A 57,671-nucleotide genomic window follows, 5' to 3' on the forward strand; every position below is an offset into this window, starting at 1 on the left:
GTCGCCAATGCCGCAACCGGGTAAGGATTATGGCCATGATCGAGATCACGTTGCTCGGAACCGGGAGCCCTATCCCCGACCCCAACCGGGCGGGCCCGTCGACGCTGGTACGGGCGGGCGGACAGGTGTTCCTCGTGGATTGCGGGCGCGGCGTTTTGCAACGCGCGGCAGCAGTCGGAGTAGGGGCAGCCGGATTGTCGGCGCTACTGCTCACCCATCTGCACAGCGATCACATCGCCGAGCTCGGCGACCTGCTGATCACGAGTTGGGTCACCAACTTCGCGCCGGATCCGGCGCCGCTGCAGGTGATCGGCCCGCCGGGCACGGCCGAGACGGTGGAGGCGACGCTAAAGGCATTCGGACACGACATCGGCTATCGGATCGCCCATCACGCCGACTTGAACACGCCGCCACCAATCGAAGTCCACGAACACACCAAGGGCACAGTGTGGGACCGCGACGGAGTCACGATCCGGGTGGCCCCCACCGATCACCGGCCCGTCGCGCCGACGATCGGATTCCGGGTCGAAGCCGGCGGCGCCTCGGTGGTCCTGGCCGGTGACACCCTGCCCTGCGCCAGCCTGGATGCCCTGACTGCCGGTGCGGATGCCTTGGTACACACCGTGATCCGTAAGGACATCCTCGCCAATGTGCCACAACAGCGCATCCAGGACGTCTGCGATTATCACTCTTCGGTGCAGGAAGCGGCGGCAACCGCGGCCAGGGCCGGGGTGGCCACGCTGGTGCTGACGCACTATGTGCCGGCTCCCATGCCGGGCCAAGAGGAGCAGTGGCGGGCGCTGGCCGCCACCGAGTTCAGCGGTCAGATCGAACTCGGCGACGACCTACACCGCGTCGAGGTGCACGCGCGGCACTAGCGGTCCGGCCGCTACCAACCACACCAGCGCCGACACCCTGGCGATCGGCAGGACCGTTCTGCAAGCACCGCGGTCGCCGGCCCAGAGAGCCGCGGCACCACGCCGCCCAGTGTGACGCCGATACCCTGCGTGTTGCCGCGCTGCAACGAAATTGTTTTCGGAAACGCAAACATCGGCATCTGAGCCGCCATACGATCCGTTTGACAGCCGTCAAACTCTGAGGTGCTAGTTGTCGTATGTATTTGCCGGGCCGGAGGTCATCCTTGCGCACGCCGCGGACCTGGCCGGAATCGGGTCGGCAATCACGCAGGCCAACGCGTTCGCCGCGACGCAGACCGTCGGTGTGCAGGCGGCCGCCGCTGATCAGGTGTCCACCGCCGTCGCGGCGCTTTTTGGGTCGCACGCACAGAACTATCAGACCATCAGCACCCAGATGGCGGCGTTCCACGAGCAGATCGTGCAGACGCTGACCAACAGTGCTGGCGCTTATGCCAGCGCTGAGGCCAACATCCAGCAGAGCCTGCTCGGGGCGATCAATGCGCCCGCACAACAACTGCTGGGCCGACCGCTTATCGGCGACGGCGCCGACGGCGGAACCTTCGGTGGAGTCGGGCAAGCCGGCGAGGACGGCGGCATTCTGTGGGGCAACGGCGGTAGGGGCGGCGACAGCACCAACCCCGGAGTGGCCGGTGGCAACGGCGGGTCCGCCGGGCTGTTCGGCAACGGCGGCGCCGGCGGCAGGGGCGCGCCGAACCCGACGGGCCATGGCGGCAACGGCGGCGCTGGCGGCCAGGGCGGCTGGTTGTTCGGGAGCGGCGGTGCCGGCGGAACCGGCGGGGCTGGTGGGACCGACTTCAGCGCTGCTGGCGGCACCGGCGGCGCCGGCGGCACTGCCCCCCTCATCGGCATCGGTGGGGCCGGTGGAGATGGCGGACTCGCCGGCTCCGGTCAGCGCGGCGGAGCCGGCGGGAACGGCGGCAGTGTTGGGCTGCTCGGCCCCGGTGGAGCAGGTGGTCACGGCGCAGCCAGCGCCGCGGCCGGGGGAGTCGGTGGGACAGGTGGCAATGGCGGCAACGGCGGATTCTTGAACGGCAACGGCGGCGCCGGAGGCGACGGCGGTACCGGGTACTTCTCGGCCGGAAGCGGCGGTGCGGGCGGGAAATCGGGGACGCTGTCCGGATTAGGTGGTGCCGGCGGCGACGGCGCTACTTCCGTGGCCAAGGGCCTCGACTTCGGCCACGGTGGGTTCGGCGGCTCCGGCGGCCCGGGAGGCATATTCGGCGCCGGCGGGAACGGCGGCAACGGCGGCAGCGGCGTCAATGGGCCCAACGTGGGCGGCGGCGGCGGCTACGGTGGCCCCGCCGGGTTCTTTGGCTGGGGTGGCGCCGGTGGGACCGGCGGGGCGGGCAGCGGCTCCGGCGGTAACGGGGGCTTGGGCGGGCTCCTGATCGGCGACGGCGGCGCCGGAGGAGCAGGCGGCGCCGGCGCTTTCGGCAGCCTTCAGGGCGGCGCAGGCGGCAACGGCGGCGCCACCTACCTGATCGGCAGCGGCGGCCATGGCGGCGCCGGAGGCGCAGGCATTCTCGCCGGCAGCGGCGGTGACGGCGCGGTCGGCGGGCACGGCGGCGCACTGCTCGGCAATGGCGGCGGCGGCGGACACGGCGGCTCTGCGGCCACCGCGGGCAAGGGCGGGTCCGGCGGAAGCGGCGGGAACGCCCAGTTCATCGGCGACGGCGGCGATGGCGGCAACGGTGTCGACGGCGGCGCTGGCGCTCCCGGCGGGACCTCCGGATGGCTGTTCGGCCGGCGGGGCAAGAACGGCAGCCCGTAGGATCGGCACCACGACCGGCCGTGGTCCCGACGCACTACGTGCTGGCTCTCGTGCCGGGCAAGAGGAGAAGTGGCGGGCATTGGCCGCCACCGCGTTCGGCGGCCAGATCGAACTCGGCGACGAGCTACACCGAGTCGAGGTGCGCGCGCGGCAACAGCACGCCCGTCAGTACCAGCCAGGCCAGCGCCGACACCCGGGCGACTGGGAGGATCACGCCCAGTTCCGGCCAGGCCAACACGACCGTTGTCAGTTCGGCCAGCACCGCGATCGTCAGCCCGATCCGAGCCAACCGTCTCGAAAGCAGCCCCCGCATGAGACTTCCCCAGGCGATACCGGCAACCTGCAGACCCAGGGCCACGAGGTGTCCCGGGCCACCGACCAGAAACACCAAGACGTAAATCGCCCGCACCAGCACGACGTCCGTACTGACCTCCGGTCGCGACAACGTCCACCCGAGCAACCCGGTCAGACCCAACGCGCCCGCCGCCAGCGTGCCACCGACCAGCGCAAGCGTGGCAACCGGCGGCGTCACGCCGAGCTGCCGCAACCGAGCGGCAACCACCGCCGCGTAAATCGCGAACGGTATCGATGAGGCGAACACGCAGCCGGCGATCACCTGCACCGCGACCGGTTCGGCGCGCACGTAAGCCGCAACCGCGGTCGCCGGCCCATAGGGCAGCGGCATCACCCCGCCCAGGGCGACGCCGACGGCAAGCCCACCGAACAGCAGCCCAAGGCAGATCACCAACGGCAGCACCAGGACGCGCGTGCCTGCATCGCTCATAGCCTGCATGTTGCCGGGCTGCGAGGAAATTGTTTGCCGGAAACGCGGACCCCGCCGTCGGGGTCGCCATACGATCAGTTAGTTGGTCGTCAATCTGGGAGCGCCACGTGTCGTACGTCTTCGTGGGGCCAGACGCAATTCTGGCCCAGGTGGCCAACTTAGCGCGAATCAATTCGGCGATCACCGAGGCTAATGCCATCGCGGCCGCTCAGACGACCGGCATGCAGGCGGTCGCCGCCGACCAGGTATCCACCATGGTCGCGGCGCTTTTGGGCTCCTACGCGCAGAACTACCAGAACATCGGCGCCCAAATGGCCGCCGTTCACGACCAGATCGTGCAGAACCTGGCCAGCGGCGCTGCGGCGTACGCCAGCGCCGAGGCCACCGCGCAGCAGAGCCTCGCCGCTATCAATGCGCCGGCACAAGCACTGCTGGGCCGACCGCTCATCGGCGACGGGGCCAACGGCGAAACCGTCGGCGGAGTCGGCCAGCCCGGTGGAGACGGCGGCATCCTGTGGGGCAACGGCGGTAAGGGCGGCGACAGCACCAACCCCGGAGTGGCCGGCGGCAACGGCGGGTCCGCCGGGCTGTTCGGCAACGGCGGCGCCGGCGGTAAGGGAGCCAACAGCGCCTCAGGCAACGGCGGCACTGGCGGCGCCGGTGGCCAGGGCGGCTGGTTGTTCGGGGGCGGCGGCGCCGGCGGTGTCGGCGGCAACGGCGGCACCGGGTCTTTCGCGGGCGGCGCGGGCGGAGTCGGCGGCAACAGCTGGCTGATCGGAGCGGGTGGACCCGGTGGGCAGGGCGGGCTCGGCGGCAGCGCCGGCGGCTTGGGGGGTCCCGGTGGCGCCGGCGGCAATGTCGGCCTGCTCGGCAACGGTGGGCCCGGAGGCCTCGGCGGAGACAACACAAACGCCGGTGGTACCAGCGGCCGTGGCGGCGTCGGCGGCAACGGCGGCCTCCTGAACGGCAACGGCGGCGCCGGCGGTGACGGCGGCACCGCGTATTCTTCAGCCGGGCCCGGCGGTGACGGCGGGAAGGCCGGGCTTATCTCCGGATTTGGCGGTTCAGGCGGCGACGGCGGTAATGCCCTACCCCTTGTCAATGACCCCGGCCGCGGTGGTGGCGGCGGCTACGGTGGCCCAGGCGGGATAGTGGGCGGCGGCGGCAACGGCGGCAACGGTGGCAGTGGTCTCAACACCCCCGACTCCGGGGGTCCCGGCAATAGCGGCGGCCCCGCCGGGTTCTTCGGCAATGGTGGCGCCGGCGGGATCGGCGGGGTCGGCAGCGGCCCTGGCGGTTACGGCGGCCTGGGCGGGCTCCTGGTTGGCAACGGCGGCGCCGGCGGCGCTGGCGGTGTGGGCACGGTCTTGAGCGATCACGGTGGCCCGGGCGGCTACGGCGGCAACACGTACACCATCGGCAGTGGCGGCCATGGCGGCGCCGGCGGCGACGGCCTCGGCACCGGTGCGGGAGGTACCGGTGGAGCGGGCGGACACTCCGGATCGTGGCTCGGTAACGGCGGCGGCGGCGGACGCGGTGGCAACACAAGCATGGCTGGCGCCGGCGGCGCGGGCGGCGACGGGGGCAACAGCCAGCTGGTCGGCGACGGCGGCGACGGCGGCGACGGCGGCACCGGCGCTACCTCCGGCACCGGTGGCGCCGGCGGGTCCGGCGGAACGCTGTTCGGCCGCCCGGGCAATCACGGTGGCCCCTAACCAGTTCGCCGCGGTTGTCCGTGCGGGGTTCGGCGGCAGTCCGAACGGTCCCGGCGGACTCGGCGGAGCCCGGGGGTTGCTCTTCCACCAAGCGAGCCTTTCCGACTGGCGATCGCTACGCGAGCCGGGTGATCTCCACGTCCACGTCCAGATCGGTCACCCCAAGCCCGGAGTAGATGCCTTTCAGTGGGGACACGTCGGTGTAGTCGCGGCCAACGCCCACGCTGATGTATTGCTCGGTGATCTCGGTTTCATTGGTGGGGTCGTAGTTCCACCAGCCTCCGGTCCACGCCTGAATCCACGCGTGGCTGCGCCCCTCCACGGTTTTGCCGATCGCAGCGTCGCTCTTGGGGTGCAGATACCCTGACACGTAGCGCCCGGGAATTCCCATGCTGCGCAACACAATCAGTGACAGATGTGCGAAATCCTGGCAGACGCCCTTGCCTTGGTCCAGCGCATCCAGCCCAGACGAGTGCACGCCGGTGGTGCCCGGAAGGTAATCCATTTCGCTGCGCGCCCACCGGGCTGCGGCCACGACGGCGTCGGCGGGTTCGTGGTATTTCATGATCCGCTTGCCCACGGCGGCAACGCGTTTGCTCGCCGGGGTATGCGGGGTTGGGCGCAGCACCTCATCGAACCGGTCGATCACGGCCGGCGATTCCAGGTCAGCCCAGGTAGCCTTCGCTGCCGGCGGCTCGGGTCGCTCGGTCTCGACGACCGACGAGGACGTCACCGTCAGTTCGGTGTGCGGCGCGTGCAGGTCAAACGCCGTCACCGCGGTACCCCAATAGTCGATGTAACGGTAGGAGCGGGTGGCAGGGATGGTTTCGACACGATTGAGGATGACGTTTTGCCGAGTGTTGGAACGCGGGGTCAGCCGGGCCTCGTTGTACGAAGCGGTGACCGGCGACTGGTAGGCATATCCAGTGGTGTGCACCACCCGCATCCGCCACATCAGGGTTCTCCCTGCCCGCTGACCAGTTGGCCGGGTTGGCCGGCGTCCGACCACGCCACCCACGGCGCCGCGTGAAAATACTGCAGCGCCAACGCATCTCCGACATCTCTACAAGTTCTCTGCAAGCCCGCCAATCGGTTTTCCAACGACTCCAGCAACACGCCGGGTTGCACGAATTCCAGTTCGCTGCGAGCTTGTCCCAGCAAGCGCTGCGCCTCGGTGGTGGCCCCGATGCGGCTGTGCGGATTGTGCATCAGTTCGTCGAGGTTGTGCTCGGCCAGCCGCAGTGAGTAGTACACCGAGCGCGGGAAAAGCCGGTCCAGCATCATGAATTCGACCACCCGGGCCGCATCGAGGACGCCGCGGTAGGTCCGCAGATAGGTGTCGTGCGCACCGGCCGAGCGCAGCAGCGTCACCCACGCCGGAGACGACGCGCTGTCCCCCACTCGGGACAACAACAGCCGTACCGTCATGTCGACCCGCTCGATCGCACGGCCCAGCACCATGAACCGGTATCCGTCGTCACGGGAGAGCGTCGAGTCGGCCAGGCCGGCGAACATCGCCGCACGGCCCTCGACGAACGACAGAAATTCATGCGGCCCAAGGCGTTTGGCGGCCCGCTCGCGCTCGGGAAGGGCGTGATAGGTGGTGTTGATGCACTCCCAGGTCTCACTGGACGTGACTTCGCGCGCCGACCTTGCGTTCTCCCGCGCCGCCGAGATCGCGTCGACGATCGAACAACCACCCTCGGTATTGGGGTTGAACGCCACCAGGTCGGTCAAGGACCAAACGTCGAGCCGGTGATCCGGGGGCGCGATTCCGAGCACCCGGAGCAACAGCCGGGAGGCCTGGTCGGGATCGACGCTGGAATCCTCAAGCAACTGGTGCACAGCGACGTCGAGAATGCGCGCGGTGTCGTCAGCGCGCTCGACGTAACGTCCGATCCAATAGAGTGCTTCGGCATTGCGGGCCAGCATTAGTGAAACGCCTTTTGCTGTTGTTGTTGCTGAGGTTGTTCGCCGTGTGGTGGATGAATCTGTTGTGGCTGCTGCTGCGCCGGCCGCGAACTGTCCAGCGTCTGCTCGGACATGTTCCGCGGCAGCGAACGAACCACCTCGGCGGCCCCCAGCTCGTGGGCACCCATCGACGCACGCGGCGCCAGCACCCAGGTGTCCTTGGATCCGCCGCCCTGGCTGGAGTTGACCACCCGGGATCCCTCCACCAGAGCGACCCGGGTCAAGCCGCCGGGCAGCACCCACACGTCATTGCCGTCGTTGACCGCGAACGGCCTCAGGTCGACGTAGCGGGGCGACAGTGTGCCTTCGATCCGGGTCGGCACGGTTGAGAGTTCCATCATCGGCTGCGCGATCCAGCTTCGGGGATCGTCGCGGATCTTCCTGCTGACGGCGGCCAGCTCTTTCTCGGAGGCTTCCGGGCCGAACACGATGCCATATCCTCCGGACCCCTCGACCGGCTTAAGGACCAGTTCGCGGATCCGGTCCAGCACTTCGGCACGCTCGTCGTCCAGCCAGCACCGCAACGTCTCCACGTTGGCCAGTAGCGGCTTTTCGCGCAGGTAGTACTCGATCATGGTCGGCACGTAGGTGTAGACAAGCTTGTCGTCGCCGACACCGTTACCGATCGAACTCGAGATGACGACGTTGCCGGCGCGGGCGGCGTTGACCAGACCGGCCACTCCAAGCACCGAGTCGGCCCGGAATTGCAGCGGGTCGAGGAAGGCGTCGTCAATGCGCCGGTAGATGACGTCGACCTGACGCTCCCCCTCGGTGGTGCGCATGTACACCTGGTTGTCCCGGCAAAACAGGTCGCGGCCTTCGACCAGCTCGACACCCATCTGTCTGGCCAGCAGCGAATGCTCGAAATAGGCCGAGTTGTAGACACCCGGGGTCAGCACCACCACTGTGGGATCGGCCTCATTGGTGGCCGCCGAGTTGCGCAGTGCCCGCAGCAGATGTGACGCGTAATCGTCGACCGCGCGCACCCGATGAGTGGCGAACAGGTTCGGGAAGACCCGTGCCATGGTGCGCCGGTTCTCCATGACGTACGACACCCCCGAGGGCGAACGCAGGTTGTCCTCGAGAACCCGGAAATCGCCGCGGTCATCGCGGATCACGTCGATGCCGGCCACATGGATGCGCACACCATTGGGCGGGACGATGCCCACCGCCTGGCGGTGAAAATGCTCGCAGGAGGTCACCAACCGGTGCGGGATGGCTCCGTCGCGCAGAATCTCCTGGTCACCGTAGATGTCGTCGAGATACATCTCGAGGGCCTTGACACGCTGAATGATGCCGCGCTCCAGCCTGGTCCACTCGGCGGCCGAGATCACCCGCGGCACCAGGTCCAGCGGGAACGGCCGTTCCTTACCAGAGAGCGAAAACGTGATCCCCTGGTCGATGAACGCACGGCCCAGCGCGTCGGCCCGAGCCTTGAGTTCCGAGGCGTCCGAGGGCGCCAGCTCGGCGTAGATGCCCTTGTACGGGCCGCGGACATTACCCTGCGCATCGAACATCTCGTCGAAGGCCATCGAGTAGCCGTCCGACTTGTTGTAGCCGTCGAAGATGCGTTCCGAACGGGCAGGTGACCGCCGCCTGGTCGCTTCGAGCGGGTTTGAGAGGCTCACCTGTGACATGCTGCCTCAAATCGACATTACGCCAGGCCAGAGGCTCCGCTTTTGGGCGAAAACGTAACCGACTGATAACCTGGGCAGTCGCTGTCAGCCGAAATCAACTTCAACAAACAAGGGAAGCACTCGCGTGGCCAACATCAAGTCGCAGCAGAAGCGCAACCGCACCAACGAGCGCGCCCGACTGCGCAACAAGTCGGTGAAGTCCTCACTGCGCACCGCCGTCCGCGCGTTCCGTGAGGCTGCCCACACCGGCGATAAGGAAAAGGCCGCGGAACTGTTGGCATCGACAAGCCGCAAGCTGGACAAGGCGGCCAGCAAGGGCGTGATCCACAAGAATCAGGCGGCCAACAAGAAGTCGGCCCTGGCGCGGGCCCTCAACAAGCTCGGCTGACGCCTCAGTTCCGGTTGGCCACCAGCTCGGCCACCTTCCTGACCGCCGATTCCAGCGCATAGTCCGCGTCCGCGACGGCACCCTTTACGTTGGCGTTGAGCTCAGCCACCAGTTTCATCGCGATCGCCACCGTGTCGCGCGACCAACGCCGGGCCTGTTTTTGAGCCTTCTGCACTCGCCAGGGCGGCATCCCTAGCTGGGCGGCCAGCCGATACGGGTCGCCCGATAGCGGCCCCACCCGTCCTATGGTGTGCACGGCTTCGGCCAGCGCATCGGCTAACACCACAAGCGGCTCGCCGCGCAGCATCGCCCACCGCAACGCCTCGGCGGCTCCTGCCACATCGCCGGCCACTGCCTTGTCGGCGATGTCGAAGCCCTTCACCTCGGCCTTGCCGCTGTGGTAGCGCCGGACCGCGGCGGCATCGACAGCCCCGCCGGTGTCGGCCACCAGCTGGGAACAGGCCGCGGCCAGTTCGCGAATGTCGGAGCCAACGGCGTCGAGCACGGCGGTCACGGTCTCCTCATCGACCTTGATGCGCGACGAGCGAAACTCGCCGCGGACGAAATCGGCGCGTTCGCTGGCTTTGGTGATCCGCGCACACGCATGCACCTGCGCACCCAGCGACCGCAACTCGCCGGCCAGAGCCTTGGCCCGCCCGCCGCCCGAGTGCACCACCACCAGCACCGTGCTGGCCGGGATATCGGCGGCGGCCGAAGCGATCAACGCCGCAGCCTCCTTGCCCGCGTCGCCGGCGGCTTCCAGCACGACGATCCGCTCCTCGGCGAACAGTGACGGGCTCAGCAGCTCGGCGAGCTCATAGGTACTGACGTCACCCGCCCGCATCCGGCTCACCGGTATGTCGTTAGTGCCTGCCCGCTGCCGGGCCGACCGCAGCACCTCCCCCACGGCCCGCTCGACCAGCAGTTCTTCCTCCCCCAGCACCAGGTGCAAAGGCGAATCGTCGCTCACCCCACCGATGGTGTCATGACGGTCCGACGGCGCCCGAGACGGACCAGGCCAGCAGGCAACCGACGGCAACGAACACCGCGGAGGCGAACGCCGTTCGAAACCATCGCCAACGCCACATCGCAACGACGACCACCGTGACGCCGCCGACCACTAGGAACCCGGGCACACCCGCGGGGACCGGCACGGTTGCCCCGGGCACACCGGCGGCCCACTCCGCAATACGTAACACCCACCAGACTTCGGGGCTGGTGAAACGGATCAGCACCTGCGCTGCCGCCGGCCATGGGACGACCAGCACCGCGGCAGCGCTGCCCAACACGGTGATCGGCGGGATTGCGGCCGCCACCGCGAGATTGGCCACCACAGCCACCAGGCTGAACCGACCGGAGATGGCGGCGATCAGCGGAGCGGTCACCAGCTGCGCCGCTCCCGCGACAGCGAACGCATCCGCCAGCGGCTTCGGGCAGCCGCGCCCGACCAGGCGGCGCGACCACACCGGAGCGATGACGACCAGCGCGGCCGTCGCCACCACGGACAACGCGAATCCCATATCAACGGCAAACTGCGGCGCGGTGGCCATCACTACCAACACCGTTGCCGCCAGCGCCGGAATCGCTTGCCGCCGACGCGAAGTCAGCAATGCGGCCAGCGCGATAGCGCCCATCAACGCGGCCCGCAACACACTTGGCGTCGGCTGCACCACGACGACGAAAGCCACCAGCGCGACAGCCGCGAGGCTCACGGCCGCGCGCGGCCCAATCAAGCGTGCCGAGAACAGCACCGCCGCGCACACGATCGTGACGTTTGCCCCGGAAACCGCCGTCAGGTGCGTCATCCCCGCGGCCCGGAACTCTGCGCTGGTCTGGCCCGTAACCGTGGCGGTATCACCGAGAACCAGGGCCGGCAGCATCGCGGCCTGATCGGAGGGCAACACCTGACGAACGGCCGTGGCGAACCGGCTGCGCACGGCGTGAGCGGCCCGCTGCACCGGCCCGGCTTGACCCTGGGTCGGCCGGCCTATCGCGTTGAGCACCGCGACTGTCAGGTCATGGCGGGTCGGGCGGGTAATGCTCGCCGTGAACCGCACCGGCTGGCCAACCATCAGCTCGCCAAATTCCGAAGCTCGCGCGAAAACCACTACGCGACCTGATATCTCGTCGTCGTACAGACGTTGCATGGTCGCGCGGAACATCAACCGGCCGCGACCCAACGACAGCGCGCTTTCGCTGGGGGTAACCGTCACCGGGGCCGTGGTTCCGAACGCGGCGGCAACGGGGTGGCGACCGACCGCGTCGGCGCGCAATGCGATCGCAAGCCCGTACCCCGCGCCCACCACACTTATCGCCACCAGGCCGCCGCTGATCGCGGACATCAATCCAGCTCGCCGCGGCCAGCGCGCCGCACACCACCACAGCACGCCGGAAGCGGTGCCCAGGCCGGCGCAGCACACGGCCAACGCGCCGCCGATCGGCCACACGGTTCCGGCGGCGGTGACAAGCCAACTGGTCAGCGCCGCCGGGACCAGGCGCACATCCAGCTGCGCTCCTTGGCTGCCAACAGCGTGGCGCACCTGTGTCAGACACGGACCAGGGCACGAAGCTTGTCGAGCCGCGCCGGACCAATGCCGTCGACGTCGGCGAGCTGGTCGACGCTGGTGAACTTGCCGTTGGCTTGTCGCCACGCCACGATCGCGGCGGCGGTAACCGGTCCGACGCCGGGCAAGGCGTCCAGTTGCTCCACGGTGGCGGTGTTGAGGTCGAGCGCGTCGGCCGGTTTCGCGGGCGTCTTCGCGCGGCCTGACGTGGTCGCTGGCCCCGAGACGCTGCCGGTGGTGACCGAGCTGCCGAGTGCCGTCGGCTGCCCCGACATCGGGGCGAGCCCGACCACGATCTGCTCGCCGTCACCGAGCGGGCGGGCCATGTTCAGTCCGATGGTGTCCGCGCCGTCGACGGCGCCACCGGCGGCCTGTAACGCATCGGCGATCCGCGCGCCGGGTGGCAAGGTGACCAGGCCGGGCTTGTGAACCAATCCGACCACGCTGACGACCACGGGCCGATCCGCGCCGGCACCGGCACTCGTCGACGGCTTCGGCCCCGTCGACGAAACCCGTTCTACCGGAGGAAGTTTAGCCGACATGACCGGCGCCGGCCGGTCACGCACCAAGGTGAACACGGTAACCAGCACCGCGAGGGCGGCGATCACCGCCAGCGCGATGGCACCGGCACGGCGGGGATCGGCGCGCACCTTGGCCAGCCAGCCCTGACCACCAGCGGTGTCCGGAAGCCAGCGTGGCAGCAGGGAGTTCGGATCGTCCTGTGGGTCGTCGTCGGCGGATTCGGCCGCATCGGGTTCGGCGTGCGCGTCCGCATCGAGCCGTCGGCGCAGTCGCTGCGCGGGAGGTTCTGTTCGCATTCCCCGACCGTAGGTGCGACGAGCGCCAACACATCCTCAACCAACACCGCCACAACTGCTGCCTGTGGACTAACCCGAGGCTGTGGACAAGCGCTCCGCGGGATGGGTCAAGATGGAACCGTCGCGAACGACCAGGGCCGGACGCCGAGCGTCTGCCGCAGGCCCCCACAATCGCACCGGACAGAGGAGGCTGCCGATGAAGCTGGCGCTCACACCCGACGAAGCCGCCTTCCGCGACGAGCTGCGCGCCTTTTACACCACGCAGATCCCCGCTGAGATCCGCGAGCAGGTGCGTCAGGGCGAATCGCTCTCCAAGGACCAGATCGTCACCAGCCATAAAATCCTGCACGAGCATGGGCTCGCAGTACCGAACTGGCCCGTCGAGTGGGGCGGCAAGGACTGGACGCCCATCCAGCACCAGATGTGGGCCGACGAGATGCAACTGGCGTGTGTCCCGGAGCCGCTGAACTTCAACGCCAAGATGGTCGGCCCGGTGATCGCCGAATTCGGGTCACAGGAGATCAAGCAGCGGTTCCTGCCGCCGACGGCCAGCATCGACATCTGGTGGTGTCAGGGGTTCTCTGAGCCCGAAGCCGGCTCCGATCTCGCTTCGCTGCGCACGACCGCGGTCCGCGACGGCGACAGCTACGTCGTCAACGGGCAGAAGACATGGACGACGCTGGGCCAGCACGCCGACTGGATCTTCTGCCTGGTCCGCACCGACCCACAGGCGCCCAAACGCCAGGCCGGCATCTCGTTCCTACTCATCGACATGGCGACGCCGGGCATCACGCTGCGGCCGATCAAGACCATCGACGGCGGGCGTGAAGTCAACGAGGTGTTCTTCTCCGACGTCCGAGTACCCGCCGATCAGCTTGTCGGACAGGAGAATCAGGGCTGGACGTACGCGAAGTTCCTGCTCGGCAACGAACGCACCGGCATCGCCGGGGTAGGCCGAACCAAGGTGCGGCTTGCCGAGGTGAAACAGCACGCCGCACAAACCGGACTGCTCAACGATCCGCTGTTCGCCGCGCGGCTGGCCGAGGCCGAAAACGAGCTCCTCGCACTGGAACTCACCCAAGCGCGGGTAACTTCGAGCTCCGCCGATGGGAAGCCCAACCCGGCGTCGTCGGTGCTCAAACTGCGCGGCAGCCAACTACAACAAGTCGCCACGGAGCTGCTGGTGGAGGTGGCCGGACCCGATGCGCTGCCGGTCGCCGCCGACCAAATCGCGTCACCACAATGGGCGCAAACCAGCGCGCCGCACTACCTCAACTACCGCAAGACCTCGATCTACGGCGGCAGCAACGAGGTGCAGCGCAACATCATTGCGTCGACCATTCTCGGATTGTGAGGCAGTCATGGACTTTCAGATGAGCGACGAACAGACACTGCTTCGCGACACCACCCGCGACGTGCTGTCCCGAACCTATGATGCGGAGAGCCGCAACAAGGTGATCGACACCGAACTCGGTTGGAGCCGCGAAGTGTGGAGTCAGCTGGCCGACATCGGGATTCTTGGACTCGGGTTCGACGCGGACGAAGCAGGCCAGATCGAGATCATGGTCGTGCTCACCGAGATCGGCCGTCGGTTGGCGCCCGAACCCGTCGTGCACGCCGCACTGGCACCAGGGAGCCTCATCGCCGAGTTGGGCACCGAAACGCAGCGGCGACTACTCGACGATGTGGCGGCTGGCCAACGACTGCTGGCCTTCGCCCACCTGGAACCGGGCAATCGCAAGCCGACCGGTGACACCACGACGCACGCTGTCCAGCAAGGTGATTCGTGGACCCTGAGCGGGAAGAAGAACCCGGTGCTGGCTGGTGACTGCGCCGACACGCTGGTGGTCAGCGCCGCATTGCCCGCCGGCGGCACCGGTTTGTTCCTGGCCGATGGCCAAGCGGTCACCCGTACCGCCTACCGCACCTTCGACGGCCAGCGCGGCGCCCAGATCGACCTGGACCAAACACCCGCCGAACCGCTCGGCGACGCGGTCGACGCGTCGACTGCCATTCGTAACGCCATCATCCGGATGCAGTCCGCGTTGTGTTCAGAGGCGGTCGGCGCCATGGAGGAAGCGCTTCGCCTGACCACCGATTATCTCAAGACGCGCAAGCAGTTCGGCGTCACGCTGAACAAGTTCCAGGCGCTCACCCAGCGTGCCGCCGACATGTACGTGTCGCTGGAGTTGGCGCGCAGCATGAACCTCTACGCCGCGATGTCGATCGCCGACGGCAATTTCGACCCGGTGATTGCCGCACGCGCCAAGCTGCAGATAGGCCGATCGGGCCGGCATATCGGGCAGGAGGCGATCCAGCTGCACGGCGGCATCGGCATGACCGCGGAGTATCCGGTCGGCCACTACGCGGCCCGGCTCACCGCGATCGAGCACACTCTGGGGTCCGCGCACGATCAGCTACAGGTTCTCATCGATCACATCGCTGACTACGATTTGGCCAGGCTGTAGCTAATGGCCGAACTGTCAGACAGAGTCATCGCGTTCCTTTCCGAAGGCACCCGCACCGGGATGTTCGGCTTCGTCGCCTCCGACGGCCGGCCACTCGTGGTCCCGGTGTGGTTCCTCGTCGACAACGGCGAACTGGTATTCACCACCCCCGGCAAATCACCGAAAGGCCGTGCGGTAAACCGTGATCCGCGAGTGGTGATCTGCGTGGACGACCCCCACCCGCCATACTCCTTCGTGCAAGTGCAGGGCGTTGCGACCGTGATCGAAGACCCTAACATCGTGCTCGACATCGCGACCCGAGCCGGCGGACGTTACATGGGCACTGACCGCGCCGACGAGTTCGGCCGCCGCAACGCGGTCCCTGGCGAAGTGGTGGTGCGGGTCCACCCCACCAAGGTCGTCTCCGGATTCGATATCAGCGACTGACCGACGCAACATCTAAACCGCCGCATCGAGCAAGTTCGGTCTCTTTAATCCCTTGTGTCACTTGAGTTTCAGTGGTCACACCGCGGCGATTCTTGTCGGTGGTCCTTCGTAAAATTTCAGGCATGGCTTCGAGCAGTCGCGAAGAGATCGTCGAGGTCTTCAACGCGCTCGACACCGAGCTAGACCGCTTGTGCGAGTTATCTTTTGACGTGTTCACCACCCCCGAACGCTTGCGGGCCCTCGAGCGCCTGGAACGCGTGGCACGCCGACTGCACGCACCACAGCACACGTTGATCAACCAGCTCGACGCGCAAGCCACCGAAGAGGAACTGGGCGCCACACTGGGCTCGGCGCTGGCCGACCGGCTGCGTATCACCAAGGCCGAGGCCAGCCGGCGCATCAACGAAGCCGCCGACCTCGGACAACGCCGCGCGCTGACCGGTGAACCGCTGGCACCCGTATTGACCGCGACCGCGGCCGCCCAACGCGACGGGCTCATCGGCGACGGGCACGTGCGCGAGATACGTAGCTTTTTCGCCCACCTGCCCGTCGAGGTGGACCTACCCACCCGCCAAGCCGCCGAAGCCGACCTGGCCCACAAGGCCGGCGAGTATCGCCCCGACGAATTAGCCAAATACGCCCAACGCATCATGGACTGGCTCAACCACGACGGCGAATACAGCGACGAACAACGCGCCCGCAAGCGCGGCATCACCATCGGCAAGCAGGAATGCGACGGCATGTCACGTATCAGCGGCTACCTCACCCCCGAAGCGCGCGCCACCTTCGAACCGGTCCTGGCCAAACTGGCCGCCCCCGGCGCGTGCAACCCCGAGGACGAGACGCCGGTGGTCGATGAGCAGCCGTCGCAAGAGGCGGTGCGCCGTGACACCCGCAGCCAACCCCAACTCAACCACGACGCCCTGCTGGCCGCACTGCGCGCCCTGCTGGCCTCGGGCAACCTAGGCCAGCACAACGGCCTACCGGTGTCGATCATCGCCACCGCCACACTGCAGGACCTGCAAGCCGCCGCGGGCAAGGGCTTCACCGGTGGCGGGTCCCAGCAGCCCATGTCGAATCTGATTCGCATGGCCAGCCACGCTCACCATTCCTGGCCCTGTTCCGTAACGGCAAGCCACTGGCGCTGTATCACACCAAGAGGCTGGCCTCCGCTGCGCAACGAATCATGCTCTACGACCGCGATCGTGGATGCAGCAAGCCCGGCTGTGATGCACCGGCCTACCACAGCCAAGTCCACCACGTCACGGGATGGCAGGCGACCCACCGCACTGACATCGACGACCTCACCCTGGCCTGCGGCATCGACAACAGACTCGCCGAAAACGGCTGGACCACCCGCAAGAACGCCAACGGCGACACCGAATGGATACCGCCGCCACACCTCGACCACGGACAACCAAGGACCAATCCCTATCATCACCCGGAACGATTCCTCTACGATCGCGACGACGACGAGCCCGTTTGACGTTGGGACAGGCCCCCGCGATGCGTGCCCGAGACCCCTTAGAACTCGAAGGCGGTCTCAGCTGGAACAGCGGTGACCAACGCCGCATCGAGGTGACGCACCAGCTGGGAATCCTTGGCGCGCAATCGGTTTGCCGCGGCAAATGTCGACGCCCGGTGCACGCCCAGATACAGACTGCCTAGCACATCCAGACCCGTCTCGATCTCGGCCGGCGCATCGGTCGGGGTGCAACGCGCGTAGCCGTCATGGATCTCCAGCGCGAATCGGCCGGCATCGGATACTTCCAGCACCACGGCTAGTTCCCCGGCATAGCTACGCGCCTCAAGCGCCGCCGGCACATCCATGATGCGCAACCAGAGGCCGTCCTGGCGCCAGGTCGTACGGGCCAGTCGCGTATCGGTAAGCAGAAACGGCAACGGGTCGTCCGGGCGGGTGGGGATGCTGACTCGCTCCATGGAATCGAGCCCAAGCAGCGCGCGCCACAGCGCACCGTGCGCGTCGGCTGTGACGGCCCTGAACTCGTCGACACGCGCCAGCTTGAGATCGGTGCTGTCCGCCCGATACAGCGCGTAGCCGTCGGGATGCACTAGCGCAAAGGACTCGCGCTCCGCAGGCTGCCGGTCGGTCAGCACTCCGTCCCACAGCACCTTCGGACGCAGCAGCCCGCCCGGCACCTGCTTGCGCCACCGCTCGTAGACCGCCTCCAACTCACCGCGATATTCGGCGGGCCGCACCAACCGGACCGGCCCCGCAGCCGGGGCATCGGCATGGAAGCCGGCGCGTCGCCGATCGATCGTCAGCTCCTGCAGGATCGTGGCGGGCCCATAGCCGAATCGGCCGTAGATGCCGCCCTCGCTGGCATGCAGCGCCGCCATCGGATAACCGGAATCGGCTATGCGACGGTGTAATTCGGTGCACATCGCGCGCAGCAACCCGCGCCGACGGTGGGTCGGTGCAACCGCGACGAAGCTGAGACCGGCAGTCCGCAGCACGGCCCCGCCGGGAACCGTCAGCCGCAGGTCCAGATACAGCGCCATGCCGACGACATCGCGGCCATCCCGGACCACCACGGCCCCGTCGTCGGGCACCAGCGCACGCAACGCGTTGGCGGCCTCGGGGCCGACAAAGTCGGTGAAGCTTGCGGCGCCCAGGAAGTGCATCCCCGGCCAGTCGTCCTCGGTCGGACTACTCACAATCACGGTCACGGAGTCCGACTTTGGCACACCCCGCGCCGCTGCGCATCCGAATATTGTCGCGATAATGGCCCGATGAGCACAACCGGCGCGGACCGCCCACTCAAGGTGATCCAGTGGACCACCGGAAACATCGGACGGCGATCGCTGCACGCCATCATCGACAGGCCCGACATGGAGTTGGTCGGCGTGTACGCCCACGGACCGGACAAGGTCGGTGTCGACGCTGCAAACCTGGCCGGCTGGCCGGAACCAACAGGGGTGCAGGCCACCAATGACATCGATGCCCTGCTCGCACTGGAAGCCGACGCATGTTGCTATAACCCGTTGTGGCCCAACATCGACGAGTTGGTGCGCCTGCTGGAATCAGGGGTCAACGTCTGCACCAGCGCAGCCTGGATCACCGGCGGCAAGCAAACGCCACAGGATCGCGAACGCATCGTCGCCGCCTGCGAGCGCGGCCGGTCGAGCATCTTCGGCAGCGGCGCGCATCCCGGGATGACGAACATGGTCGGCATGGTGTTAAGCGCTTCCTGCGAGCGCGTCGACGAGATCCGCATCACCGAGTCGGTCGACTGCTCAACATACGAATCGGCGGAAACCCAGACGGCGATGGGCTTCTCCCAAGATCCCGACACCCCCGGGCTGGCCGAGAGTGTGCGGAGAGAAAGCGAGGTCTTCGCCGAGTCGGCCGCGATGATGGCCGACGCGATCGGGGCAAGGCTTGACAGAATGTCGTTCGACGTCACCTTCACCGCCGCCACCGCCGACAGCGATCTTGGCTTCATGACGATCCCGGCCGGAACCGTCGGAGGCGTCTACGGCTACCACCGAGGCTGGGCCGGCGACCGCAACGTCGTCAGCGTCGGATTCAACTGGGTCATGGGCAATCACGTGGTCCCGCCGAAACCGCTGGAACACGGCCATGTCATACAGGTTTTCGGGCTGCCCAACATGCGCACGGTCCTGCATTGCCTGCCACCGAAGGATTGGAACGAACCCGGGTTCATGGGCCTGGGCATGATCTACACCGCAATGCCGGTCACAAATGCGGTCCCGGCAGTCGTGGCCGCAAAACCGGGGATCGTCACGCTCGCCGATCTGCCGCCGATAACCGGCCGGGTGGCCCGCTAGAACTGAGTCGTTCAGCACACCAAGGGGTCCGAGGAACGCCGCCGTGCACTAAAGTTTACGATACTTAGCCGAGCAAAGATTCCGTGGGTGGACACGGGAAGCAAGCTCTCCGATTGGGTGTTACACGTCTAGCGTCGGCGCCCGAAAGGCATGGAAGGCGGTGAGGTGAATTTGGCTCCCATTACCGGCACCGTCACTCGCTTCGCTAAACGGGCATGGATACCCCTGGTCCTGGTGGTTGTACTGTCCGTGTCGGGATTGGTGGTATCACGACTGCACAAGGTCTTCGGCTCACAAGACCTCAACGCGAATGCCGGCGCTGGGATTGAGATCGTGCAGTTCAATCCGAAGGTCGTGGTCTACGACATTTTCGGGTCCCCGGGGTCCACCGCCGAAATCAACTTTTGGGACGCCGACGCCAACACACACCAGGTCAACGCTGCTGAGCTGCCGTGGTCGTTCACCATTTCGACCACGCTGCCCTCGGTGAGCGCCAACATCATGGCGCAAGGCAACGGCAACCAGATCGGTTGCCGCATCACCGTCGACGGCGTGGTGCGAGAAGAGAAAACGGCCCACGGTGTCAACCCCCAGACCTTCTGCCTGGTGAAGTCCGCATGACCGACACCAACAGCAAGAGCGACCTGAGCACTGCCGACACCAGCCCGATCAGCGTCACGCGCACCGAGAAACCCAGACACCCCCACCGACCCGTCATCCCTCATGCCATCCGCTTGTTCGCGGTGCCGATCATCCTGGCCTGGGTGGTGCTCACCGTCGTCGTGAACGTCGTTGTCCCGCGCCTTGAAGTCGTCAGCGAGCAACACTCGGCGCCGATGACACCCCTTGACGCACCGTCGATGAAGGCGATGATGCTGCTGGGGCACAACTTCCGCGAATTCGATTCCAACAGCACGGTCATGATTGTCCTGGAAGGCCAGCAGCCCCTCGGCGACGACGCACACCGCTACTACGACAACCTGATTCGCCAACTGCGCCAGGATCCCAAGCACATCCAGCACATCCAGGACTTCTGGGGGGATCGGCTCACCGCGGCTGGCGCTCAAAGCGCAGACGCCAAGGGCGCCTACGTCATGCTGAACCTGGCCGGAAATCAAGGCACCACACTGGCGAACGAATCGGTCGAAGCCGTCCGCGAGGTGATCGACCGAAACCAGGCACCACCCGGAGTGAACGCCTACGTCACCGGTCCCGCAGCCCTTTCCGATGACATGCACCTCATCGGAAACGCCAGCCTGGCTAAGATCACGCTGTTCACGCTAGCTGCCATCGCGGCGATGTTGCTGCTGGTCTACCGCTCCATCGTCACCACGCTGGTGCAGCTGTTCATGACCGGCATCGCGCTGGCTTCGTCGCGGGGAATCGTGGCAGTTCTTGGGTACAACAACGTATTCGGGCTCACCACATTCGCTGCGAATATCCTCACGATGCTGGCAATCGCCGCCGGAACGGATTACGGAATCTTTCTGGTGGGCCGTTATCAGGAGGCACGCCAGGCCGGCGAGGACCGAGAAACCGCGTACTACACTACGTTTCGCGGCGTGGCCCCAGTTGTGCTGGGATCCGGCCTGACCATTGCCGGGGCGACGTACTGCCTGAGCTTCGCGCGGCTGCCCTGGTTTAACACGATGGGTGCCCCGGTGGCGATCGGAATGCTGGTCGTCGTGCTGGCCGGGCTGACGCTGGGCCCGGCGGTTGTTTTCGTGGGCAGCAAGTTCGGCCTCTTCGAACGCAAGCGGGCGGCCAACGGCAAGCTCTGGCGGCGGGTGGGTACCGCGGTAGTGCGTTGGCCCGCACCGGTTTTGGCGGTAAGCGCCGCCGTCGTTCTTATCGGCATGATCGCTCTACCCGGCTATGTGACCAGTTACAACGACCGCTACTACCTGCCGACCTCGGCCCCGTCCAACGTCGGGCAGGCGGCGGCGGATCGGCACTTCTCGCAGGCCAGGATGAATCCGGACATGCTGATGATCGAAGCCGACCATGACATGCGCAACCCCGCCGACATGCTGGTACTGGACAAGGTGGCCAAGAACGTCATTCGCGTGGTGGGCATTGCGATGATCCAGGACATCACGAGACCGCTGGGCATTCCAATTCAGCACAGCTCGATACCGTTCCAGAACAGCATGCAAAGCCAAACGACCATGCAGAACATGGCCTTTCTGAAGGATCGAATGAGCGACATCCTGAAGATTGCCGACCAGATGCAGTTCATGATCGAGACCATGCAGCGTATGTACCAAGTGACGCAGGAACTTTCGAGTGCCGCCGACGACAGCGCCAAGACCACGGCGGAAACGGCCGACATCACCAATCGATTGCGGGACCACATCGCCGATTTCGACGACTTCTGGCGGCCGATCCGCAGTTACTTCTACTGGGAGAAGCACTGCTTCGACATTCCCATCTGCTGGTCGTTGCGCTCCCTGTTCGATTCGTTGGACGGCTTCGACCAACTTGCGGGGCAGTTCGACATCCTCACCAAAGACATCCAGCGCACGGCGGCGGCCACGCACGAGATGCTGACCTTGATCCCGCCGATGATCGCAACGATGCAGACCACCAAGGCCCTCACGCTGACGATGCACGCCACCTTCATGGCGATGCTCAACCAGATGGAGTCCATGAGCGACACGGCGATCGTGATGGGGCAAAGCTTCGACGCGTCTAAGAACGACGACCTCTTCTACCTGCCGCCCGAAGCGTTCGACAACCCGGATTTCCAGACCGGCCTGCGCATGTTCTTGTCGCCGGACGGAAAATCCGCCCGCTTCTTCATCACCCACCAAGGCGATCCCATGACGCCCGAAGGAATCTCGCGTGTTGACGCCGAGCGAACCGCGGCCCAAGAGGGGCTGAAGATGTCCTCCCTTTCCGAGGCCAAGGTGTATCTCGGGGGTACCGCCGCCACCTTCAAAGACATGCACGACGGCGCCAAGTACGACCTGATGATCGCGGTGGTATCGGCGCTCACGCTGATCTTCATGATCATGCTGCTGCTGACCCGAAGCGTGGTCGCGGCGTTGGTGATCGTCGGCACGGCCGCCAGCTCGATTGCCGCGTCGTTCGGCCTGTCGGTGTTGATCTGGCAGGACCTGTTCGGCATCAAGATCCACTGGATCGTCATGGCGCTCTCGGTCATCATCCTGTTGGCCGTCGGATCCGACTACAACCTGCTGTTGGTGTCGCGCTTCAAAGAAGAGATCCACGCGGGACTCAAAACGGGAATCATCCGGTCGATGGCCGGCACCGGCGGGGTGGTGACGGCCGCGGGTCTGGTCTTCGCCTTCACGATGGCGTCCATGCTCGGCAGCGAGCTGCGCGTGCTGGGCCAGTTCGGGTCCACCGTATGTATCGGTCTGCTGCTCGACACGTTGATCGTGCGCACGCTGCTGATGCCGTCGATCGCCACTTTGCTGGGCCGCTGGTTCTGGTGGCCGCAAGTTGTCCACCCGCGTGGCGACAACGTCGCGCGGGCGTGAGGCCGACGGTTCGGCAAATTTGCAGCGAGCCCGCGGGAAGTTGGGGTGTCCAGGCTGGGCGATTCAGGATAACTTCATAGTTACTTCAAGCCGCTGCGTATACCAATAACTGATCGCGAACGCGCGATTGTTGGCCTGGCGGGAGGTACGACATGTCGTTCGTGAACGTAGCGCCGGAAATGGCGGCGGCCGCGACAACGGAGCTGACCGGCATCGGCTCAGCAATCGGCGCCGCGACCGCCGCCGCCGCGGCTCCGACGACCGGGGTGATGACTGCCGCCGCTGATGAGGTCTCCGCGGCGCTGGCCACGCTGTTTGCCGAGTACGGTCAGCAATACCAGAAGGCCGCCGGGCACGTCGCGGCGTCCTACGGTCAATTCACCCGCAACGTCTTGGCCAGCGTGAATGCTTATGTGGCCGCCGAGACCGCCAACATCAGGCAGTTCCTGTTGATCGCGGCCGGCCCGATCAATGAGCCCTTCGTAGAGCTGACCGGACGCCCGCTGATCGGCGACGGCGCCAACGGGTACACCAACGCCCAAGGTGTGGGGACGGCCGGCGGGGCCGGCGGCTGGTTGTACGGCAACGGCGGTGCCGGTGGGACCAGCACTCGCTTTGGAGTGGCTGGGGGTGCCGGCGGGCCCGCGGGTCTGATCGGCGATGGCGGCACCGGCGGCAACAGCGTTTACGGCGGAATGCCCGGGGGTGCCGGCGGGCGCGGGGGCCTGCTGATCGGCGACGGCGGTACGGGCGGGGCGAGCGGTCCCGGGGGCGTGGGGGGTGTGGGCGGTCGCGCGGGCCTGTTGGGACAACCCGGGACCGCCGGGATCAGTACGCTCCTTTCGCCGAACCAGACGCTTATCTATATAGATCAGTTCGGCAACCCGCTGTTAAACATCTCGGTAGGCGGCGGACCGAGTTCGCCCGTGATCGTCGACTCCGGCGCCTCTGGGCTTGTTGTTCCACCGCACTACGTCACTGGGGTCGCTCTCGGCACGCCCGGCGCGACGGGTTCCGTCAGTTACGGCCTGAGCAGCACCAGTCGCCTCTTCGTTGATTACCAGACGTATCAAACGACCGTGAATTTCGGGAACGGAATCGTCACCGGGTCGACCACCGTTGGCGTCGCCACCTCGGCATCCTTGGTTACGCAGACGCCGGCGGGGACCACATCCCAGCCCATCAACGATCTTTCGTTGTTACCCGCCTATTTGGGCGTGGGCCCCAACAATAATTTCCCCTTCTCCGACCCCACGAACGCAGCGTTACCGACCAACATGAATCAGGGTGTGCTTTTCAACATGCCTCGCGGTTTGCTGGAGTTCGGCCCCAATTCGCTGCCGCCCACTGTCGACCTCAATGGAGCTCCGTTGACCGTCGTGCAGGTACAGATCAACAACGAATTACCGCAGACCGTCGGCGCAGTCGTCGATTCCGGTGGTGTGGGTGGTGCCATCCCCCAATCGTTGGTGCCGGGCCTTAGTATCGGTAATCGCCTTCCCGAGGGAACAACCATCTCGGTCTACACGATCAATGGTGTCCACCTCTACACACAGACGGTCACTGCGGCCAATAGCCCACTGGTTGTGCCGTCGGCACCGCCAAGCGCCGTACCGGGGCAAGACGCATACTATGTGTTCAATACCGGGAATTACCCCTTCTCAGTCGGGCCGATCTACATCGCGAACAACGACGCTACCGGGACGACAATCTTTAACAGGCTGATCTGACTTGGCCGGGTCGTCGGGCACATCGCACCGTCACAACAGTCACATGTGCCGCGGCGCCCGGTGACACCCGATGCGCCCGGCTCTGAGCGACAACCGCCTGACCTGCGGTGATGTGCCCAAGTTGGTAGTGGCCGCGCGGGTTTCGAGGTGGCGTTGACCTGCAGAAACCGAGTTGTCGCGTTTAGGTGGGCAGGGAGACAATAGCCTCCGGCACAGGCCAGAGTTGCGGATGTGACGAGAGCGCAATACAGCTGGAGCAGAACCTCGCGTCAAATTTGAGTCATGGTGCGCGCCAACGCAGTTCGCAGTAGCCCCGATTCGCCATCTGCACGTCCCGGTCCTCGTGAGCGACCGGCGCACAATTTTCCACGCGTCCCGAAGCAAACTCACAGGTCAGCGGGCTCCAGCGATGCCGAGCTGCGAACCGTAAGCCAAGTCGGGTTACACCCTGAGTGACAAATGTCAGGTTGTCAGGTAGCTCGCCGCGGACGTCAGCAGGTGCGATGTGGGGCACCCTGAATCAACGACCCACGACGATAGCCGGTGAGCGTGGCTACGGCTTGAGCTCGGGAAGTTCCAGGCAGACGGCGACGGCGCCGTGGCCGACGTGCACCGCAAGCACCGGCCCCATCGGCGTAACGACCGCTGGCTCACACGCGGCAAGGCGCTGCGTTAGCACCGTTGCCACGTCCTGCGCGCCCTGCGGGTTGGCGACATGGTGCACCGCGAGGGCAGCGGAACCGTCGCCGACCACCTCGCACACCCGATCGATCATCGTCGCCGTCGCGTGGCGGACGGTGCGCACCCGTTGGGCCAGAACGAGTTTGCCGTCATCGATGTGCAACAGCGGCTTGAGCGCCAGCGCGGTGCCCAGCCACGCCTTCGCCCCACCGATGCGCCCACTGCGACGCAGGTTGTCCAACCGGTGCACCACCATGAACGCATGCGTGCGGCCCACCGCCGCGCGCGCGGCGCCGGCAACCGCGTCCAGGTCGCCACCGGCGCCCGCCGCGCGTGCGGCGGCCAGCGTGACGAAACCGGTACCCATCGCTGCCGACTTCGAATCGATAACCCGCACACCCGGACCGAGGCCGGCGGCGGTCAGCTCGGCGGCGCGATAGGTTCCCGACAACGCCGACGAAATGTGTACCGCCACAACGCCGTCACCGCCGCTGTCGGCCAACGCCTGCTGGTAGGCGTCGGCCAGCTCGGCCGGGGTGGCCGCCGCGGTGGTGGCGTGCAGCTTGTAGATGTCATCGGGTATCTCGTCCACGCCGTCAAGCAAGTCAGCGCCGTCGAGCAGGATGTGCAGCGGAACCTCACGTATCGCGTACTTTTCGCGCAACTCGGCCGGCAGGCACGACGACGTATCGGTCACCACTACGACAGCCACGAGCGCCGCTCTCCCCCGCAAGCGGGTAAGCCCCCTATTGCATCGTCGCCGGTGCGGATCATGGCTCAGCCGTGCGGATTCTCGGTTGGCACGCCGGCTTCGGCGAGCGCCTTGAGCATCAGTTCCGCGACCGCCTGATGGGCTTCGAAATTCCAATGAATGCCGTCAGGATTGCCCCGTCCGCTCATAACCTGTTCGGCGACAGCGGCTTTGAGGTCCACCAACGGAATATCGTGGCGCTGTGCCCATTTCGTGATCGCCGCCACGGTCCCGGCTCGACCGTGATGCGCTTTGCCGTACGTCTGCGCAATGTGGACCGACGGCAGCGAAGCCACGATCGGGATGCCCGGGCGATTGAAATCGATTGCACCGCGGGTCTGCTCAAGATATTCAGCGCTCAGGTGGGGCGGCAACGCGGACCTGGCCATCGGAGACAACCGCGGTTGGACCCAGGCATACCCGTCGCGGACCCAGCGCCGCAACCATGGTGGCCGTACATAGCGGATCAGCTCACGCAGAGCCGTCGGCAACACCGACGGCAACGAATCCATCCCGCCGGTCGCGAAGACCACCGCCCCCGCCCTGGGTAGCGCCGCCCAGGACCGCGGGTCCTGGGTTGCGGCCCACCACACGTCTCGACAGGTCCAGCCGATACGGCCAATCAATTCGAGGTCCCAACCCAATTGCGAGGCAACGATATTGGGCCAGATACGCGGGTCGTGTGCGGGCAGGCCGCCGGTGGGACCGTAATAAGCCAGCGAGTCCGCGAAGACTAAAAGCACCGGCTTCGACACAGACCTTGCAGCACGCTCAGAGGACATCGTTAGACACCTGAGCCGAGGCGTTCCACACGTCCAGGCGCCACCTAATCGCGTCAAAGTGGGCGTCTGGCTCGGAATGGCCGCTTAGTTGCACCCAACTGCAATTGCCCATGCCGCCCAAAATCGGCCAGTTGGCGACCGGCAACTTCAACAGCGCGACCGACAAGGCGGCGATCAGCCCACCGTGGGCCACCAGTATCACCGGTCGTTCCGGTTCGCCCGCGTCGCCCCATTCCTGCTCGTCCGACACCAGCTCGGTCACCACCGGCAGACTGCGCGCGGCCACGTCGACCCTGCTTTCGCCGCCGTGCGGTGCCCACCTTGCATCCTCGCGCCATGCGAGCCGGGCTCCCGGGGACTCGGCGTCGATCTGGGCGTGGGTCAGGCCCTGCCAGTCGCCGATGTGGGTCTCGCGCAGCCGCATGTCCACCCGCACCGGCAGCCCCGTGCGCTCCCCCAGCCTGATCGCCGTGTCGTAGGCCCGTCGCAGATCCGACGACACGATCAGCAGCGGCTGCAGCTTGCCCAGCACCTCGGCGGCGGCGATCGCCTGGTCTCGACCCAGTTCACTGAGCTCGGTGTCCAGTTGGCCTTGCATCCGGCTACCGAGGTTGTAATCGGTTTGCCCGTGCCGCAACATCACCAGCCGGCGCACCCTCATGACCCGGTCCCCGACAGGTCCACCGGCACCACGGGACAGTCACCCCACAGTCGGTCCAAGGCGTAGAAGTTGCGGTCGTCCTGGTGCTGGATATGCACGACGATGTCGCGGTAATCCAGCAGCGTCCACCGGCCCTCGCGGGCACCCTCGCGGCGTGCCGGCTTGTAGCCCGCTCGGCGCATTTTCTCCTCGACCTCGTCGACGATGGCGTTGACCTGCCGTTCGTTGGATGCCGAAGCGATGACGAAGCAGTCGGTGATGACCAGCTGCCCGGAGACATCGATGACGACGACGTCGTTGGCGAGCTTGGATGCGGCCGCGCCCGCGGCCACCGTCGCCATCTCGATGGCTTCCTGGTGGGCGGTCATGGGTTGTTCCCCGCGGCCAGGCTCGCCGATGAACGCACGCCGTCACCCGGCGGTTGGCGGTACAGCCGGCGCTTGGAGACGTACTGCACCACGCCGTCGGGCATCAGGTACCACAGCGGTCGCTTCTCCGCGGCGCGCCGACGGCAGTCGGTCGACGAGATTGCCAGGGCCGGGATCTCAACCAGGGTCAACGCGTTTTCGCCCAGCTCACCCAGGACCCCGGTGATGTGGTCGTGATGCAACTCATAGCCGGGCCGACTGACCCCGACGAACCGCGCTAGGTCGAACAGCTCCTCCCAGCCTTGCCAGGTCAGGATGGAAGCCAGCGCGTCGGCGCCGGTGATGAAGTACAGCTCGGATTCCGGGTTCAGCGCGTGCAGATCCCGCAGCGTGTCCTTGGTATAGGTAGGGCCGCCGCGGTCGATGTCGACCCGGCTCACCGAGAAGCGGGGATTGGAGGCGGTGGCGATCACCGTCATCAGATAACGGTCCTCGGCGGCGGAAACGTGACGTCCCTTCTGCCACGGCTGGCCGCTCGGCACAAACACCACTTCGTGGAGGTCGAACAGGTCGGCCACCTCGCTGGCGGCAACCAGGTGGCCGTAATGGATCGGGTCGAACGTCCCACCCATGACACCCAGCCTGCGAAGGTGCTTTTGCACGGTTTGCCAGCTTACTTGACCAGCAAAAGCGGTATTGTCTAGGCATGCGTGCAACCATTGATAAGGCAGGTCGATTGGTTATTCCTAAGCCATTGCGGGATCATCTTGGGCTCATGCCAGGTGAAGTAGAGGTCACTGCCGACGGGGCAGCCCTACGTGTCGAGGCGCTCTCCGGCGAATCGCTCGGTGAGCGTGACGGCCGCTTGCTGATACCGGCCGGCGGTGCCGAGATTGACGACGCGGTTGTGCGGACGCTGCGCGATGCCGGCCAGCGCTAAAGCAGCCACGCTGGTCGACACCAGCGTCGCGGTCGCGCTCGTGGTGGCCGACCATGCGCAACACGAGCAGACCTTCCGCGCGTTGAGTGGCCACACCCTCGGCCTCGCCGGACACGCCGCCTTTGAGACGTTCTCGGTACTGACTCGCTTGCCGCCACCGGCGCGCAGGACTCCAGCGACCGTCGCCAAACTGCTTGCGCACACCTTCCCCGAGACCAGATTCCTCGGCGCTGGGGCGGCAACGTCGCTGCTAACCGAACTTGGGACGGCCGCCATCGCAGGCGGTGCCGTCTACGATGCGCTGGTCGGTGCGACCGCGAACGAGCATCGACTCCGCCTGGTAACTCGCGATCGGCGGGCGTTGGAGATCTATCGCGCGCTCGATGTGGACGTCGAACTGCTGACTTGAGTAGCGCCCACCGGGCACGTTTTGATCCAATGCCCGGCAACAGCCCGCTCGGTCGTGTAGAAGAGGTCTGTGGACAATCTTCCGCTCACCTCCGACGAACCGACACAGCTGCTGAAAGAAGCAATGACCCGGCAGCTCTACCACCGATCGGTAGTCACGGGTGAAATCACGATACCGGCGGTCCCGGGCATGATCGATGAGTACGTGAAGATGTGCGACGACCTGTTTGCGACGGTGGGCAGGAAGTTTTCCGACGAGGAACTTGCTCACGTCCGGAAGGTGCTCGAAGGCCAGCTGGCCGAGGCTTTTGCCCGATCCCCGCGGTCGAGCATCGTCATCACCTATAACGCGCCCGTCGGCGGGACCTTGCACTATCAGGTCAATGCCCGCTGGTGGACCTTGGCCGAGGCCTACGAGAACTGGATCAGCACCCGTCAGCCGCCGCTATTCGGTACCGAACCCGACGCTCGCATCTGGGCGCTGGCCAACGAGGCGGCCGACCCCACAACCCATCCGGTGCTCGAAATCGGGGCAGGAACCGGGCGCAACGCCCTTCCCTTAGCGCGACGCGGACACCCGGTCGACGTGGTGGAGATGACCCCGAAGTTCGCCGAGATGATCCGCACCGAGGCCCAACGGGAATCCCTCAACGTGCGCGTCATCGTGCGCGATGTCTTCGCAAGCACGGATGGTCTAGGTCGCGATTATCAGTTAATAGCGCTTTCCGAGGTGGTGCCCGATTTCCGGACGACGCAGCAGTTGCGTAATCTGCTTGAGCTCGCCGCCGTTCGTCTCGCTCCTGGTGGACGCATTGTCTTTAGCGTCTTCCTGGCAGCCCACGGCTACACGCCCGACCAGAGCGCACGCGAGTTCGGGCAACAGGTGTACACGGGATTCTTCACGCGCCACGAGATGGCGGCTGCTGCCAACGGACTACCGCTAGAGCTCATCGCCGATGACTCGGTCTATGAATACGAGAAAGCGAATCTGCCCGAAGGCGCCTGGCCGCCCACCAGCTGGTATGCCGGTTGGGTCAGTGGCACCGACCTGTTCCCCGTCGAGCGTGAGACGAGCCCGGTCGAGTTGCGCTGGCTGGTGTTCCAGAAGACTCACTGAGTCGCTCCGCCGAGCTCAGACCGGCAACAGTTGGTCGATCACTGCCGCCAATTGTTTGGCGGACCGGCATTCGTGCATGGTGATCACCTCTTGGTAGCGCGGCACCGCGGAATCGCCGCTGCCCCACAGGTGTTTGGGCTCGGGGTTGAGCCAGTGCGCGTGCCGAGCGGCCATCACCATGTCATCTAGCACGTCGACGGCCGGGTTGCGATAGTTGGTCCGGCCGTCGCCGAGAACCAGCAATGAGCTGCGCGGTGACAGCACATTCGGGAATGCCTGCACGAATGAGACGAACGCGTTGCCGTAGTCGGAATGCCCGTCCCGGTTGTATACGCCGGCCTCCCGGGTGATGCGCTGGATCGCCACCGCTAGGTCGGCCTCGGGCCCGAACATGTGGGTCACCTCGTCGGTGGTGTCGATGAAGGCGAACACGCGAACGCGCGAAAACTGTTGGCGCAGAGCATGTACCAACAGCAGGGTGAAGTGGCTGAACCCAGCGACCGATCCCGAAACGTCGCACAGCACCACCAGTTCCGGGCGCGCCGGTCGCGGTTTGTTCAGCACGACGTCGATCGGCACGCCGCCGGTGGACATCGACTTGCGCAGTGTCTTGCGTAGGTCGATCGACCCGGCGCGGGCGCGGCGGCGACGGGCCGCCAGCCGGGTCGCAAGGGTGCGGGCCAGCGGGGCGACCACCCGTCGCATCTGGCGTAGTTGCTCACCGGATGCTCGTAGGAATTCGACGTTCTCGGAAAGCTGTGGGATGCCGTACATCTGAACGTGCTCGCGGCCGAGCTGCTCGGCGGTACGCCGCTTGGTCTCGGCGTCGACCATTTTGCGCAACTGCGTAATCTTTTGTGCAGCAAGAGCTTTGGCGATCTGCTCTTGAGCCGGCGTGGGCTCGTCGCCATACGGGGCGAGCAGCCCAGCCAGCAGCTTGCCCTCCAGCTCATCCAGCGCCATCGCCTTGAGTGCTTGATAGGACGAGAAAGACGGGCCGCGGCTGGAACTGTATTTGCCGTAGGCCTCCACGATCCGCGCGATCATCGCGACCAGCCGCTCATCCATGTCGGCCAGCTCCGGGTTGTCGGTCAGCAGATCGAGCAGCATCTGCCGCATCGCCTCGACGTCGTCGGGTGGCAGAGCAAGAGCATCGGGGTCACCGGCGGTATCGTCGTTCAAAACCACCGCCCGTGCGCCCAATGCGGCGGGAAACCACAGGTCGAACATGGCGTCGTAGGTGTCACGGTGGTCCGGTCTGCGCAGCACCGCGCAGGCGATGCCCTCGCGCAGCACCTCACGATCGCCCAAGCCCAGTGTGGCCATCACCCGCCCGGCGTCCACCGTCTCGGATGGGCCCACCGAAATCCCGCTTCCGCGAAGCGCTTCCACGAACCCGACCAAGTGACCGGGCAGCCCGTGCGGGGCGAGCGGCCGGGTAGGACGGATCCGTCGGGAGGCCATTTTGATTGAGCCCCTTCCTTAATTAAGCCTGAGCTCGCCGGTCGCGCGGTGCTGGTCGGATTGGTGTTTGAGGACCACACCGAGCGTGGCAGCAACGACCGCGTCGTCGATGGTGTCTAGGCCCAGCGCCAGCAGCGTGCGTCCCCAGTCGATGGTTTCTGCGATCGACGGCACCTTCTTGAGCTGCATCGCGCGCAGCACGCCGATGATGCGGACCAGCTCCTCGGCGAGGTGCTCGGGCAGTTCGGGCACGCGTGACAGCAGAATGCGGCGTTCCAGCTCGGGGGTGGGGAAATCGATGTGCAGGAACAAGCAACGACGTTTAAGCGCCTCGGACAATTCGCGGGTGGCATTGGAGGTCAGCAACACGAACGGCGCCCGGGTTGCGGTAAGCGTGCCCAGTTCCGGGACGGTCACCGCGAAGTCGGAGAGCACCTCGAGCAGCAGACCCTCGATCTCAATGTCGGCCTTGTCGGTTTCGTCGATGAGCAGCACCGTCGGCTCGGTGCGCCGGATGGCGGTCAGCAGCGGACGTTGCAGCAGGAACTCCTCGCTGAACACATCGGTTTTGGTGGCCTCCCAGTCTCCGGATCCGGCCTGGATCCGCAGGATCTGCTTGGCGTGGTTCCACTCGTAGAGCGCGCGTGCCTCGTCGACACCCTCGTAGCACTGCAACCGGACCAGCCCCGATCCGGTTGCCTGGGCGACGGCTCGGGCCAGCTCGGTCTTGCCGACGCCGGCGGGGCCTTCCACCAGCAACGGCTTGCCGAGCCGGTCGGCGAGGAAGACCGCCGTCGCGGTGGCGGTATCAGGCAGGTAGCCGGTCTCGGCCAGCCGCCGCGAGACGTCCGCGATGTCGGCGAACAACGGCAGCGACCGTGCGGGCAGGCTCATGTGGAATTCTCCTTAAAAGAGTGCGTCAGGCCGGACGGGTGTGGCCGTCGCCCCAGACGATCCACTTGGTGGAGGTCAATTCGGGCAGCCCCATCGGACCGCGTGCGTGCAGTTTCTGGGTGGAGATACCGATCTCGGCGCCGAAACCGAACTGCTCGCCGTCGGTGAACGCCGTCGAGGCATTGACCATCACCGCGGCGGCATCGACTTGTTCAGTAAACCGTTGGGCCGCAGCAAGATTAGTGGTCACGATGGCTTCGGTGTGGCCGGTGCCGTACTCATTGATGTGGGCAATCGCCGCGTCCACACCGTCGACCACCGCTACCGCGATATCCATCGCGAGGTATTCGCGACGCAGGTCCTCCTCACCGGCGCCCGCATGTACGGTGACGCCGGAATCCCGCAGGGCGGCCAGCAGCCGCGGCATGGCCTGTTCGGCGATCGCGGCATCGACCAGCAGCGTCTCGGCCGCATTGCAGACGCTGGGCCGGCGGGTCTTGGAGTTCAGCAGGACGCGTTCGGCGATGTCCAGATCGGCGGCCTCGTGGACGTAGACGTGGCAGTTGCCGACGCCGGTCTCAATGGTGGGGACCTGCGCGTCGCGCACGACCGCGTTGATCAGGCCCGCTCCCCCGCGCGGAATGACCACGTCAACCAAGCCGCGGGCCTGGATCAGGTGGGTGACGGTGGACCGGTCGGCGGCCGAAAGCAGCTGAACGGCGTCGGCGGGCAACTCCTGGCTGGCCAGTGCCTCGCGCAGCACCGTGACCAGGGCGTCGTTGGATCTCGCGGCCGAGGAGCTGCCGCGCAGCAACGCGGCGTTTCCGGACTTGAGTGTCAGCCCGAAGGCGTCGACGGTGACGTTGGGTCGGCCCTCGTAGATCATGCCGACCACGCCGAGCGGCACCCGCTGCTGGCGCAGCTGAAGTCCGTTAGGCAGGGTGTAGCCGCGCAGCACGACACCGACCGGATCGGGTAGCCCGGCGACCTGCCGCAGGCCCGCGGCGATGCCATCGATGCGCTGGGGGTTGAGGGCCAGCCGATCAAGCATCGCGGCGGGGGTGTCCGCGTCCCGTGCGGCGTTCAGGTCCTCGGCGTTGGCCGCCAGGATCCGGTCGGCGTGGGCGAGCAACTCGTCGGCGGCGGCGTGCAGCGCACGGTCTTTGACGGCAGTGGGCAGCGAGCCCAGCCGGCGGGCGGCCACCCGAGCGCGGCGTGCGGCGTCGTGCACCTCTTGACGTAGGTCCGGAACCGATGGCGCGTGCACACTCATCACCCCAGGGTATCGGGCTTGACCTGGCCTAGTAAGACGGCCCGTTCCCGCTGGACCAGGTCAGCCCACATGGAGGCTCAATTAGGCTGCGCTGCATGTCCCTGCGGGTTGGTGTCGATGACTTGCGTGCGGTGGCGCCCGGTGGGGCACGTTGGCTGGTGAGCTGAGCGTTCAGGCACCTTGTGACCTCGGGTTGTCCGGTCAGCCAGTGCGGCGGCGGTGACGGCTGCCAACGCTGACATTGCGGCTGCTGCGGCCGCGCTCAGCACGCGCTTGCACACCAGTGCGACGCGAGTCGCCGCGGCCGATACGGGCTATGTCGCGAACGAAGGCCGCTCGGCGAGCATTCTGGGTCCCCTGAAGTGGGTGTAACCATCGTCCCGAACCACACAGACCTGCTCGACTGACCCATCGACCATCTCACCGAGGCGGCTAGCCATTGGGTAGCCACTGGCAAGCGGTGGTACGAGACCTTCGACCGCGTCTGGCAAGACTCGGCCTCAATCGACTGGGAAGGCGAGGCGGCCGGACGGCTGCAGAACCGGACGCGCGCCGACAAGCTGAAGGTCAGCGGGTTAGACGATCAGTTAAATCACGCGGCCAAAGTAGCCCGGATTGGCGCGTCCGACTTGTATGCTGCACGGTCGAGGCTGCGGTACGCCGTCGAGGACGCCCAGGCTGCCGGATTTGCTGTAGGCGAAGACCTTTCGGTTGCCGATCGCTCTACGGGTGGCGCGGCCGCCGTACCCGCCCGGCAAGCCCAAGCGGAAGCATTCTCGGTTGACATCGCTCAGCGCGCCGCTCAACTGGTTGAGTTGGATCAGCAAGTTGCGGGCAAGATCAGCGCCGCCCTAACAGGCATAGCCGACATCAGCTTCGACAACGCGGCACCCGTTTCACCGACGCCAACGCCCACTGGGCACAACGGAATCCAACTCGTCGATTGGAAGCAAACACCCGAGCCAAAGCTTCCACCGGGGCCAACAGCACAAGATATCCGTGGCGCGATCAAAGACCTGCCTCAGGGCACAAAGCCTTCGTTCCTGGAAGTCCGAAGTGAAGAAGGTCTGCGTGAGTTCTGGGAGTGGCTAAGCCGAGATGCCAGGGAATACACTTCAACTAAGCCATATCGAGGTGGGACGGGCATCGAACGTCAGCTTTCTGACGGAACGATTGTCAGGATTGGTGAGAGTTCAAACCACGGTTCGACAATGGACAGAACCCTCCCGAACAATGAACACGTCAAGCTGCACGTCAATACCGCCAGGGGCGGCGAGCTGAATTTCCCGAAGGCCTCCAGAATCGACACCGCACCCGGTCCAACCGCCACCCAGTCATCACCATCCGCCAGTGCTCGGCAAAGACGAACTGCCGGACCTAGCCGAATTTGAACCCGGATAAGGGATTTCGGATAGCGAGCCAGCAACGCCAGCTGAGGCGGCTCCCTGGATGAGCAGACCGCATGGAGGCACCATTGCACGACGCTTTGCAACAATACTGTTAAGCCACGAACTAGACCGGCGGGTGATGAGCGAATGAACACGGCACGCGAAAGAGCACGCGATGAAGTCCTGACCGACGGACTCATCGATTGGGTCAGTCTCAGCCGGGTTAATTGGCAAGTGATACAACATTATCCGACTGCGCACCTTTCGGAAGTACAGAACGAAACCCTTGAGTTGGTTCGGTCGATGGCCGCTGAGGGGCTCATCGAACTGGGAGAGATGTCAAATGATGATGGTCGTTTTGTAGCCTGGGACGAACCGCTCGAAAGGTCGATGCAGAGAATCTACGAAGCCTACGTCACACACCATGACAACAGGTTGGGATGGGTGCATCGCTACTGGCTCAACCTGACAGACAAAGGCAGGCAACTCATACTCTCGACCGAGGAAGGACAGCGGGTCGCGCGTGCAGAGAAAGAAAGACTGAGGTAGATACAGGATGCCGAGCATGGCTGAAGCTTCAGATCACGCGTCTTGCAGCAGCCAATGAATACCGCGCAATGCGCGAAAGTCGTCGTCGGCACCCTTGAGGTGCAGGCCCTCCCGCCGCACGGCATACCAGATCCACCGCAGAAACGTTGCTTTGGCGGCCCGTTCGTCGGCGGCGAGTCCAGCCCGATCGTCGTGCAGTATTCGGCGTCGCCGAGGGCTTTCGACGTTGGTATGTCCCCGGCCAGTAGCTGCGGCAGCGCGCGGCCAACGCGGGTCAGCATCACGCCACTGCGCCCCTAACCCACTCGCTCTCGCCGAATTACCCGCTGCGCCTTGGCTTGTCGTTCGTCGATAAGTCGGCCCAATTCTTGCAGCAGGATCGGCTTGCTCATGACGACCTGCTCGAGGTGCTCGCGATCGATCTGTAGGACAGTCACCTCCTCCAGCGCCACGGCGCCGGTAGGGTTGGGCTGCCGAGTCAGCGCGGTCACCCCCAGCATTGCGCCCTTGTGGAGGGTAGCGAGGGCAACAACCGAACCGTCCTCGATCGTCGCCGTGAGCCGAACACTGCCAGCGACGATAAAGGTCATCCCGCTTGGGACCACACCTGCGTGTTGCACGATTTCGTCGGTGCCGTACCGCAGCACCCTGCCGTACGGAGCCAGTGACTGCTGATCGCTCAGGCTCAGCCGCAGCTCGGGCCCAACCACCGTGCGCAATGCGGTTTGCACACGTTCGGGGGTCGAGAAGTCGTCGTCGGCCTCATCCAGGTGGAGCTCGTCACGTCGCGCGGCGTACCAGACCCATCGCAGGAACGTTGCCTGCGTAGCGCCCTCGTCGGCGGGTGACTTCAGCCTGACCGTGGTTCGGTACTCACCACCCCCCAGGGCAACGGTGGTGGGCACGACACCAGACTTGAGTTGCGGTAGCCCGCCGGCAGCCCTGGTGAGCATCGCGCACACCTTGTCGGGGGAGTCGGCCGAGGCAAATTTGGTCGTGATTGAGCATTTGTGCGAGCCGACCGGCCGGCTGAGATTCGTGAACGAAGTGGTGGCAAGCATCGAGTTGGGTGTGATCCGCAACCCGGCGCCGGTCTCGATGTGTACGGCGCGCCAGTTCACCTCCACGACCCGACCCCGCCCGGTGGGCGTGTCCAGCCAATCATCCATCCGGAATGGCTGCTCGAACAGCATGAATAGGCCAGACACGATCTGGCCGACGGAGTTTTGCAGCATCAGGCCGATGACGACCGAGGTGACGCCCAGCGCGGTGAACAACCCCGCGACCCGAACGCCCCAGATATACGACAGGATCATCGCCAGGCCAATGCCGATCAACCCGAACCGGGCGACATCGAGGAAGATGGTGGGCAGCCGCTTGCGCCAACTCTCTTGGGGCGCAGCCTGAAACACCGTGGCATTGAGCCCGGACAGCAACAGCACCAGCACCATGAACCCGAAGACCGTGGTGAGGATCCGCACCGTAACGTCCCCGGCCGGCACTTGCGATGCCTTGACCAGCAACAGCAACAGCGCCCCGAGCGGCAACAGATAGTTGCGCAGCAGGCTTACCTGTCTGGCGAGGTGGCTGTTCCTGCGGACGAGCATGCGGTGTAGCTCGGTGAGAACGATCAGCCCAATGGGTAATCCAACCGCGATGCCGACCGCCCAGTAGAACCACGACGAATGGAAGATATTCATGGTCGCTCCACCAACTGGTAGATCGGCTCTTCCGATCCTTCGACCGAGATCGTGCCCGCCGGCGTGAATTTCCGAACGTCGCGCATCGCTTCGTACACTTGCGCGGTGACGTAAATGCCGGGCTGGGGTGAGCCACTGTGCATTTGATAGGCCAGACTCACCGCGGCACCCCACATGTCGTAGACAACGCTGGATTGGCCGACCAGCCCGCTGGTCACGTCCCCGGTGTTGATGCCGACCCGCAGTCGCAGGTCGTAGCCGGTTTGGCTGTTGAAACGATCGATGATGCGCCGCATCTCGAGGGCGAAGTCGACGGTTCGGGGAATGTTGTCCAGCCGCGGGGTCGTTACTCCGCAGCTGGCGAGGTAGCCGTTGTGCAAAGTGCGGATTCTTTCGACACCGAGATGTTCTGCGGCCGAATCGAACTGCCGCACCAATTCGTCGACGATCCCGACAAGTTCGTTACCTGACAGACCGCTGGAAACTTCGTCGAGACCCACGATGTCTGCGAACAGTACAGCGACGTCGTGGTGTTCCTGTGCGATCGCTGTTTCTCCATCGCGGTAGCGCTGAACGACCTGCTCGGGCATCATCGACAGCAATAGCCGATCGTTCTCCCTGCGCTGCTCATTGAGCAGCTCCTCTTTGATTTCCAGGTTTCGGCTCATCTCATTGAAAGCCGCTGTGAGATCCCCGATTTCGTCGCGCGACCGGACGGGGATGGTGACGTCGTAGTCACCGGCGCTGATCCGCTGCGTACCGGCCTCAAGCCGCCGGATCGGGCGCACCATCGCTTGGGCGACCAGCATCGACGCCACACAAATGACGAATATCATCGCCACCGTGACCAAGATCAGCGCCCTGCTGAACGACGCGACGGCCGCGAACGCCTGCGAAGTATCTCGCGTTGCCAGGATCGACCAGTGCAGGTCGGAGTTCGGCACGGTCAACGGCGCATAGGCCTCAAGCTCATGATTACCCGTGTAATCGGTGTCCGAGACGGTACCCGTCTGTCCGCGTTGGGCGGCACGCAGACCTTCGCTGGCAACGGGTTGCAGTAGGGTCGTGCCGCCGATTTGAACCGCGCGGTTCGCTACGTCCGCGGGTGTGCCGGCAGCTACCGCCTCTCGTTGGTATTCCTTGGGATTTTCCAGGAAAAGCCGAGAATCCGAACGCATCAGACGGTCTGGGCCGGCCAGAAACGTCTCGGTTCCGGCGCCCATGCCAGCGGATTGCCATTGCTTGTCGGCGGTCATGATCCTGTTGATCTTGGCGATTGGCAACGGCAGCGCGAGGACGCCCTCAGTTTTGCCGCCAGCCTCGACCGGCGCCACCAACCACGCGGTCGGCACGTCGAGTTGCGGCTGATATGCCTTGAAGTCGGTGATCCAGGTGAAGTCAACAGCGTTGGCGCCCAACGCCTTCAGATAAGCATCGCGCAGATTGGATTCCCGATACGGGCCCGTCAAGATGTTGGTGCCGAGGTCGGGGTCTTTGCTCAGGCTGTAGACGATGTTGCCCCTGGTATCCAACAGCACCGCATCGTCGTAATCGAACCGCGTGACGATTTCGCGGAAGTAGCCGTTGAATTGCTCATTCGCGGCCGACCAGGCGCTGCCGTCGCCGGCGTCGTCGAGCCGCATCGAGTCTTCGTCGGAAGTGAACGGTGCGGTGTAGTGCGCCTGGAGGTACTTCTGTGCGGGACTGGTCGGCAGCAGGGCGGTGATGTCCAGTTTTTCACCGGTTGCGCGTTCGACCGGCTTGATCAGTTGGTTGTCGTAGTAGTTGACGATGGCCTGCTGCTGCGCAGGGCTGATCGTTGCGTCGGCCAGTTGATCAAAGCCGGCAGTGAACTGCGCGACGGCATCCACCACGGTCAACCCCCGGGCGTAAATGACCAGCGAGTTTGTCAGGTCGGAAAACAGCGTCTCTACGGCCCGCTTCTGGGACTCGCGCAACTCCGTCAACCGCTCGTACGCCGCCGCAGTGAGCGAGCTGCGGCCGGATTGATAGACGACGATCACAATCGCCGCAACGGAGAAGATGCTCGACAGCAACAACAGGACCATGAGCTTGGATTGAATGCTTGCTCGGAAATGCGGGCGGCGTCGCCGCTCGAGTTTCGGGCTCTTCTGGGCCGGCGCCGCTTCGGCCTGCGGTACCGACTCTGTGGTTGGCTCACCCAATGTCAATCGGCTGCCCTCCCGGTGGGGGTCTGTGACTTCTCCACGATGCACGGATCACACGGCAGCCTAGCGCCGACACACAGCGGAACTGGCAATTGCCGAGAATGTGCGTGACCGGACCGGTCAACTGGTCTTTTTAGACCTTGGACCAAGCAGCCGGGGTCTGAGCGGGAACATTCCGTCGGTCCTGCGCGACTATAGAGGGGTGTATTGCGAGGTGGCCCGCGAAGCGCTCTCGGCTCGACTCGACGGCGAGCGAGAGCCGGTACCCGCGGCACGCGTCGATGAGCACCTCGATGAGTGCGCCGCCTGCCGCACTTGGTTCGATCAGGCGGCTAGCCAAGCTCGCGATCTGCGTCGGTTGGTCCAGTCCCGCCCCGTTATTGCGCCTCTTGGCCCCCTCACGGTCAAGCGAGTGCCGCCGCGGCGAGGCCTACGGATAACGTGGCAGCGTTGGGCACTGCTGTGCGTGGGCATCGCACAAATCGCGCTGGCGACGGTGCAGGGGTTTGGCCTCAGCGTCGGGCTGACACAGCATCACGCAATGAGTTCTGGCAACCACCTGCTCAACGAATCCACATCCTGGTCGATTGCACTCGGTGCGGTCATGGTGGGTGCGGCCTTGTGGCCGGGTGCCGCGGCGGGCCTTGCGGGTGTCTTGACGGTCTTTGTCGGTGTCCTGACGGTCTATGTTGTCGTGGATGCAACGTCCGGGTCCGTCACGATCACGCGGATGTTGACCCACGTCCCGGTGGTAATCGGCGCGCTCCTTGCAATCCTGGTGTGGCGCAGCAGCGCCGCGCCGCGACCGGCGCCGGACGGGGTCGTGGCCGAGCCCGATATCGTCTTGCCTCAGAACGCATCCCGTGGCCGACGGCGCGGCCATCTGTGGCCCACCGACGGGTCGGCGGCCTAGCCATAGCTGCTGCCAAAGTTCCGCAACCGCAGGCTGTTTGAGACGACAAAGAACGACGAGAACGCCATAGCCGCACCGGCTACCACGGGATTGAGCAGTCCGGCCGCGGCAATGGGTACAGCGGCAATGTTATAGCCGAACGCCCAGACCATGTTCATCCTGATGGTGCGCATCGTAGCGGCGGCCAAGTCAAGCGCCAGCGGCACGACGTCGAGATTGTCGCGGACCAAAATGATGTCGGCGGCGCTAATCGCGACGTCGGTGCCGCGCCCGATGGCCATGCCCAGGTCGGCGCATGCAAGCGCCGGCCCATCGTTGATGCCGTCGCCGACCATGGCGACCACCCGGCCGCGATCCCGCAGCTGCTCTATGACCTCAACCTTGCCTTCGGGCAAGATGTCGGCGATTACCTCATCGATACCGACGTGAGCGCCCACGGCGGCCGCCGATGCTGGATTGTCGCCGGTCAACAGCACAGTGCGAAAGCCGCGATCGTGTAGTGCCGCGACCGCATCGGCCGCCGAGTCCTTGACCGCGTCAGCCACCGCGATGACCCCGCACAGTTCACCGTCGACCTCGACGAACATCGTTGTCTCACCCCGTGATTCGGCATCGCGCCGAGCCGCGACCAGCGGTGCCGGGGTGCCCGTGGAAGCGATCCATGACGGCTTACCCACCCGCACCACACGTCCGGCCACGGTGCCGCAGACTCCGCGGCCGGCGACCGCGCGGAAGTCGACGACGGGTTCTCGATGGGCTGTCGAGACCGGGATGGCTGCAGCGATTGCCAGCGCGACGGCGTGCTCGGAGGCCGCTTCCACAGTCGCGGCCAATTCGAGCACCTGGTCGACATGCCAGCCCGGCGCGGCCACCACCGAGCTAACCGTCAACTGGCCGGTCGTCAAGGTGCCGGTCTTGTCGAACACGACGGTGTCGACGGCGCGGGTGGCTTCCAGCGACGTATAACCCTTGAGAAATATTCCGAGCTGGGCGCCGCGACCGGACGCCACCATCATGGCAGTCGGGGTCGCCAGTCCCAGTGCGCACGGACAGGCGATGACGAGTACGGCGAGCCCGGCCGAAAATGCCCGGTCGAGTTCACCCCCGGCGATGAGCCATCCGACGGTGGTGACCACAGCGATGGCGAATACACAGGAAACGAATACCGCGGCGATCCGATCCGCCAACCGCTGCGCGTTGGCCTTCTGCACCTGCGCCTGCTCGACCAGTCGGACCATACCGGCGAACTGAGTGTCGGCACCCACCGCGGCGGCCTCCACGATCAGCCTGCCATCGAGCACTGCCGTGCCACCAATGACCTTTGCCCCGGGATCCACCCGCAGCGGCTTTGCTTCACCGGTCATGGCACTCATGTCCACCGCGGCCGACCCTTCGACGACCAGGCCGTCGGCGGCGATCGTCTGCCCTGGACGTACCACGAAGCGGTGCTGCTCTTTGAGTTCGTCAACCGGGATGACCATTTCGGACCCGTCGGGCTGCAGGACGGCGACATCCTTCGCGCTCAACGCGGCCAGGGCCCGCAACGCACCACCTGCCTTCGACTTGGCGCGGGCTTCGAAAAACCGTCCCGCCAGCACGAATACCGTGACACCCGCGGCGACCTCGAAGTAGATGGCGTCGCTACCCAGTAGCGCCTGCCATATGCCGCTACGGTCGGCGGACCGGTGGCCGCCGAAAACGGTGTATAGCGACCACGTCGTGGCGGCGGTGATACCGACCGAGATCAGTGTCTCCATGGAGGCGCTGCCGGAGTGCGCGTTTTGTAGCGCGACTCGATGGAACGGCCACGCCGCCCAGATAACAACCGGAAGGGCCAGCGCCGTCAGCACCCACCCCCAGCCGTTGAACCGGGTATCGGGAACCACCGCGAACATCACCGACAGATCGGCCAGTGGCACGAAGAGTATGGCTGCGACGGTCAACCGGAGCAGCAGGTATCGCGCGTGATCGGCGTCGGGATCGCGCTCGTCCCCAACGCCGGCCACCCGCGGCTCGGCCCGATAGCCCAACCGTTGAATCGCCTCGCACAATGCGGCCGTCTGCGCGCCGTCGGCGGCGTCGATCGTTGCCACTCGGGTGGCGAAGTTCACAGATGCCCGGACCTCCGGCAGCTTGTTGAGCGCCCTCTCGATCCGCTTGGCGCACGCGGCGCAGGACATCCCGCTGACCTCGAGTTGTACCCGCTGGAGGCGCACGGAATGCTCGTCAGATGCCACCGTCACAGACCGGGCAATGGCCGACATCGTGGCTGTTCACCTCCTGTAATCCCGAGCCCACCTAAATAAAGTCGTCACGGCCTGGCCACGAGTTCCCAACGCGTTCTCGCCAGTTATCGCCTACCCTCACTATCCGTGACAAGCAGCGGCGACGATGACCAAATTACTCACCTGGCAAAAGCCGCCGGACACGGTGACCGCGCCGCGCTGTCGCAATTCATCGAGGCCACCCAGCGCGATGTGTGGCGCACGGTCGCCTATCTCGCTGATCCGACCAGCGCCGACGATCTGACTCAGGAAACGTTTCTGCGGGCGATCCGTTCTTTGCCGCGCTTCAGCGGCCGATCTACCGCTCGGACGTGGCTGCTGTCGATCGCCCGGCGCGTGGTCGTCGACCAGATCCGCCACAACAGAAGCAGGCCCCGCACCGCCTACGTGGCAGACCTCGACAACGCGCTCCGGCACGGCCATCGCTCCAGTCGGATCGAGAACATGGTGGAAATCCGTATGCTGCTTGACGGACTGGAATCGGAACGCCGTGAAGCCATGGTCCTCACTCAGGTCTTGGGCCTCTCCTACGCCGAAGCAGCAGAGGTCTGTGGATGTCCCATCGGCACAATCCGGTCCCGGGTGGCACGGGCCCGCAGCGATCTATTGCGGGCGGCCAACGAGGACGAAGATGCCGGGTCGGCATCGTAATGTCGATGATCGAGGTCATCATGATCTTGCCGCGGCGGCGGTCGGTTTGACTGTATCCGGCGATGAGGCGCTGGTAGACGCTCCAGGGCCGGGGTCAAGTCGACGGCTTGACTCACGAAGACTGCCCGCGAAATGCCCTCGGTGCCTCACGTAAGAGTCCCCGCGAAATGGTGATCGTCGTGGGGCTGGTTGGCGTCTGTGGCTGAGCATGAGCCGTAGCAATACGTGGCCGCACGCATAACAGCCCCCCTCCCAGGGGATCGGGTGTGGGACCAAGCCGGCGCCCGGCAGCGTAGCGCCGTTGATTCAACACGCGCCAGACTTCCCGGACGTCCCCAGTCCGCAGACAGCCCGCAGAGCGCTCGTCAGTTGCGATTATCAACAGTAACGTCCCACAGTGAACGCCATTAGCGACAACCTGGGTCGGCCACTCGGCTGCAACGGATTTGTCGCTCTGAGGCGGGCACAACGCGACATCCCGGGACAGGGGACAGTTGTGACAAATGTGGCGATTCAGAAGTCAGGCCCCGGAATACATCGCCACCCGGAGTTGTATTGCTGCCGTATGCTAGTCGGCCGCAACAGGGTAGGCGACGTAGCGGCCGACCGAAACTTGTTGCACCGCTTGGTGTGCACTGCTGAGCAATTCCTGACTTGGCTCACGATGAGTAATCCGGAAGTGCCGCGAGTCCATGCTCCCCAGTGTGGTCAACGGTCGCCTGCACGAAACATGTTGGTGCTCACCATTGTTCAAATGTCGAGATTGGCCACAGCGCAGCCACGAGCGCGAGATCGTCCTCCGGACCTCGGCGACCTGGCCGCATACGCCATCGTCTTGTGCACCAATTTGAGCCAATTCGGGTTACACGGCACCATGTTTCAGTCACTGTAAACATCCGTGTGCTAGCACGGCCCGAACCGATTCTGGTGCCGCGTCCAGTTCGACGACGGATTGGACGCCGAGGGCTAGGGTGGGGCAATCCGCCAGGTATTCCGCGTAAGAGCGGGTACCCAGTCTCTTGCCCAGGCCGACCCAGGCATCCACCACCGACCACCTTCGCGGATTTCTTGTCGCCCAATCGCTTTCATCCAATCGATACTTCCACTCCTCGGCATCGAGTTCGTCGAGCGCGTACCCGCCGAGAAACTCTGCATACGCAACGGCCGCACCGCGTACCACGGTGATTCCGCGTCCCAGCTCAGCCGAGCCTGCCAACTCCGGCAACAAGCCCAAGATTGCCTTCGCCGCGGCTCGGCCAGTGGTGACCTCTTCGGTCAACGTCACGGAAGGATAGGCCCGCAACGCGATACAGGCGTCAACGATCGAGACCAGAATGTCGGCGGAATCGCGCACTTGATAGTCCGCGCCAAGGATCCGGGGCAGGCGCACGATGGTGAAATCGAGCGTCTGCGGTGATCCGGCCACGACCAGCTCCGCGAGTGACTTGGAGGCCGCGTAGGGATACGGCGCATCCCGGGGGTCGGTGACTCGGGGCGCGGTGACATCCCCATTGACGACGAACGTCGACAACTGCACCAACCGCGTACCACGATTCGCGCAGGCCTCGGTGATCGTGGAAACGAGCTCTACGTTTGCCAACCGAAGTTCGCGGTACGGCACGAGCACGTTGGTATTGCCGATGCAGTTTATGAGGGTTCGAGCGCCAGTGTCGCGGATCAGGGCGTCGAGTTCTTCTGGACCAAACTCGGGAGATACCCGTTCGATCCGTATCCCATCAACGCTCCGCAGAGCCGTCCATGGATCGCGTTCGGGGAGTTGTGATCTCGCGACCAAGACCACCTCGGGGCACGTCCCTGCGGACCGTTTCAGGTCGAGGACCGCCTGGGCAAATCCGGTGCCAAGAATTCCCGACGCGCCCAGCACGACGATTGCCTGTGGTCGGCGGCCGGTCGGGGGCCGGTTGACGCTCAACTCCGAAAGGGGACGCCGCTGCCCCAACAACGCGAGATCGCGTTCTATCGCGCCAGCTGTATCAACGTCCAACCATGCATCGGCTGTCGAGGCGCTACCAACCAGGTTGGCGGCGGTATCAGCGCTGATCAGATCCAGAAGCGACAGGTGCCGATGCAAGTACCTGCGAGTTTCGGGGAGGATTCTGATGAGCTCCAACGAGCCGATGCCCTCGTCGAGCAGCGACGAGTCCGGCCGGATCGCCCTCCCGAGGTGTCGACTCCAAACTTGCGCGAGACCGGCCGCTTGCTCGCCCGATTCGGCGTCGTTTCGCACAGCGTCCACAAACTGAGACGGCGTCGGTAGGTTGTCGCTGTCAATCTTTCCGTTGGGCTTTCTCGGGATACTCGGCACGCCGACCACGAAAAACGAAGGCACTCCTAAGCTCACGAGAATGCGCCGGATACGAGCCGCTGCCGCACTGTCTTCGGCGCCTTCGCGCGTGCGCTGAGTTTCGAACCACACCCCGAGACCAACCTTGTGTGGCTCGACGGCGACATCGGATACCGCGTGATCCTCGAAGATTCGCCTAGCTGCTTCCGCGGTGTCGACTCGCTTGCCGGAGATCTTGACGATGGCGTCTTTGCGTCCGGAGAAGACCGGATGGCCGCTATCAAGATTGTCATCAACGGTCACACGGTCGGCGGTGGCGAACGCGCGCCGTCGCGAACCATCGGTGGTCGTCACGGCACCGAAGCTGGTGCTGTCGATTCCGAGATAGCCGGCGGAGACCAGATCCCCTACGATGACGACTTCACCAAAGGCGATGAACACCGTGTTGGGCACTAGTGGCCGGCCTAGCCTGAGTCGAGCGCGGCCCGCAACAGTGGTCCCATCGCAGACGATCGGCAAATAGGTGACGGCGACTGTGGCCTCCGTCGGACCATACGTCGAGACAAGCGAGACACCTTGTGAAGCACCGGATTCGATCCACTTGTCGACGGCGCTGGGGCGGATGGCTTCACCACCGATGACGATCTGGCGGAGGCGAGACCGGCGGATTGCGTTAATCGCGTCGCCGTCGTCACACAACAGATGCCACACCGCGGTTGGCAGATCGATGACTGTCGGCCTCTTAGCGACGAAATCGTGTGCCAGCGCCTGCAGGTCGCCCGTTTTCATCGCGGTGGATCGGACCAGGTTTGATCCGCAGCCTGCGCCGCCAAAGATCTCTTCGACGCTGATGTCCGACGTCAAAGGCGCGCATTGAAGGATGGTGTCGTGTCGCCCCCATCCATACGCACGTCGCACTGCGTCGCAAAAGAGCGCGAGCGACCCGTGTGAGATTCCCACCAGCTTGGGTGGACCGGTCGTCCCCGAGGTCGGCATGATGTACGCCGTCTTGGTGGCGAGCAGGGGGTCTTGTATCACCTGTTCGATGCGCCCGTCCACGAGCTGGCGTAGCTCGCCATCCAGAACCACCGCCAGCCCGGTAGCAGCCACGTTGATGATGTGCGTTGTAATGCCGTCGCCGTGAACGGCGATCGCATCGGCTCGTAAGTGAAGTTCGTCGGCGGTGTCGCAGACGCTGTATCCGCAGCCGGCAAGGTGGCACGCGATCAGGAGGTCGATGGTCCTGTCGGTGTTGTCGTCTGTGAACACCAGGACGTCACCGGGCATGGCGCCGTTGCGCACCAACCAGGCCACCCACGGGTAGACGTAGCAACGGATTTCAAGAAATTGGTCGACATCCCGTGCGGGATTAAGGAACCACGCAGGCGCCGGCGGCTGCTCTGTCTGGGTTGCCCAATCACCTTGGCGGAGAGCACCGTCGGGACCGATCCCGAACCATTCGTTGACGGTCATAGCGATCGGGTTATGCCACATCGCCGTCATTGATTCCAATGCCGTAGCGATCCGTTCTGCGACCCTCGGGTGCGTCTTTCTCTCCGGCAGATCTGCCCTGTTCCAGATGGCCAGGTTCAGGGTGCGCCGGTCTTCGTCGAGAACACACGCCACGGTCCTGCCCTCAACCGGACCGATATCCGTCGCAACCGGTTCCTCCGACAAGAACGGTCGCAGGCCGGGTGCGCACGGCTCCCGGATGAAATTGAGCGTCAACGCGTCAACGTGCGATGTCCGATTGATCGCCAAATACATCCGGCGGTACTGCTCTTCGCGAAGCCACCGGCGTCTTACTGCCTTGACATAGCCCCGGTCAACCATCCGAACGACCTCCGCTACCGACGCAAACGGCGAAAACCGGACCGCGTGCGCGACCGAGTTGACGAGGCAAGTCGCGACATTCAGATCGGCATCTCCGAACCGGTTGTCCACTGCGTGCACTAACAGGCTCTCGGTGCTCTGCCGAAGGCTCGCGTCGACCGCTACTGCCGCCGCGGCAACCAGCACGTTGAGTGGGACCTGCTTCGCCTCCGAGAGGGTGCTGATCGCATCAAAGGCGGTGCCGCAGATGCGCACCGATTCGTGAAGGACGCCCGTGGCCGCGGTCCCAGGACCGTCGTTTGCGCCTTGACCATTGCCGCTCTGGCGTGCCTCGTCGGCGAGCTCACGCTGCACGACCTCGGCGAGGCGCGGTAACGATTCCTCCACCCTGGTCGACTCGCGACGGTGTGCCTCGGCTAGTTGCATTAGACCCTGGGCAGCACAAGGGATCTCGTCCTGGTTTCCGGCTGCGAGGTATCGTGCCAGATCGGTCTCGATGATTCCTGTCGCGCCGCCGTCAAGCAGGATGTGGTGAGTGTGGACGTCGAGGCCCGACACATAGTCACTCCCGTCGGTCCGCACGGTATAGCGCACGAGTGGCTTGGCAATGATGTCAGGAGACCACATGCGCTGGACCTCGTCAGCACCGCGGTCTGTGTGGTCCTCGTCGCCTGACCGCACCCGCACGATGTCGCCGAACTGCAGCCGCAGCACGAGCTCTGGATAGTCAATCCCCGTCGGGGGCGCCTCGAGAACGCAGAGTTGCACCGGGTTCTTGAGTATCGTTACGTGCAAGGCACCCAGGAATCCGGACAGCTCCAGCGGGTGGAACCGATAGCTCTTGCCGATCAGATACAAGGCGGGATCGCTATCCTGTAGCACCCCGTTGTAGATGTTCTGTTGCGACCTACTTAAGGGAACTCGATGCACGCGACCTTCTTCAGGCACGGTCACCTAGGTCCTCCAGCTCCCGAACCCAGTCCGCAATCGACAGGTTCTCCGCCAATCGGGATGGCAGCTCGGATTCTCGGTTCACGCCGAGCCGCTTCATCAGCAGAACGAAGCGAACAGAGTCCAGCCCGAGATCCCGGAGATCCGTTGCGTCGCCGTCAAAGAGATCCGACTCTGCGATGTACAACACCTCGCAGACGGCAGCGAGGACCCTATCCCTTACCGTCTCAGTCACGAACGGCCACTTCGGCTTTCACTGCATTCATCGCCGCTGCCAGTGATGTGCGCATGACCTTGCCGGACTGCGTTCGTGGGATATCAGCGACGATCACGATCGTCGATGGCCGAGCCATCGACTCTGACTCACGCCGATAACTAGCCGCAATGCGTTGCTTGAGCTGGATCGCCGCCGGCTCGTCCAGCTCTGCCGACGGGACTACCGCCAAACCGACCAGCGCCCCGAACTCCGCATCAGGTATTTCGTAGCACGCGGCCTCGTGGACGCCCGGAACGCCTGCGGCGATGCGATCGACCTCGTCGGGCACAATGTTGACGCCACCGGAGATGATCATCTCCGAGGATCTTCCCTTGATGTAGAAGAACCCGTCCTCGTGGCGCTCCAGAAGGTCGCCGGTGTTCACCCATCCGTCGACCAAGACCTGTTGGGTGCGTTCTGGATTGTTCCAGTACCCCAACATATTTGCCGGCGACTTAATCCACAGCGTCCCGAACGAGGCCGAACGGCCAGCGCCTGGGTGGGTGGGTCCACTGCGGTCTTCAGCGGCTAGATAGACCTCCACGCCAGGGTACGGACGTCCTACCGCGCCCGCCTCGATTTTGGCGATTGAGCCGTCATCGGTCGGCAGACACAAGGCGGTGCAGCCCGTTTCGCTCAAGCCGTAGACCTGCGCGGTGCGGATGCCGGCAGCTTCGATGAATTCCACATCGGCCGCGATGGCCCGCGAACCACCGTAGCCGACGAGTCGTAGCGACGCCGGAACCGTTGCGTTTGCGGACTTGAGTTCGGAAACGAGTTTCGAAAGAAGGGTTGGAACCAGGCACGTCGTCGCGACCGCGTTCTCGTGGAGAATCTGCATCAGGGAAGATGTGTTCTCGCCCCCGGTGACACACAACGCCCCGTGCATCAGACAGGTAAGTATCCACCATAGTCCGCCGATATGCGTCGCCGGCAAAGGCGAGTAAGTGGTTTCGCCGACGACCCAGGTGATCCAGTTCAAACCCTCTTTCCGTAAAATATCCGGGACGGCAAAAAAGGTGCGATTGGCCAGCAGTACCGCCTTCGGCTCGCCTGTGGTACCGCTCGTGAAAATCATCGCCAGCGCGTCATTGGCGCCCCGATCTGGGTTTCCGGCAAGACAATCCGCACTTGAGAGTTGAGCGGAATCCCTTGCGCCAGCGGCGATATCGACCGTAATCGCCGGTATCGAACGGAGTGCTTCGGGCAGCGAGGAAGATCCGATGCTGCTGCCCGGCGCGACGAGAATCGCGCGAGGGTCAGTGATCTGACAGAAGCGTTCGATGGTCGCCGGCGGAAGGTTGCCGTCCACCATGACCGCGATCGCCCCGAGCTTTGCGCAGGCCAGCACGCACAGGTATGTCTCAGGCCCGTTGTCCGAAATAACAAGTACCCGGGATCCACGCGACACCGACTGAGCACCGAGACTGGCGGCAAGCCGGCCCGCTTCGGCAACGAGTTCGGAGTACCGAAGCGCGCTAGTGCCATCGCAGCGACGCAGGGCCGTTGCCTCCGGCCGCTGCCGCGCCTGCTCAAGGATCCGTTCCAGCACGGTAGGCGGTAAGTGAGACATGGCTAGGGCTGTTCTCCTCTGAGCGGGTTACGGGATGTTAAGGGCCGCTAGTTCGATCTCGCCGAACGCGGCCCCGCCGTTCTCGTCCCAGAACTCGATGGCACACGGAACCAGCAGATAACGCCACGTTCGTTCGATGACCTGCAAATCTCGACACAGCAATCGCGCCGAGAATTTCTGGGGATTGATCGGCTTCTTGAATCGCGATGATGTTTTCCTGATCAGCATGCTGGCGAGCTGGTGCTGGAAATAATCTTCGATCGACCAGCCGCGGAGTGCAGGAATATCCTTGTTGATAATGGCTGGTGCGAACGCGCTGTAAGCGAGTTGATTAAAACACAGCAACAGTTCGACCGCATTGAAGTGTCCCGTACTTCTAATATAGGCGGGCTCACCAATCCTGAAATTGCCATACGCTAGGACCGAATCGGCGGTAGCCTTGGACTCTGCGTCGATGAGATAGCGGCATCCCTTGTAGGAGTAGGGCTCGAGCACTCTACTGAGCAGATCCTCCGCGATCGGAATTGTGTCTGCGCATTCCATCCCGGTCCGTGCGGAAGGCGTCGAGTCGGTGTGGCTCATACCGCATATCCCGGTGTTTTGAGGCCATCGAGCATCGTCAGACGGTAGGTCGTCAAAGTGCCCGTGGTTGTGCCGTGCTTCGCTCGGTGCATCAGAACCCGGTTGTCCCACAAGACAATGTCGCCAACCTCGTAGTGCTGCGTGTGGATGAACGGCGACTCGAACTCGGGATCGAGTTGCCCGGTCGCGGCCATGAGTTCGTCCAGCACGGCCGGATCGACAAGATTCCCGTCCTTGTCCTCGATTTTGGTGGTGCCCGACGCGCAGATGTAAAGGATCTCTTGACCGGTCTTCGGGTGCTTGATGACCGTGGGCCACTTTATTGGGGGCGTGGTCCGGCTGATCTCGTCCCAGACTTCTCCGATGGGCTTGTACACATCGCTTGGGCGGATCTTGATGTGGCGTCGAGGATCGTGGGTGCTGAATGTTCCGCGGACCGGGTCCCGCTTGGCAGCGGGCAGCGACTCCCACACCTTGGCCAGATCGATGAAATAGGTCCCGCGGTCCTGTCCAGGCACCGCCAGCGGCACCACCATAGAAAAGGCAAACGGTTGCGGCATGAACATGTAATCGATGTGCCAGAATGCGCCGGTTTTCGGAACACCCTGGCCTTCCTCGGTGGAAGAGACAAAGATCTCTGGATGATCCTCGTGATGATACATGGGCTCGTAATAGGGAATAATTTCTCCGATTATCTTCCCGAGTTTTATAAAGTCCTCCGGGGAGGGATTAACATCTTTGAGAACAACGAGTTTATTCTCGTAAACCACGTCGCGGATCTCGTCGCCAGAGATACTGCCCAGGTCTTTGGGATCGATCCCGGTGACCTGCGCACCGAGTCCCTCCCCTTTCACATTCAGCGCCATCGGCTCTGATCTCCTCATTCACTTCGTTTGGATCGCTCTCGGGATAGGTCGGAATGGTGACTAAGAGCTCCTCCTATTCGCCCCCGGTATTTCGTCGTCGGTTACCCAAGTAGCCGGGAGCAGAGGGATACCATGGCTTGCGCTGTCGGAGGAATGTTGGACCATTCCGGCGGCGTGGGTGCCAAGTCTGACGGCAGTGCCGGCAAAACCGAGCGGGCCGGCGCCTCGGCCGCTTGCCGTGGGTGAGTTGGATTCGGCGTGGGCATCGATGGCGTCGTCCATGGTGGCGGTCGCTTCCAGGAATTCGTCACGGTAGCCTCGTGCCCCGGCTCGGATGTTGCTGCGTCGTTTGCGGCGGGAGCGAGCGGGGGCCGAGTGCATTCTTGCTGCGGCGCTGGCTCCGATGGTGTCAGCAAGGGTGTCAGGCGATTTCGCGTCGGCGTTGGGGTCCGAACGAGCCCCCGGTGGCGCCAGGCCGGGCACGACGTAGCTGATGGCGGGTACCGATGGAGCGCCGTTCGCCTGAACCGACCCCGGTGTGCCCGGTGCCGAGTTGCTGGTTTGTGAGCCTCCGCTTGAGACCGCCGACGTAGCGGGCGCTACCCCCACGACCAGGTGTGGGCCAACTTGGTGGCCAGTGCTGGACGCTGCGAGACCGGGAAGCAGTCCGGCCGCCGGCCCAGTGTTCCACAAATAGCTGAGCGCACCCAAGGCGCTGAGTGCGCTTAGGGCAGGAGTGAAGAAGGGGAGCAACAGCAGAGAATACGAGGCGTAGTACGGGTACCAAAGAACGTCGTACAAGAACAACGCAATGACGGCAAGGACAACCGCAGCGGCGGGGCTCAGTCCGAGTCGTTCGAAAAACTCGAGGAAATACTTGTATGGATCGGCAATGAAATTCAGGATGTCCCTGATCAGTTGAGCTATTGAACTCAATGCGTCCAGCTGGCCACTTCGGGCTTCGCCACCGAGCGCAACGATAGGTGGCGCTGGTGGCGTGGGCGGTATTGCCGACGTCGCCGCCTCGGTAATGGCCTGGTAAGTAGCCATGACGTCGGCGGCTTGAATCCACATCCGGACGTAATCGGCTTCGTTGAGCGCGATGGGAACGGTGTTGATGCCGAAGAAGTTGGTGGCGACCAGGACACCGTGGACAGCATGATTGGCGGCCAGTTCGGTCAGGGTGGGCATGGCGGCGAGGGCGCTGCTGTAGGCGGCGGCGACCGTCTCGTGGCGTGCGGCGGTGACGGCGCTACCGATCGAGGCATGCTCGAGCCAGGCCAGGTAGGGGGTATGCGCGGCCACATACTGTGCGGCACTGTTTCCCTGCCAGCTGCTGGCCTGTACCTCGGCGAGCAGCTGGCTCAACTCGGCGGCTGCGCGACTGTATTGATTGCCGAGTTCTTGCCACTGCGCGGCGGCAGCAAGTATTGATCCTGGACCTTGTCCGGCGCTCAAGAGGGTCGAGTGCACCTCCGGAGGCATAGCCATCCAGATCGGGGCTAGCAGGGCTACACCTCCTTTTCGCGTCGCTTGCGGTGTAGTCGGCCAAGCGAGGCAGAAAGTTCCCGCGGCGCCAGAGATCGTGTGTGATCCTTGCCCGGAGCGGCGAGATTATGGGGAACGGGCCCTCGAGCTCTGCGCTATCTATAGTGCAATCCATGCCAGTCATTGACGCCCGTCATCTCGACGGCATATCCGAAACGGCGCTGCTTACACTGCACCAGCGAGCGACCGAGGCCACCCGACCCGACGGCGTCATCGACGACCCGATGGCTATCGCCCTGCGCGACAGCCTCGACTATGACTACCACCACTTCGGCCGCACCCACCAAGCCACCGCTCTGCGGGCCTTGGCATTCGACAACGCCTCCCGCGAGTACCTGGACACCTATCCGCGTGCCACCGTGGTCGCCCTGGCAGAGGGGCTGCAGACCAGCTTTTGGCGCCTCGACAACGGCGAGCTGACCTGGCTCTCGGTGGACCTTGAGCCGATCGTGCGGCTGCGCCAGCAACTGCTCCCGGTATCGAACCGGTTGCGCTACTGCGCCCAGTCCGCTCTGGACTACTCGTGGATGGACCGCGTCGACGACACCAACGGCGTGCTGATAACCGCCGAGGGCCTGCTCCAGTACCTGCAGCGTGATGTGGTGTTCGACCTAATCGCGGCCTGCGCCAATCGATTTCCCGGTGGCCAGTTGATCTTCGACAGCATTCCTTGGTTCTTGAGCGCATACTCGCGACGCGGCATCAAACTCAGCAAGCATTACACCGCACCCACGATGCCGTTCTCGTTCACCGCCAACCAGTACGACGAACTGCGTGCCATCGCCGGCATCCGCGCGATACGCGAGCTGCCGGCGCCAGCAGGGCGCGGCAAGTTGCTGCGGTGGGCCATTCCGCTGATCTACAGGCTGCCGCACCTCGACCGGCTCCGGGCCCCCACAACACTTGTCGAATTCGGTTGATTCGCCGGCATTCAGCACGCGCAAGGTTGACGCGCTTCAGGTGCGACGCATCGCACGCCAACCACATGTCGGCGAAAACTTTGTCGGACCTTGGAAGCGTCCGTTGTGAAAGTCGGCCAGACTCCATAACCTCGGCGGAATGGCGACGCGAGTATGCGTGGTGGGCAGCGTGAACATGGACCTGGTGTTTGACGTCGCCGCGTTACCACGCCCGGGTGAGACGGTGCTGGCTTCAAAGTTGACGCATACACCCGGCGGCAAGGGCGCCAATCAGGCCGTGGCCGCCGCGCGCGCGGGCGCGCAGGTACAGTTCGTCGGCGCCCTCGGTGACGACCCGAGCGCCGAGCAGCTGCGAGCCCACCTGCGGGCCAACGGCATTGGACTGGACGCAGCGATCCGGGTGCCCGGAGCGAGCGGAACCGCCGTCGTCATGGTCGATGCCGGCGCGGAGAACACCATCGTGGTGGCTCGGGGGGCCAACGCGGACCTAAAGGTGACCCGGATCCCGGCGTGCGATGTGCTATTGACTCAGTTGGAGATTCCGGTAACGGCAGCCCTGGCCGCGGCGCGGGCGGCCAGGGAGGCCGGAGCCGTCGTCATCGTGAATGCCTCACCGAGCGGCCAGGATCCGGACACCCTGGCCGAATTGGCCACCGTCGCAGACGTTGTGATCGCAAACGAGAGTGAGGCCGATGACTGGCCCTACCAGCCAACCCATTTCATAGTGACACTGGGTGCGCGCGGCGCCCGGTACGCCGGCCCGGACGGCAGATTCGAGGTACGCGCCCCGGCGGTGACACCCGTGGACACCACCGGCGCGGGGGACGTATTCGCGGGCGTGCTGGCCGCGCACTGGCCGCCCGACCCCGGTTCACCGCGCCAGCGACTGCGCGCGTTGCGGCGCGCCTGCGCGGCGGGTGCGATCGCGACTCTAGTGCCCGGCGCCGGGAACTGCGCGCCCGACGCCGAGGCGATCAACGCCGCCGTGCCGGACAACTAGCCGCTTTACGAACAAGAATCACGATGTACTGTTGTTGCTGATGCTTCGCGACACGACCGCGGCCGACATTGCCCTGGCGCTCTTGGTGGTTTTCAGTGTGCTTGGATTCGGTTGGCGCAGTTGGCTGCAGCATCGGCGCACCGGATCGGCCGGTTTTCGCGGCATCAGTGGCCCGGTCGGGTCGCCGGAATGGCTGGTCGGGTTCGGCTTTGTGGTCGCGCTGCTGGCGAGTGTGACGGCTCCGATCCTGCAGCGGTTCAACCTCATTGAACCCATCGGCGTCCTGCGCGCGATATGGCTTCAGATCGCCGGAATAGTCGTCGCGGTCGCCGGGATCGCGGCCACCGTCTATGCCCAGCTCGCGATGGGAGATTCGTGGCGGATCGGGGTTGACGAAGCGGAAGCCACCACGCTGGTGCAGGCCGGCCCGTTCGGGTTGGTAAGCAATCCCATCTATACCGCCATGTTCACCTTCTCCCTCGGGATTTCGCTGGTGACACCGAATGTTGTTGCGTTTGCCGGATTGATCTTGCTCGTCACCACGATCGAGCTGCATGTTCGCCTGGTGGAAGAGCCTTATCTGTTGCGCACACACGGCGATGCTTACCGCGCCTATACGGCTAAGGTGGGCCGCTTCATCCCCGGTGTCGGACGAACGTAGCGTCGAACGTCGACTTGTCGTTGCGCATCCGGCGGTTCCAGCCCAACAATTCGACGTTCGGCGCAAACCCTAACTTTCGGGCACGTCGCGTTCGATTTCGTCGAGCCAAATCCGCGCGGACATGTCCGACGGGGCGCGCCAATCCCCCCGCGGCGACAACGAGCCTCCATGTGACACCTTGGGCCCGTTCGGCAGGGCCGATCGCTTGAATTGGCTGAACGAGTAGAACCGCTGGACGAAAACCTGCAGCCAATGCCGGATCTCGGCCAGTGCATAGGACGGTCGTTTGTTCTCGGGGAAGCCGGGCGGCCAGGTGCCGCGGTCCGGGTCGCTCCAGGCGTGCCAGGCCAAGAATGCGATCTTGGACGGCCGGAAGCCGTACCGTAATACCTGGAACAGTGAAAAGTCCTGCAGGACATAGGGTCCCACCTTCGCCTCGCTGCTTTGCAGTTCTTCCTCTTCACCGGTCGGCACCAGCTCGGGAGTGATCTCGGTGTCCAGCACCGACTGCAGCACCTCGCTCACGTTTTCATCGAACTCCCCCGCCGCGATGACCCACCGGATCAGGTGCTGGATCAGCGTCTTGGGCACCCCAGCGTTGACGTTGTAGTGCGACATCTGGTCGCCGACACCGTACGTCGACCAGCCCAGCGCCAGCTCGGACAGGTCACCCGTGCCTAGCACGATGCCGCCGCGCTGGTTGGCCAACCGGAAGAGATAGTCGGTACGCAGGCCGGCCTGAACGTTTTCGAAGGTGACGTCATACACCTTCTCGCCACGCCCGAATGGATGACCAATCTCGTGAAACATCAGTTTGGCGGTGTCGCGGATGTCGATCTCGGAGAAGGTGACACCCAGCGCGCGTGACAACTTGATCGCGTTGTTCTTGGTGCGCTCGCCGGTGGCGAATCCGGGCAGCGTGAACGCCAGAATGTCGCTACGCGGACGGCTTTCGCGGTCCATGGCGCGGGCCGCGACGATCAGCGCGTGTGTTGAGTCCAGCCCCCCGGACACCCCGATGACGACCTTCGGGTAGTCCAGTGCGCGCAGCCGCTGCTCCAGTCCCGACACCTGGATGTTGTAGGCCTCGTAGCAATCCTGTTGCAGCCGTTGCGGATCGGCCGGGACGAAGGGGAACCGCTCAACATTGCGAAACAGTCCGATATCGCTGGTGGGTGGATCGAGCCGAAACTCGATGCGGCGGAACGAATCCGCCAACGCCCGGTGGTGACGCCGGTTGTCGTCGAAGGTGCCCATGCGCAGCCGCTCCGATCGCAGCAACTCGATGTCGACGTCGGCAACCGAACGGCGCTCTCCCCGGGGGAAGCGTTCGGATTGCGCGAGCAACACCCCGTTCTCCCAGATCATCGTCTGACCGTCCCACGCCAGGTCGGTCGTGGACTCACCCTCGCCCGCGGCGGCATAGACGTAGGCGGCCAGACACCTTGCCGACGCCGAGCGTGCAAGCAGGCAGCGGTCCTCGGCACGACCGATGGTGATCGGGCTGCCGGACAGGTTAGCGAGCACCGTCGCACCCGCCAGCGCGGCCTCCGCGCTGGGCGGCACCGGGACGAACATGTCCTCACAGATTTCGACGTGCAACACCAATCCGGGCAGGTCCGACGCGGCGAAC

At 64.8% G+C, this 57,671-nt stretch carries 47 protein-coding genes and 4 pseudogenes (1 of these 51 running past the window's edge); 25 read left to right on the forward strand and 26 right to left on the reverse strand.

The genetic code is table 11. The features are described from left to right. Positions 1–35 precede the first annotated feature (35 nt). The 3 genes and pseudogenes from AADZ78_RS17960 to AADZ78_RS17970 form a co-directional block, all read left to right on the forward strand. Positions 36–878 (forward strand): ribonuclease Z, encoded by an 843-nt coding sequence (locus AADZ78_RS17960; RefSeq protein WP_085252919.1) that lies wholly within the window; start codon positions 36–38, stop codon positions 876–878. 229 nt (positions 879–1,107) lie between these two features. Next, positions 1,108–2,709, forward strand: a complete 1,602-nt coding sequence (locus AADZ78_RS17965; protein ID WP_085252902.1) for a PE family protein — start codon at positions 1,108–1,110, stop codon at positions 2,707–2,709. Between the two features lie 23 nt (positions 2,710–2,732). After that, positions 2,733–2,857: pseudogene (locus AADZ78_RS17970) on the forward strand (ribonuclease Z); the annotation flags it as partial. Here the strand turns inward: AADZ78_RS17970 and AADZ78_RS17975 are convergent. After that, the gene (locus AADZ78_RS17975) at positions 2,834–3,493 is read right to left on the reverse strand and encodes a hypothetical protein (RefSeq protein ID WP_239656703.1); all 660 of its coding nucleotides are present in this window, start codon (positions 3,491–3,493) and stop codon (positions 2,834–2,836) included. The pseudogene AADZ78_RS17970 and the gene AADZ78_RS17975 sit on opposite strands and share 24 nt — an antisense overlap. Before the next feature lie 107 nt (positions 3,494–3,600). Between AADZ78_RS17975 and AADZ78_RS17980 the strand changes: the two genes are divergently transcribed. Further along, complete coding sequence (locus AADZ78_RS17980) at positions 3,601–5,208, forward strand: PE family protein (RefSeq protein ID WP_085252903.1); 1,608 nt, start codon at positions 3,601–3,603, stop codon at positions 5,206–5,208. A gap of 115 nt (positions 5,209–5,323) precedes the next feature. On the opposite strand, the gene AADZ78_RS17985 is transcribed toward AADZ78_RS17980, so the two are convergent. From AADZ78_RS17985 to AADZ78_RS17995, 3 genes are read right to left on the reverse strand one after another with little or no spacing between them, the layout of a single operon-like run. Further along, entirely contained in the window at positions 5,324–6,163 is an 840-nt protein-coding gene (locus AADZ78_RS17985) for a transglutaminase family protein (protein ID WP_085252904.1), read from the reverse strand. Next, entirely contained in the window at positions 6,163–7,140 is a 978-nt protein-coding gene (locus AADZ78_RS17990) for an alpha-E domain-containing protein (RefSeq protein ID WP_085252905.1), read from the reverse strand. The genes AADZ78_RS17985 and AADZ78_RS17990 overlap by 1 nt, the downstream gene beginning before the upstream one ends. Next, positions 7,140–8,816 carry a circularly permuted type 2 ATP-grasp protein gene (locus tag AADZ78_RS17995; protein WP_085252906.1) on the reverse strand — a complete coding sequence of 559 codons (1,677 nt, stop codon included), beginning with the start codon at positions 8,814–8,816 and terminating at the stop codon, positions 7,140–7,142. The genes AADZ78_RS17990 and AADZ78_RS17995 overlap by 1 nt, the downstream gene beginning before the upstream one ends. 124 nt (positions 8,817–8,940) lie before the next feature. On the opposite strand from AADZ78_RS17995, the gene rpsT reads away from it, so the two are divergent. After that, entirely contained in the window at positions 8,941–9,204 is a 264-nt protein-coding gene (gene rpsT / locus AADZ78_RS18000) for a 30S ribosomal protein S20 (protein WP_085252907.1), read from the forward strand. Positions 9,205–9,208: 4 nt separating this feature from the next. On the opposite strand, the gene holA is transcribed toward rpsT, so the two are convergent. From holA to AADZ78_RS18015, 3 genes are read right to left on the reverse strand one after another with little or no spacing between them, the layout of a single operon-like run. Continuing rightward, positions 9,209–10,156, reverse strand: a complete 948-nt coding sequence (holA, locus tag AADZ78_RS18005) for a DNA polymerase III subunit delta (protein WP_139829029.1) — start codon at positions 10,154–10,156, stop codon at positions 9,209–9,211. A gap of 31 nt (positions 10,157–10,187) precedes the next feature. Then, positions 10,188–11,744: a ComEC/Rec2 family competence protein gene (locus tag AADZ78_RS18010; protein WP_139829026.1), complete on the reverse strand. Its 1,557-nt coding sequence runs from the start codon at positions 11,742–11,744 to the stop codon at positions 10,188–10,190. A gap of 5 nt (positions 11,745–11,749) precedes the next feature. After that, the gene (locus AADZ78_RS18015; RefSeq protein ID WP_085252909.1) at positions 11,750–12,586 is read right to left on the reverse strand and encodes a ComEA family DNA-binding protein; all 837 of its coding nucleotides are present in this window, start codon (positions 12,584–12,586) and stop codon (positions 11,750–11,752) included. Between the two features lie 196 nt (positions 12,587–12,782). On the opposite strand from AADZ78_RS18015, the gene AADZ78_RS18020 reads away from it, so the two are divergent. From AADZ78_RS18020 to AADZ78_RS18035, 4 genes and pseudogenes are all read left to right on the forward strand, one after another. After that, positions 12,783–13,940 (forward strand): acyl-CoA dehydrogenase family protein, encoded by a 1,158-nt coding sequence (locus AADZ78_RS18020; protein ID WP_085252910.1) that lies wholly within the window; start codon positions 12,783–12,785, stop codon positions 13,938–13,940. Between the two features lie 7 nt (positions 13,941–13,947). Further along, on the forward strand, positions 13,948–15,054 hold the full coding sequence (locus AADZ78_RS18025; protein WP_085252911.1) for an acyl-CoA dehydrogenase family protein: 1,107 nt from the start codon (positions 13,948–13,950) through the stop codon (positions 15,052–15,054). A 3-nt stretch (positions 15,055–15,057) separates the two neighbouring features. Further along, a complete protein-coding gene (locus tag AADZ78_RS18030) occupies positions 15,058–15,480 on the forward strand; it encodes a PPOX class F420-dependent oxidoreductase (protein ID WP_085252912.1) in 423 nt (140 codons plus the stop codon). A 122-nt stretch (positions 15,481–15,602) separates the two neighbouring features. Next, positions 15,603–16,966: pseudogene (locus AADZ78_RS18035) on the forward strand (HNH endonuclease signature motif containing protein). A 38-nt stretch (positions 16,967–17,004) separates the two neighbouring features. Here the strand turns inward: AADZ78_RS18035 and AADZ78_RS18040 are convergent. Further along, positions 17,005–18,171, reverse strand: coding sequence for a GNAT family N-acetyltransferase (locus AADZ78_RS18040; RefSeq protein ID WP_169726405.1), 1,167 nt, complete (start codon positions 18,169–18,171; stop codon positions 17,005–17,007). Between the two features lie 63 nt (positions 18,172–18,234). Here AADZ78_RS18040 and AADZ78_RS18045 point away from each other — a divergent pair, with 63 nt between their 5' ends. The 4 genes from AADZ78_RS18045 to AADZ78_RS18060 all read left to right on the forward strand — a co-directional run bounded on the left by AADZ78_RS18045 (position 18,235) and on the right by AADZ78_RS18060 (position 24,529). After that, positions 18,235–19,293, forward strand: a complete 1,059-nt coding sequence (locus AADZ78_RS18045) for a dihydrodipicolinate reductase (protein WP_085252914.1) — start codon at positions 18,235–18,237, stop codon at positions 19,291–19,293. 150 nt (positions 19,294–19,443) lie between these two features. Continuing rightward, entirely contained in the window at positions 19,444–19,914 is a 471-nt protein-coding gene (locus AADZ78_RS18050; RefSeq protein WP_085252915.1) for an MmpS family transport accessory protein, read from the forward strand. Beyond that, positions 19,911–22,799, forward strand: a complete 2,889-nt coding sequence (locus AADZ78_RS18055) for an RND family transporter (RefSeq protein ID WP_085252916.1) — start codon at positions 19,911–19,913, stop codon at positions 22,797–22,799. Before AADZ78_RS18050 ends, AADZ78_RS18055 begins: the two co-directional genes overlap by 4 nt. A gap of 152 nt (positions 22,800–22,951) precedes the next feature. Further along, a complete protein-coding gene (locus AADZ78_RS18060) occupies positions 22,952–24,529 on the forward strand; it encodes a PecA family PE domain-processing aspartic protease (protein WP_204800662.1) in 1,578 nt (525 codons plus the stop codon). Positions 24,530–25,082: 553 nt separating this feature from the next. Here the strand turns inward: AADZ78_RS18060 and AADZ78_RS18065 are convergent. From AADZ78_RS18065 to nadD, 5 genes are all read right to left on the reverse strand, one after another. After that, complete coding sequence (locus AADZ78_RS18065; protein WP_085250729.1) at positions 25,083–25,922, reverse strand: DegV family protein; 840 nt, start codon at positions 25,920–25,922, stop codon at positions 25,083–25,085. Between the two features lie 65 nt (positions 25,923–25,987). After that, positions 25,988–26,743 (reverse strand): diglucosylglycerate octanoyltransferase, encoded by a 756-nt coding sequence (octT, locus tag AADZ78_RS18070; RefSeq protein WP_085250730.1) that lies wholly within the window; start codon positions 26,741–26,743, stop codon positions 25,988–25,990. After that, positions 26,733–27,404: a glucosyl-3-phosphoglycerate phosphatase gene (gpgP, locus tag AADZ78_RS18075; RefSeq protein WP_085250731.1), complete on the reverse strand. Its 672-nt coding sequence runs from the start codon at positions 27,402–27,404 to the stop codon at positions 26,733–26,735. Before gpgP ends, octT begins: the two co-directional genes overlap by 11 nt. Then, positions 27,401–27,772, reverse strand: coding sequence for a ribosome silencing factor (rsfS, locus tag AADZ78_RS18080; RefSeq protein WP_085250732.1), 372 nt, complete (start codon positions 27,770–27,772; stop codon positions 27,401–27,403). Before rsfS ends, gpgP begins: the two co-directional genes overlap by 4 nt. Next, positions 27,769–28,434, reverse strand: coding sequence for a nicotinate-nucleotide adenylyltransferase (nadD, locus tag AADZ78_RS18085; protein WP_085250733.1), 666 nt, complete (start codon positions 28,432–28,434; stop codon positions 27,769–27,771). The genes rsfS and nadD overlap by 4 nt, the downstream gene beginning before the upstream one ends. Positions 28,435–28,478: 44 nt before the next feature. On the opposite strand from nadD, the pseudogene AADZ78_RS29175 reads away from it, so the two are divergent. The 4 genes and pseudogenes from AADZ78_RS29175 to AADZ78_RS18100 form a co-directional block, all read left to right on the forward strand. Beyond that, a pseudogene (locus AADZ78_RS29175) lies at positions 28,479–28,532 on the forward strand (hypothetical protein); the annotation flags it as partial. A gap of 15 nt (positions 28,533–28,547) precedes the next feature. Then, positions 28,548–28,712: an AbrB/MazE/SpoVT family DNA-binding domain-containing protein gene (locus AADZ78_RS18090; protein ID WP_372510561.1), complete on the forward strand. Its 165-nt coding sequence runs from the start codon at positions 28,548–28,550 to the stop codon at positions 28,710–28,712. Next, positions 28,696–29,121 carry a type II toxin-antitoxin system VapC family toxin gene (locus AADZ78_RS18095; RefSeq protein ID WP_085250735.1) on the forward strand — a complete coding sequence of 142 codons (426 nt, stop codon included), beginning with the start codon at positions 28,696–28,698 and terminating at the stop codon, positions 29,119–29,121. Before AADZ78_RS18090 ends, AADZ78_RS18095 begins: the two co-directional genes overlap by 17 nt. A 69-nt stretch (positions 29,122–29,190) precedes the next feature. Then, a complete protein-coding gene (locus tag AADZ78_RS18100) occupies positions 29,191–30,237 on the forward strand; it encodes a class I SAM-dependent methyltransferase (RefSeq protein ID WP_085250736.1) in 1,047 nt (348 codons plus the stop codon). A 15-nt stretch (positions 30,238–30,252) separates the two neighbouring features. On the opposite strand, the gene AADZ78_RS18105 is transcribed toward AADZ78_RS18100, so the two are convergent. Genes AADZ78_RS18105 through AADZ78_RS18115 form a run of 3 tightly spaced genes read right to left on the reverse strand, consistent with a single transcriptional unit; the run spans position 30,253 to position 33,868 of the window. Then, positions 30,253–31,701 carry a vWA domain-containing protein gene (locus AADZ78_RS18105; RefSeq protein ID WP_085250737.1) on the reverse strand — a complete coding sequence of 483 codons (1,449 nt, stop codon included), beginning with the start codon at positions 31,699–31,701 and terminating at the stop codon, positions 30,253–30,255. An 18-nt stretch (positions 31,702–31,719) separates the two neighbouring features. Next, positions 31,720–32,595, reverse strand: coding sequence for an AAA family ATPase (locus tag AADZ78_RS18110; protein WP_085250738.1), 876 nt, complete (start codon positions 32,593–32,595; stop codon positions 31,720–31,722). 25 nt (positions 32,596–32,620) lie between these two features. Continuing rightward, the gene (locus AADZ78_RS18115) at positions 32,621–33,868 is read right to left on the reverse strand and encodes a glutamate-5-semialdehyde dehydrogenase (RefSeq protein ID WP_085250739.1); all 1,248 of its coding nucleotides are present in this window, start codon (positions 33,866–33,868) and stop codon (positions 32,621–32,623) included. A gap of 815 nt (positions 33,869–34,683) precedes the next feature. On the opposite strand from AADZ78_RS18115, the gene AADZ78_RS18120 reads away from it, so the two are divergent. From AADZ78_RS18120 to AADZ78_RS29180, 3 genes are all read left to right on the forward strand, one after another. Then, positions 34,684–35,259, forward strand: a complete 576-nt coding sequence (locus tag AADZ78_RS18120; RefSeq protein ID WP_139828729.1) for a hypothetical protein — start codon at positions 34,684–34,686, stop codon at positions 35,257–35,259. 144 nt (positions 35,260–35,403) lie between these two features. Beyond that, the gene (locus AADZ78_RS18125; protein WP_085250741.1) at positions 35,404–35,805 is read left to right on the forward strand and encodes a hypothetical protein; all 402 of its coding nucleotides are present in this window, start codon (positions 35,404–35,406) and stop codon (positions 35,803–35,805) included. 54 nt (positions 35,806–35,859) lie between these two features. Then, entirely contained in the window at positions 35,860–36,105 is a 246-nt protein-coding gene (locus AADZ78_RS29180) for a hypothetical protein (protein ID WP_139828730.1), read from the forward strand. Here AADZ78_RS29180 and AADZ78_RS18135 read toward each other — a convergent pair. Then, positions 36,102–37,505 carry a mechanosensitive ion channel domain-containing protein gene (locus AADZ78_RS18135; protein ID WP_085250742.1) on the reverse strand — a complete coding sequence of 468 codons (1,404 nt, stop codon included), beginning with the start codon at positions 37,503–37,505 and terminating at the stop codon, positions 36,102–36,104. The genes AADZ78_RS29180 and AADZ78_RS18135 overlap by 4 nt on opposite strands. Next, positions 37,502–39,574, reverse strand: coding sequence for an adenylate/guanylate cyclase domain-containing protein (locus AADZ78_RS18140; protein WP_372510560.1), 2,073 nt, complete (start codon positions 39,572–39,574; stop codon positions 37,502–37,504). The genes AADZ78_RS18135 and AADZ78_RS18140 overlap by 4 nt, the downstream gene beginning before the upstream one ends. Positions 39,575–39,896: 322 nt before the next feature. Between AADZ78_RS18140 and AADZ78_RS18145 the strand changes: the two genes are divergently transcribed. Continuing rightward, a complete protein-coding gene (locus AADZ78_RS18145) occupies positions 39,897–40,607 on the forward strand; it encodes a zf-HC2 domain-containing protein (protein ID WP_085250743.1) in 711 nt (236 codons plus the stop codon). Here AADZ78_RS18145 and AADZ78_RS18150 read toward each other — a convergent pair. Beyond that, positions 40,560–42,871 (reverse strand): annotated as a pseudogene (locus AADZ78_RS18150) (heavy metal translocating P-type ATPase); the annotation flags it as partial. The gene AADZ78_RS18145 and the pseudogene AADZ78_RS18150 overlap by 48 nt on opposite strands. A 108-nt stretch (positions 42,872–42,979) precedes the next feature. On the opposite strand from AADZ78_RS18150, the gene sigC reads away from it, so the two are divergent. Further along, positions 42,980–43,543 carry an RNA polymerase sigma factor SigC gene (gene sigC / locus AADZ78_RS18155; protein ID WP_085250745.1) on the forward strand — a complete coding sequence of 188 codons (564 nt, stop codon included), beginning with the start codon at positions 42,980–42,982 and terminating at the stop codon, positions 43,541–43,543. 883 nt (positions 43,544–44,426) lie between these two features. On the opposite strand, the gene AADZ78_RS18160 is transcribed toward sigC, so the two are convergent. From AADZ78_RS18160 to AADZ78_RS18185, 6 genes are read right to left on the reverse strand one after another with little or no spacing between them, the layout of a single operon-like run. After that, positions 44,427–48,611 (reverse strand): AMP-binding protein, encoded by a 4,185-nt coding sequence (locus tag AADZ78_RS18160; protein WP_169726304.1) that lies wholly within the window; start codon positions 48,609–48,611, stop codon positions 44,427–44,429. Between the two features lie 10 nt (positions 48,612–48,621). Next, a complete protein-coding gene (locus AADZ78_RS18165; protein WP_085250748.1) occupies positions 48,622–48,867 on the reverse strand; it encodes an acyl carrier protein in 246 nt (81 codons plus the stop codon). Beyond that, positions 48,860–50,461 (reverse strand): fatty acid--CoA ligase FadD10, encoded by a 1,602-nt coding sequence (gene fadD10, locus AADZ78_RS18170; protein WP_085250749.1) that lies wholly within the window; start codon positions 50,459–50,461, stop codon positions 48,860–48,862. Before fadD10 ends, AADZ78_RS18165 begins: the two co-directional genes overlap by 8 nt. A 27-nt stretch (positions 50,462–50,488) precedes the next feature. Further along, a complete protein-coding gene (locus AADZ78_RS18175; protein ID WP_085250750.1) occupies positions 50,489–51,043 on the reverse strand; it encodes an FcoT family thioesterase in 555 nt (184 codons plus the stop codon). Beyond that, entirely contained in the window at positions 51,040–51,909 is an 870-nt protein-coding gene (gene scoE / locus AADZ78_RS18180) for a (3R)-3-[(carboxymethyl)amino]fatty acid oxygenase/decarboxylase (protein WP_085250751.1), read from the reverse strand. Before scoE ends, AADZ78_RS18175 begins: the two co-directional genes overlap by 4 nt. A 60-nt stretch (positions 51,910–51,969) precedes the next feature. Beyond that, a complete protein-coding gene (locus AADZ78_RS18185; RefSeq protein ID WP_085250752.1) occupies positions 51,970–53,400 on the reverse strand; it encodes a PPE domain-containing protein in 1,431 nt (476 codons plus the stop codon). 170 nt (positions 53,401–53,570) lie between these two features. Between AADZ78_RS18185 and AADZ78_RS18190 the strand changes: the two genes are divergently transcribed. The 3 genes from AADZ78_RS18190 to AADZ78_RS18200 all read left to right on the forward strand — a co-directional run bounded on the left by AADZ78_RS18190 (position 53,571) and on the right by AADZ78_RS18200 (position 56,038). Continuing rightward, entirely contained in the window at positions 53,571–54,377 is an 807-nt protein-coding gene (locus tag AADZ78_RS18190; RefSeq protein ID WP_085250753.1) for a class I SAM-dependent methyltransferase, read from the forward strand. A gap of 139 nt (positions 54,378–54,516) precedes the next feature. Next, entirely contained in the window at positions 54,517–55,377 is an 861-nt protein-coding gene (locus tag AADZ78_RS18195; RefSeq protein ID WP_085250754.1) for a PfkB family carbohydrate kinase, read from the forward strand. Positions 55,378–55,417: 40 nt separating this feature from the next. Then, positions 55,418–56,038, forward strand: coding sequence for a methyltransferase family protein (locus AADZ78_RS18200; protein ID WP_085250755.1), 621 nt, complete (start codon positions 55,418–55,420; stop codon positions 56,036–56,038). Positions 56,039–56,107: 69 nt separating this feature from the next. Here AADZ78_RS18200 and AADZ78_RS18205 read toward each other — a convergent pair whose 3' ends face one another. Next, positions 56,108–57,671 carry the 3' portion of an NAD(+) synthase gene (locus AADZ78_RS18205; protein ID WP_085250756.1) on the reverse strand. It continues 479 nt past the right edge of the window, so only the last 1,564 of its 2,043 coding nucleotides appear in the window; its start codon lies beyond the right edge, outside the window; its stop codon occupies positions 56,108–56,110.

It is taken from the genome of Mycobacterium riyadhense (assembly GCF_963853645.1).
In the GTDB taxonomy this organism is placed as follows: Bacteria; Actinomycetota; Actinomycetes; order Mycobacteriales; family Mycobacteriaceae; genus Mycobacterium; species Mycobacterium riyadhense.

Excerpts from the sequence above, each read along its gene's own strand:
- AADZ78_RS17960 (WP_085252919.1), top strand. The coding sequence starts at position 36 with ATGATCGAGATCACGTTGCTCGGAACCGGGAGCCCTATCCCCGACCCC.
- AADZ78_RS17975 (WP_239656703.1), bottom strand. The coding sequence starts at position 3,493 with ATGAGCGATGCAGGCACGCGCGTCCTGGTGCTGCCGTTGGTGATCTGC.
- AADZ78_RS17985 (WP_085252904.1), bottom strand. The coding sequence starts at position 6,163 with ATGTGGCGGATGCGGGTGGTGCACACCACTGGATATGCCTACCAGTCG.
- AADZ78_RS17990 (WP_085252905.1), bottom strand. The coding sequence starts at position 7,140 with ATGCTGGCCCGCAATGCCGAAGCACTCTATTGGATCGGACGTTACGTC.
- AADZ78_RS17995 (WP_085252906.1), bottom strand. The coding sequence starts at position 8,816 with ATGTCACAGGTGAGCCTCTCAAACCCGCTCGAAGCGACCAGGCGGCGG.
- AADZ78_RS18015 (WP_085252909.1), bottom strand. The coding sequence starts at position 12,586 with ATGCGAACAGAACCTCCCGCGCAGCGACTGCGCCGACGGCTCGATGCG.
- AADZ78_RS18020 (WP_085252910.1), top strand. The coding sequence starts at position 12,783 with ATGAAGCTGGCGCTCACACCCGACGAAGCCGCCTTCCGCGACGAGCTG.
- AADZ78_RS18025 (WP_085252911.1), top strand. The coding sequence starts at position 13,948 with ATGGACTTTCAGATGAGCGACGAACAGACACTGCTTCGCGACACCACC.
- AADZ78_RS18030 (WP_085252912.1), top strand. The coding sequence starts at position 15,058 with ATGGCCGAACTGTCAGACAGAGTCATCGCGTTCCTTTCCGAAGGCACC.
- AADZ78_RS18045 (WP_085252914.1), top strand. The coding sequence starts at position 18,235 with ATGAGCACAACCGGCGCGGACCGCCCACTCAAGGTGATCCAGTGGACC.
- AADZ78_RS18050 (WP_085252915.1), top strand. The coding sequence starts at position 19,444 with ATGGAAGGCGGTGAGGTGAATTTGGCTCCCATTACCGGCACCGTCACT.
- AADZ78_RS18055 (WP_085252916.1), top strand. The coding sequence starts at position 19,911 with ATGACCGACACCAACAGCAAGAGCGACCTGAGCACTGCCGACACCAGC.
- AADZ78_RS18060 (WP_204800662.1), top strand. The coding sequence starts at position 22,952 with ATGTCGTTCGTGAACGTAGCGCCGGAAATGGCGGCGGCCGCGACAACG.
- octT (WP_085250730.1), bottom strand. The coding sequence starts at position 26,743 with ATGTCCTCTGAGCGTGCTGCAAGGTCTGTGTCGAAGCCGGTGCTTTTA.
- gpgP (WP_085250731.1), bottom strand. The coding sequence starts at position 27,404 with ATGAGGGTGCGCCGGCTGGTGATGTTGCGGCACGGGCAAACCGATTAC.
- rsfS (WP_085250732.1), bottom strand. The coding sequence starts at position 27,772 with ATGACCGCCCACCAGGAAGCCATCGAGATGGCGACGGTGGCCGCGGGC.
- AADZ78_RS18090 (WP_372510561.1), top strand. The coding sequence starts at position 28,548 with ATGCCAGGTGAAGTAGAGGTCACTGCCGACGGGGCAGCCCTACGTGTC.
- AADZ78_RS18095 (WP_085250735.1), top strand. The coding sequence starts at position 28,696 with ATGCCGGCCAGCGCTAAAGCAGCCACGCTGGTCGACACCAGCGTCGCG.
- AADZ78_RS18105 (WP_085250737.1), bottom strand. The coding sequence starts at position 31,701 with ATGGCCTCCCGACGGATCCGTCCTACCCGGCCGCTCGCCCCGCACGGG.
- AADZ78_RS18110 (WP_085250738.1), bottom strand. The coding sequence starts at position 32,595 with ATGAGCCTGCCCGCACGGTCGCTGCCGTTGTTCGCCGACATCGCGGAC.
- AADZ78_RS18115 (WP_085250739.1), bottom strand. The coding sequence starts at position 33,868 with ATGAGTGTGCACGCGCCATCGGTTCCGGACCTACGTCAAGAGGTGCAC.
- AADZ78_RS18125 (WP_085250741.1), top strand. The coding sequence starts at position 35,404 with ATGAACACGGCACGCGAAAGAGCACGCGATGAAGTCCTGACCGACGGA.
- AADZ78_RS29180 (WP_139828730.1), top strand. The coding sequence starts at position 35,860 with ATGAATACCGCGCAATGCGCGAAAGTCGTCGTCGGCACCCTTGAGGTG.
- AADZ78_RS18135 (WP_085250742.1), bottom strand. The coding sequence starts at position 37,505 with ATGAATATCTTCCATTCGTCGTGGTTCTACTGGGCGGTCGGCATCGCG.
- AADZ78_RS18140 (WP_372510560.1), bottom strand. The coding sequence starts at position 39,574 with ATGGTCCTGTTGTTGCTGTCGAGCATCTTCTCCGTTGCGGCGATTGTG.
- fadD10 (WP_085250749.1), bottom strand. The coding sequence starts at position 50,461 with ATGTCTCACTTACCGCCTACCGTGCTGGAACGGATCCTTGAGCAGGCG.
- AADZ78_RS18175 (WP_085250750.1), bottom strand. The coding sequence starts at position 51,043 with ATGAGCCACACCGACTCGACGCCTTCCGCACGGACCGGGATGGAATGC.
- scoE (WP_085250751.1), bottom strand. The coding sequence starts at position 51,909 with ATGGCGCTGAATGTGAAAGGGGAGGGACTCGGTGCGCAGGTCACCGGG.
- AADZ78_RS18185 (WP_085250752.1), bottom strand. The coding sequence starts at position 53,400 with ATGGCTATGCCTCCGGAGGTGCACTCGACCCTCTTGAGCGCCGGACAA.
- AADZ78_RS18190 (WP_085250753.1), top strand. The coding sequence starts at position 53,571 with ATGCCAGTCATTGACGCCCGTCATCTCGACGGCATATCCGAAACGGCG.
- AADZ78_RS18195 (WP_085250754.1), top strand. The coding sequence starts at position 54,517 with ATGGCGACGCGAGTATGCGTGGTGGGCAGCGTGAACATGGACCTGGTG.
- AADZ78_RS18200 (WP_085250755.1), top strand. The coding sequence starts at position 55,418 with ATGCTTCGCGACACGACCGCGGCCGACATTGCCCTGGCGCTCTTGGTG.